Annotated in this window: 56 protein-coding genes and 5 tRNA genes (2 of these 61 only partly in view); 50 read left to right on the top strand and 11 right to left on the bottom strand. The window is 40.2% G+C overall.

From position 1 onward, the window contains the following. The 4 genes from dnaN to ABIB50_RS10450 all read left to right on the top strand — a co-directional run. A protein-coding gene (gene dnaN / locus ABIB50_RS10435) for a DNA polymerase III subunit beta (RefSeq protein ID WP_429379630.1) crosses the window boundary here: on the top strand, positions 1 to 254 show its final stretch. The gene continues 871 nt to the left of window position 1, outside the view; 254 of the gene's 1,125 nt are visible here — the last part of the coding sequence; the start codon falls outside the window, past its left edge; it ends in the stop codon at positions 252 to 254. 115 nt (positions 255 to 369) lie between these two features. Further along, a complete protein-coding gene (locus ABIB50_RS10440) occupies positions 370 to 1,038 on the top strand; it encodes a DUF4397 domain-containing protein (protein WP_429379632.1) in 669 nt (222 codons plus the stop codon). Positions 1,039 to 1,040: 2 nt separating this feature from the next. Further along, a complete protein-coding gene (locus ABIB50_RS10445; protein WP_429379634.1) occupies positions 1,041 to 1,754 on the top strand; it encodes a DUF4397 domain-containing protein in 714 nt (237 codons plus the stop codon). A gap of 43 nt (positions 1,755 to 1,797) precedes the next feature. Next, complete coding sequence (locus ABIB50_RS10450) at positions 1,798 to 2,436, top strand: DedA family protein (RefSeq protein ID WP_429379636.1); 639 nt, start codon at positions 1,798 to 1,800, stop codon at positions 2,434 to 2,436. Between the two features lie 39 nt (positions 2,437 to 2,475). On the opposite strand, the gene ABIB50_RS10455 is transcribed toward ABIB50_RS10450, so the two are convergent. The 4 genes from ABIB50_RS10455 to ABIB50_RS10470 form a co-directional block, all read right to left on the bottom strand. Further along, positions 2,476 to 3,180, bottom strand: a complete 705-nt coding sequence (locus ABIB50_RS10455) for a TMEM175 family protein (RefSeq protein ID WP_429379637.1) — start codon at positions 3,178 to 3,180, stop codon at positions 2,476 to 2,478. Between the two features lie 7 nt (positions 3,181 to 3,187). Continuing rightward, a complete protein-coding gene (locus ABIB50_RS10460; RefSeq protein ID WP_429379638.1) occupies positions 3,188 to 4,147 on the bottom strand; it encodes a zinc dependent phospholipase C family protein in 960 nt (319 codons plus the stop codon). Between the two features lie 64 nt (positions 4,148 to 4,211). Next, on the bottom strand, positions 4,212 to 5,882 hold the full coding sequence (locus ABIB50_RS10465) for a MutS-related protein (RefSeq protein WP_429379639.1): 1,671 nt from the start codon (positions 5,880 to 5,882) through the stop codon (positions 4,212 to 4,214). Between the two features lie 26 nt (positions 5,883 to 5,908). Then, entirely contained in the window at positions 5,909 to 6,229 is a 321-nt protein-coding gene (locus ABIB50_RS10470; protein ID WP_429379641.1) for a phosphoribosylpyrophosphate synthetase, read from the bottom strand. A 206-nt stretch (positions 6,230 to 6,435) separates the two neighbouring features. Between ABIB50_RS10470 and rpsT the strand changes: the two genes are divergently transcribed. The 11 genes from rpsT (at position 6,436) to ABIB50_RS10525 (ending at position 15,507) form a co-directional block, all read left to right on the top strand. Next, positions 6,436 to 6,690 carry a 30S ribosomal protein S20 gene (gene rpsT / locus ABIB50_RS10475; RefSeq protein ID WP_429379642.1) on the top strand — a complete coding sequence of 85 codons (255 nt, stop codon included), beginning with the start codon at positions 6,436 to 6,438 and terminating at the stop codon, positions 6,688 to 6,690. Between the two features lie 382 nt (positions 6,691 to 7,072). Further along, positions 7,073 to 7,771 (top strand): RadC family protein, encoded by a 699-nt coding sequence (gene radC / locus ABIB50_RS10480; protein ID WP_429379644.1) that lies wholly within the window; start codon positions 7,073 to 7,075, stop codon positions 7,769 to 7,771. Between the two features lie 49 nt (positions 7,772 to 7,820). Next, complete coding sequence (locus ABIB50_RS10485) at positions 7,821 to 8,105, top strand: ArsR/SmtB family transcription factor (protein ID WP_429379646.1); 285 nt, start codon at positions 7,821 to 7,823, stop codon at positions 8,103 to 8,105. Between the two features lie 123 nt (positions 8,106 to 8,228). Next, positions 8,229 to 8,978, top strand: a complete 750-nt coding sequence (locus ABIB50_RS10490) for an SDR family oxidoreductase (RefSeq protein ID WP_429379648.1) — start codon at positions 8,229 to 8,231, stop codon at positions 8,976 to 8,978. A 210-nt stretch (positions 8,979 to 9,188) separates the two neighbouring features. Continuing rightward, a complete protein-coding gene (locus tag ABIB50_RS10495) occupies positions 9,189 to 9,413 on the top strand; it encodes a hypothetical protein (RefSeq protein ID WP_429379650.1) in 225 nt (74 codons plus the stop codon). A gap of 139 nt (positions 9,414 to 9,552) precedes the next feature. Beyond that, a complete protein-coding gene (pheT, locus tag ABIB50_RS10500) occupies positions 9,553 to 11,952 on the top strand; it encodes a phenylalanine--tRNA ligase subunit beta (protein WP_429379652.1) in 2,400 nt (799 codons plus the stop codon). A gap of 83 nt (positions 11,953 to 12,035) precedes the next feature. After that, positions 12,036 to 12,326, top strand: a complete 291-nt coding sequence (locus ABIB50_RS10505; protein WP_429379653.1) for a hypothetical protein — start codon at positions 12,036 to 12,038, stop codon at positions 12,324 to 12,326. Positions 12,327 to 12,348: 22 nt separating this feature from the next. Further along, positions 12,349 to 12,642 carry a cell division protein ZapA gene (locus ABIB50_RS10510; protein ID WP_429379654.1) on the top strand — a complete coding sequence of 98 codons (294 nt, stop codon included), beginning with the start codon at positions 12,349 to 12,351 and terminating at the stop codon, positions 12,640 to 12,642. A gap of 243 nt (positions 12,643 to 12,885) precedes the next feature. Further along, entirely contained in the window at positions 12,886 to 14,451 is a 1,566-nt protein-coding gene (rny, locus tag ABIB50_RS10515) for a ribonuclease Y (RefSeq protein ID WP_429379656.1), read from the top strand. Between the two features lie 70 nt (positions 14,452 to 14,521). Next, positions 14,522 to 15,007: a hypothetical protein gene (locus ABIB50_RS10520; protein WP_429379658.1), complete on the top strand. Its 486-nt coding sequence runs from the start codon at positions 14,522 to 14,524 to the stop codon at positions 15,005 to 15,007. Beyond that, the gene (locus ABIB50_RS10525) at positions 15,004 to 15,507 is read left to right on the top strand and encodes a DUF962 domain-containing protein (RefSeq protein ID WP_429379660.1); all 504 of its coding nucleotides are present in this window, start codon (positions 15,004 to 15,006) and stop codon (positions 15,505 to 15,507) included. The genes ABIB50_RS10520 and ABIB50_RS10525 overlap by 4 nt, the downstream gene beginning before the upstream one ends. 107 nt (positions 15,508 to 15,614) lie before the next feature. Here the strand turns inward: ABIB50_RS10525 and ABIB50_RS10530 are convergent, their stop codons facing one another. Further along, complete coding sequence (locus ABIB50_RS10530) at positions 15,615 to 17,369, bottom strand: lysophospholipid acyltransferase family protein (protein WP_429379662.1); 1,755 nt, start codon at positions 17,367 to 17,369, stop codon at positions 15,615 to 15,617. A gap of 71 nt (positions 17,370 to 17,440) precedes the next feature. Here ABIB50_RS10530 and ABIB50_RS10535 point away from each other — a divergent pair, with 71 nt between their 5' ends. From ABIB50_RS10535 to ABIB50_RS10545, 3 genes are all read left to right on the top strand, one after another. Further along, positions 17,441 to 18,316, top strand: a complete 876-nt coding sequence (locus tag ABIB50_RS10535) for a ComEA family DNA-binding protein (RefSeq protein ID WP_429379663.1) — start codon at positions 17,441 to 17,443, stop codon at positions 18,314 to 18,316. Continuing rightward, positions 18,313 to 18,840: an adenine phosphoribosyltransferase gene (locus ABIB50_RS10540; RefSeq protein ID WP_429379665.1), complete on the top strand. Its 528-nt coding sequence runs from the start codon at positions 18,313 to 18,315 to the stop codon at positions 18,838 to 18,840. Before ABIB50_RS10535 ends, ABIB50_RS10540 begins: the two co-directional genes overlap by 4 nt. Before the next feature lie 102 nt (positions 18,841 to 18,942). Next, the gene (locus ABIB50_RS10545; RefSeq protein WP_429379667.1) at positions 18,943 to 20,202 is read left to right on the top strand and encodes a glycoside hydrolase family 71/99-like protein; all 1,260 of its coding nucleotides are present in this window, start codon (positions 18,943 to 18,945) and stop codon (positions 20,200 to 20,202) included. Positions 20,203 to 21,002: 800 nt separating this feature from the next. Here the strand turns inward: ABIB50_RS10545 and ABIB50_RS10550 are convergent. Then, positions 21,003 to 21,200: a hypothetical protein gene (locus ABIB50_RS10550; protein ID WP_429379669.1), complete on the bottom strand. Its 198-nt coding sequence runs from the start codon at positions 21,198 to 21,200 to the stop codon at positions 21,003 to 21,005. A gap of 279 nt (positions 21,201 to 21,479) precedes the next feature. On the opposite strand from ABIB50_RS10550, the gene ABIB50_RS10555 reads away from it, so the two are divergent. Further along, positions 21,480 to 22,652 carry an acyl-CoA dehydrogenase gene (locus ABIB50_RS10555; protein WP_429379671.1) on the top strand — a complete coding sequence of 391 codons (1,173 nt, stop codon included), beginning with the start codon at positions 21,480 to 21,482 and terminating at the stop codon, positions 22,650 to 22,652. Positions 22,653 to 22,788: 136 nt separating this feature from the next. On the opposite strand, the gene ABIB50_RS10560 is transcribed toward ABIB50_RS10555, so the two are convergent. From ABIB50_RS10560 to ABIB50_RS10580, 5 genes are all read right to left on the bottom strand, one after another. Further along, complete coding sequence (locus ABIB50_RS10560) at positions 22,789 to 23,940, bottom strand: hypothetical protein (protein ID WP_429379673.1); 1,152 nt, start codon at positions 23,938 to 23,940, stop codon at positions 22,789 to 22,791. A 158-nt stretch (positions 23,941 to 24,098) separates the two neighbouring features. After that, entirely contained in the window at positions 24,099 to 24,698 is a 600-nt protein-coding gene (locus ABIB50_RS10565) for an alpha-ketoglutarate-dependent dioxygenase AlkB family protein (protein ID WP_429379675.1), read from the bottom strand. Next, positions 24,685 to 24,936: an Ada metal-binding domain-containing protein gene (locus ABIB50_RS10570; protein ID WP_429379677.1), complete on the bottom strand. Its 252-nt coding sequence runs from the start codon at positions 24,934 to 24,936 to the stop codon at positions 24,685 to 24,687. The genes ABIB50_RS10565 and ABIB50_RS10570 overlap by 14 nt, the downstream gene beginning before the upstream one ends. A gap of 224 nt (positions 24,937 to 25,160) precedes the next feature. Further along, on the bottom strand, positions 25,161 to 26,012 hold the full coding sequence (locus tag ABIB50_RS10575; RefSeq protein ID WP_429379679.1) for a methylated-DNA--[protein]-cysteine S-methyltransferase: 852 nt from the start codon (positions 26,010 to 26,012) through the stop codon (positions 25,161 to 25,163). A 69-nt stretch (positions 26,013 to 26,081) separates the two neighbouring features. Continuing rightward, complete coding sequence (locus ABIB50_RS10580; protein WP_429379681.1) at positions 26,082 to 27,665, bottom strand: ATP-binding protein; 1,584 nt, start codon at positions 27,663 to 27,665, stop codon at positions 26,082 to 26,084. Between the two features lie 127 nt (positions 27,666 to 27,792). Here ABIB50_RS10580 and ABIB50_RS10585 point away from each other — a divergent pair, with 127 nt between their 5' ends. The 31 genes from ABIB50_RS10585 to ABIB50_RS10735 all read left to right on the top strand — a co-directional run. After that, a complete protein-coding gene (locus ABIB50_RS10585; protein WP_429379683.1) occupies positions 27,793 to 28,533 on the top strand; it encodes a hypothetical protein in 741 nt (246 codons plus the stop codon). 85 nt (positions 28,534 to 28,618) lie between these two features. Beyond that, complete coding sequence (gene rpsU / locus ABIB50_RS10590) at positions 28,619 to 28,813, top strand: 30S ribosomal protein S21 (RefSeq protein ID WP_144248316.1); 195 nt, start codon at positions 28,619 to 28,621, stop codon at positions 28,811 to 28,813. Between the two features lie 89 nt (positions 28,814 to 28,902). Continuing rightward, positions 28,903 to 29,793 (top strand): tyrosine-type recombinase/integrase, encoded by an 891-nt coding sequence (locus tag ABIB50_RS10595; RefSeq protein ID WP_429379685.1) that lies wholly within the window; start codon positions 28,903 to 28,905, stop codon positions 29,791 to 29,793. A gap of 12 nt (positions 29,794 to 29,805) precedes the next feature. Then, complete coding sequence (gene hpf / locus ABIB50_RS10600) at positions 29,806 to 30,153, top strand: ribosome hibernation-promoting factor, HPF/YfiA family (protein ID WP_429379687.1); 348 nt, start codon at positions 29,806 to 29,808, stop codon at positions 30,151 to 30,153. A gap of 513 nt (positions 30,154 to 30,666) precedes the next feature. Then, a tRNA-Thr gene (locus tag ABIB50_RS10605) sits at positions 30,667 to 30,739 on the top strand. Positions 30,740 to 30,825: 86 nt separating this feature from the next. Then, positions 30,826 to 30,906, top strand: a tRNA-Tyr gene (locus ABIB50_RS10610). A gap of 82 nt (positions 30,907 to 30,988) precedes the next feature. Beyond that, positions 30,989 to 31,061 (top strand) — tRNA-Gly (locus ABIB50_RS10615). A gap of 44 nt (positions 31,062 to 31,105) precedes the next feature. Further along, positions 31,106 to 31,177, top strand: a tRNA-Thr gene (locus tag ABIB50_RS10620). A gap of 61 nt (positions 31,178 to 31,238) precedes the next feature. Further along, a complete protein-coding gene (gene tuf / locus ABIB50_RS10625) occupies positions 31,239 to 32,426 on the top strand; it encodes an elongation factor Tu (RefSeq protein ID WP_214071510.1) in 1,188 nt (395 codons plus the stop codon). A gap of 113 nt (positions 32,427 to 32,539) precedes the next feature. Continuing rightward, positions 32,540 to 32,610: transfer RNA gene (locus ABIB50_RS10630), tRNA-Trp, on the top strand. Between the two features lie 21 nt (positions 32,611 to 32,631). Then, positions 32,632 to 32,823, top strand: coding sequence for a preprotein translocase subunit SecE (gene secE / locus ABIB50_RS10635; RefSeq protein ID WP_429379690.1), 192 nt, complete (start codon positions 32,632 to 32,634; stop codon positions 32,821 to 32,823). Positions 32,824 to 32,837: 14 nt separating this feature from the next. Next, complete coding sequence (nusG, locus tag ABIB50_RS10640) at positions 32,838 to 33,380, top strand: transcription termination/antitermination protein NusG (protein ID WP_214071512.1); 543 nt, start codon at positions 32,838 to 32,840, stop codon at positions 33,378 to 33,380. A 179-nt stretch (positions 33,381 to 33,559) separates the two neighbouring features. Continuing rightward, positions 33,560 to 34,000: a 50S ribosomal protein L11 gene (gene rplK, locus ABIB50_RS10645; RefSeq protein ID WP_429379692.1), complete on the top strand. Its 441-nt coding sequence runs from the start codon at positions 33,560 to 33,562 to the stop codon at positions 33,998 to 34,000. Between the two features lie 28 nt (positions 34,001 to 34,028). Continuing rightward, the gene (gene rplA, locus ABIB50_RS10650; RefSeq protein ID WP_230545081.1) at positions 34,029 to 34,727 is read left to right on the top strand and encodes a 50S ribosomal protein L1; all 699 of its coding nucleotides are present in this window, start codon (positions 34,029 to 34,031) and stop codon (positions 34,725 to 34,727) included. Between the two features lie 2 nt (positions 34,728 to 34,729). Then, positions 34,730 to 35,248, top strand: coding sequence for a 50S ribosomal protein L10 (gene rplJ, locus ABIB50_RS10655; RefSeq protein ID WP_429379695.1), 519 nt, complete (start codon positions 34,730 to 34,732; stop codon positions 35,246 to 35,248). A 60-nt stretch (positions 35,249 to 35,308) separates the two neighbouring features. Continuing rightward, the gene (gene rplL, locus ABIB50_RS10660; protein ID WP_214071516.1) at positions 35,309 to 35,695 is read left to right on the top strand and encodes a 50S ribosomal protein L7/L12; all 387 of its coding nucleotides are present in this window, start codon (positions 35,309 to 35,311) and stop codon (positions 35,693 to 35,695) included. Between the two features lie 223 nt (positions 35,696 to 35,918). Beyond that, on the top strand, positions 35,919 to 39,722 hold the full coding sequence (gene rpoB, locus ABIB50_RS10665) for a DNA-directed RNA polymerase subunit beta (RefSeq protein ID WP_429379697.1): 3,804 nt from the start codon (positions 35,919 to 35,921) through the stop codon (positions 39,720 to 39,722). Between the two features lie 102 nt (positions 39,723 to 39,824). Continuing rightward, positions 39,825 to 44,114, top strand: a complete 4,290-nt coding sequence (gene rpoC, locus ABIB50_RS10670) for a DNA-directed RNA polymerase subunit beta' (protein ID WP_429379698.1) — start codon at positions 39,825 to 39,827, stop codon at positions 44,112 to 44,114. A gap of 68 nt (positions 44,115 to 44,182) precedes the next feature. Next, positions 44,183 to 44,494 carry a DUF3467 domain-containing protein gene (locus tag ABIB50_RS10675; protein WP_429379699.1) on the top strand — a complete coding sequence of 104 codons (312 nt, stop codon included), beginning with the start codon at positions 44,183 to 44,185 and terminating at the stop codon, positions 44,492 to 44,494. Between the two features lie 53 nt (positions 44,495 to 44,547). Next, complete coding sequence (locus ABIB50_RS10680; RefSeq protein WP_429379700.1) at positions 44,548 to 45,507, top strand: bifunctional heptose 7-phosphate kinase/heptose 1-phosphate adenyltransferase; 960 nt, start codon at positions 44,548 to 44,550, stop codon at positions 45,505 to 45,507. Positions 45,508 to 45,521: 14 nt separating this feature from the next. Beyond that, positions 45,522 to 46,919 (top strand): undecaprenyl-phosphate glucose phosphotransferase, encoded by a 1,398-nt coding sequence (locus ABIB50_RS10685; RefSeq protein WP_429379701.1) that lies wholly within the window; start codon positions 45,522 to 45,524, stop codon positions 46,917 to 46,919. A gap of 62 nt (positions 46,920 to 46,981) precedes the next feature. Then, a complete protein-coding gene (locus ABIB50_RS10690) occupies positions 46,982 to 47,914 on the top strand; it encodes a GDP-L-fucose synthase family protein (protein WP_429379702.1) in 933 nt (310 codons plus the stop codon). A 135-nt stretch (positions 47,915 to 48,049) separates the two neighbouring features. Beyond that, on the top strand, positions 48,050 to 50,530 hold the full coding sequence (locus ABIB50_RS10695) for an SLBB domain-containing protein (RefSeq protein ID WP_429379703.1): 2,481 nt from the start codon (positions 48,050 to 48,052) through the stop codon (positions 50,528 to 50,530). A gap of 17 nt (positions 50,531 to 50,547) precedes the next feature. After that, positions 50,548 to 51,630: a lipopolysaccharide biosynthesis protein gene (locus ABIB50_RS10700; RefSeq protein WP_429379704.1), complete on the top strand. Its 1,083-nt coding sequence runs from the start codon at positions 50,548 to 50,550 to the stop codon at positions 51,628 to 51,630. Positions 51,631 to 51,700: 70 nt separating this feature from the next. Next, on the top strand, positions 51,701 to 52,549 hold the full coding sequence (locus tag ABIB50_RS10705; RefSeq protein ID WP_429379705.1) for an ABC transporter permease: 849 nt from the start codon (positions 51,701 to 51,703) through the stop codon (positions 52,547 to 52,549). Further along, complete coding sequence (locus ABIB50_RS10710) at positions 52,549 to 53,820, top strand: polysaccharide ABC transporter ATP-binding protein (RefSeq protein ID WP_429379706.1); 1,272 nt, start codon at positions 52,549 to 52,551, stop codon at positions 53,818 to 53,820. The genes ABIB50_RS10705 and ABIB50_RS10710 overlap by 1 nt, the downstream gene beginning before the upstream one ends. Positions 53,821 to 53,841: 21 nt before the next feature. Beyond that, positions 53,842 to 54,459: an acyltransferase gene (locus ABIB50_RS10715; RefSeq protein WP_429379707.1), complete on the top strand. Its 618-nt coding sequence runs from the start codon at positions 53,842 to 53,844 to the stop codon at positions 54,457 to 54,459. A 20-nt stretch (positions 54,460 to 54,479) separates the two neighbouring features. Then, positions 54,480 to 55,271 carry an FkbM family methyltransferase gene (locus ABIB50_RS10720; RefSeq protein ID WP_429379708.1) on the top strand — a complete coding sequence of 264 codons (792 nt, stop codon included), beginning with the start codon at positions 54,480 to 54,482 and terminating at the stop codon, positions 55,269 to 55,271. A 6-nt stretch (positions 55,272 to 55,277) separates the two neighbouring features. Then, the gene (locus ABIB50_RS10725; protein WP_429379709.1) at positions 55,278 to 56,507 is read left to right on the top strand and encodes a class I SAM-dependent methyltransferase; all 1,230 of its coding nucleotides are present in this window, start codon (positions 55,278 to 55,280) and stop codon (positions 56,505 to 56,507) included. A gap of 86 nt (positions 56,508 to 56,593) precedes the next feature. Next, on the top strand, positions 56,594 to 57,469 hold the full coding sequence (locus ABIB50_RS10730; protein WP_429379710.1) for a GDP-mannose 4,6-dehydratase: 876 nt from the start codon (positions 56,594 to 56,596) through the stop codon (positions 57,467 to 57,469). Continuing rightward, positions 57,466 to 57,671, top strand: partial view of a hypothetical protein gene (locus tag ABIB50_RS10735; protein ID WP_429379711.1) — the start only. 1,081 nt of this gene lie beyond the right edge of the window; 206 of the gene's 1,287 nt are visible here — the first part of the coding sequence; the start codon lies at positions 57,466 to 57,468; its stop codon lies off the right edge, out of view. The genes ABIB50_RS10730 and ABIB50_RS10735 overlap by 4 nt, the downstream gene beginning before the upstream one ends.

The raw sequence follows: 57,671 nt of genomic DNA on the forward strand, positions 1-57,671 counted from the left end.
ATATATCATCAGAAGATATTGACTTTGCAAACGAGGCGCACGAGCGTTTAGGCTGCCAGTATGAAGGTGAAGATATGGAGATAGGCTTTAACGCCCGTTTCCTGATAGAAATGCTTAAAAATTTAAGCGGCGAAGAAGTATCATTAGAAATGTCGACCCCAAACCGTGCGGGCCTGTTGCTGCCACAAGGCGGTGATGAGAACGAAGACGTGCTGATGCTGGTAATGCCGGTAATGCTTAACAGCTACGCATAAGTAAATGTATTTTACACAGATATAAATCATAGTCCGGGCGTAAAAACCGGACTTTTTTGTTAAGCCGGATAACAAAACCTACAATAAGCAGTTATATAGCATCGGCAGTTATTTTATGAAGATCAGCGCAGTACTTTTAGTTTTCGCCTTTGTTGTTATAGGTTTATCGGCCTGTACAAAAGTACCTGATGATACGTTTGTCGGTAACCTATCAACCACATTAACGGTAGTTAATGCAAGTACAGATACGCTTAACTTTTACCAGAACGGTACCCGTTTAAATAATACATCAAACTTATATCCTTTTGGGCAATTAAGTAATTTATCAGTAATTGTTGGCGACCAGAATTTTCAATTTAAAAAAGCAGGCAGCGCTAATACATTGGTCAACGTTCCTTTTACTATAAAAAAAGATACAATCAGGTATACTATGTTTTTTGCCGGCGAATCGCCTGACAAAGTGTTTATGATAACGGATACGATCCGGATAGATGCATTAGCCAGGATACGATTTGTAAATGCGTCGCCGGGTAATGTTAATGTTGATATTGCCATTGGCAGCGGGTTTAACTATAAAAACCGTAGTTTTAAATCGGCAACACCTTTTGTAGCGATGGAAGCCGGAAAAGTTGCGATGTCAATATATCAATCAGGTACAACAACTTTATTAGCTTCGGGCACACTAACGCTTGCCGGTAATAATTTATATACATTGTATCTCAAAGGTGTATCAAATGGAACAGGAAATAATGTATTGGGCGCGCGTATTTTAACATTACAGTAAAAATGGGTAATAAAAATAAGGTTATGGTTTTTCTGTTTTTGTGCTGTGCAGGCATAATGATAGTGCCGTTTATTGCCTCGTGCGGGAAAAGTGGTTCGGTTTCTCCCTCACAATCAAAAATACAAATGCAGGTGGTAAACCTAAGCCCCGACTTGCAGCCTGTAAACTTATTGGTAGGCTACATCAAACAAAATAATACACCATTTTCATACCCTAACCCGTCGGGATATTTTTCATTAAATAACCTGGATACACCAATACAGATCAGGTCGTACTCGCCGTTGATATCGAGCACCAATTTTATATCATTAGATACAGTTTTAAAATCTAATTTTAAGTACACATTGTTTGTTACCGGCTTAAGGTCTGATAGTACAGTAACCTCCATATTTACAATAGATACCTCTGCAACGCCAGCTGCCGGGCGCGGAAGGGTGCGCTTTGTTAACGCTTCGCCACGGTCTGCCGGGTTTGATGTAACTGCCAATGGCACTATCGCCTTTAAGAACTTAGGATATAAAAAGGTATCGCCATTTGTTGAAATGCCGGCTGGTAATTATGATTTTAAAATAATGCCTACTGGTTCAAGCACCGTTATCTCGACCTTGCAAAGTGTTACCATTGTTAACGGAAAAGTGTATACCTTATATTGCAGGGGTATAGCTAATGGTGCCGACTCGGTAGCCTTTGGCGCCGGTATCTTAAACAACAGGTAACCGTTACCAGATATATTTATATTTTTGCCCCAATTTAAATCCATTGGAAATACTAAAAGCGATCCTCGATTTTATCATACATATTGATAAGCACCTGGTACAAATTACCAGCCAATACCAAGGGTGGACCTACCTGATACTATTCGCCATTATTTTTGCTGAAACCGGTTTTGTAGTAACCCCATTCTTACCCGGCGACTCCTTATTGTTTGCGGCAGGTGCGTTAATAGCCGGCGGTGCATCGGGTTTGGATATTTATGTTTTGGCCGCTATACTAATCGTAGCTGCGTTTTTGGGTAATACGGTAAATTATACCTTAGGCAATTATCTTGGCCCCAAAGTATTTAAAGAAAAAAATAAGATACTAAAGCTGGATTATTACCTGCAAACCAAAGCCTTCTTTGATAAGCATGGCGGCAAGGCTGTAATATTTAGCCGGTTTATGCCTATAATACGTACCATTGCCCCCTTTGTGGCCGGGGTAGGGCGGATGCCGTTTTTACGTTATAGTATATACAATATTATAGGTGGTGTTAGCTGGATAGTACTTTTCCTGTTCGCGGGCTATATGCTGGGTAATGTGCCTTTTTTTAAGGAGCATTTTTCGCTGATTGGTATTGCTATTATTATTGTATCGATTATCCCACCGATTATTGCAGCTTTTAGGAGCGGTAAAAAGTAATAATACCGTAGAGCGAAACGCAAAACATTGCGTTTACGATTATTCTTTCGGAAATAATTTCCTTCTTTTCTTACCGCGATATCCAAACCAAGTCGAGTAAGCTATAGGGAAAGTGCAATACACAAAGCCAGACATTCCTGCTTTTCCAGGGACTAATAGCGCCATACTAATAGCTACCAGGCCAATCGCCATGCAAATTACGTTCATGTATTTGTTTGTCCGGGTCTCATAAAGTTCAATCGGTGTAAGCTTCAGATGCTCTGCCCATCTTTCGGCATGGCGATACATCAGGAAAAATAACAAGTAAATAGTTATCAGCCCTGCGCTGTAAATTAACATTAGTGGCTGTATTTGCCCGGGTTCTATCATGGTGGCCTGTTTCGCCGGTAGGGAGGTTATTAATTCAAATAGAAATTTTAAAGGGTAGGTATAAATCAGAACTACAAAAAGTAATACAGCATTTATAGCAATTGTGAAACTGTCTGTAAGTCCATACCTTCTAAAAAACACGTTCTGGCTGTTCCATATATTGAATAATAATGCAAAGCACAGTGCAAAGCTAACTCCACCTTTCATGGTCTCCATTAGTTCATGAAATTTTGTAGGTACTTCAAGCGATACGATAATAAGTGTTATCGCGAACGCGAAGGCGGCATCGCTAAAAGTTTCAATACGCGATGGCTCATGACTGCGCCAGGTAATTGAGTCGGTTTTTTTGGTTGCGCGGGCTATCTTTTCTCTCATAGTTAAGTTAATTAAGGTAGGGTGCTATTTTACCTGCCTTAAAAATAGCTTCTTCTTTTTGAATTTTATGCATCTCAGCCTCACTTAAAGGTTGTTTAATTAATTTATTCAGATCGGGCTGCCCGGCATCAACCCAGGCCGAGTACCAATAACTCCCCACAGCTAACACCGTCGAGCGCATGCGCCGCTGCACCATGCCCCGCATTGCCCGCTGGTAAGCCAGGCTATAAGCAGCCGAATAATCCTTAATGGCTTTTTTACCATGCATTACCATAGCGTACTTTTTGGCAGTAGGATAGGTTTTATTCAAAATTCGCTCTATCCGCAAAACCGAATCAACCTCGTTAAACGATGTTCGGCAAATAATAAAAGCTTCTTTTAACGGATTTTCGATATAGCGTGCTTTGCCGGCATAGCAATTATAATTATTGGCAAAAAGTTCGGGTATGCGGCTTTCCCACAGGGCATGCAGGCCGGTTTGGTTGGTAAGCTGCCCGTTATAGTTTTGGGTGAGGTGCAGCGGCACGTGCGCATCTGCAATGTAATGCCCCAGGTTGGCTGACGCGACCAGGATGCCTGTGGTATCATGCCCTTTAAATGCATTAACTAATTTATAATAATTATACTGGATGGTCCAAGGTACGGTACCGTATTTCTTTAACGTGTCCTCAGAATATTTAACCACCGCGTCATCCCAACGCTCGGGAATTAAGCGAAAAGGGTTCTTGCCAAAATGATCTGCATTTAAAAAGTGATGAGGGGCCTCGGTCGAGTCCACATAGCGCTTCTTATCCGCGCTTATGGCATGTTCGGTAATGAAACCGATATTGGCCTTGTAAAACCCCGACATGGCTTTAGGGAGGATAAAAACAGCCAACCGGTTAACGCGGTAATGCGCAAAGAATCCCCAAGACGAGCAGAGTGTAATTAATAATAGTCCTGTGATGATCCTGGCGGATAGTTTCATTTTCTATGATTCGATTTAAAGTATCAAAATAAGAAGATTAGCGGATAAGTTTAATATCAATTTATCAGGACAGATCATACTTAGCGCGTAATTGAACGCTCAACTTATTGGCCTCATCAATTATACTATCCGGATACCCCAGTCTTTGTAAAACAGCTATCCCGTTCTTGTTTTTAAGCAAGCCCTCTTTAATCTTGTAATCAAATATCAATTGGTCATCGCCCATAATTTCCTCGAACGAAAACACCTTATAATCTTCGCCAAGCAGTTCGGCAAGCTCCAGGTCATGGGTTGATACAAATACAAAGCCTTTGTTTTTAATAAAGTAAGAGAGCACGGCTTTTGCCGCCGCAACCCGCTCGATGGTATTGGTGCCTCTAAAAATCTCATCAATGATAACCAGGCTGTTTATGGGTTGACGCGATTTAATATCGTCAATCATAGTTTTGATGGACAACGCTTCTGCCTGGAAATAACTTTTGCTTTCGCCCAGGTCGTCACTCATGTTGATACTGGTCAATATTTGTAACGGTGGCGAACAATATTCGCGGGCGAAGCTGGTATTAATGGTTTGCGCTACTATTGCGTTTATAGCCGCTGCCCTGATAAATGTTGTCTTGCCGGACATATTTGACCCCGTAATTAAAACGCCTTGCCGGTTATCAATATTTATAGAGTTTGGTACACAGTTATCTATTAGTGGATGGTATAGATCTTTAATCACGATATTATCGCGGGCGTTAGCAAATTGAGGCTTACAATAATATAATGCGCCTTCCCTTATTGATTGGATAGCAATAGCCATATCCACCCTGGCCACAGCCTCATAAAGTGTCTTAATATCCACCAGGTATTTGTTTACCCTGTCTATAGAAGTAACAAACATAAAAGGCTCCAGGAGTAACAGGATCTTAAACCATTCGCTTATTAAAAAAGCAACATCGGTAGGGTCAGCGTCTATTTTGTTTTGAAGATTGATAAACCTTAACGATCGTTTAAGCTTAGCCACATGGGCTAAGCTATTTTTAACGTCGTTAGTATCTTCTAATAATTTCTTTTCGGCCAGCCAGTCGCCCACATTATATAAAATTAAAAGCTGGGGTAATGATGGGGTGTAGCCCAGCGTCTTCATTTTATTCAAAAAATGGATGCCTACATTGGCAATAACCGTTATCAAAAGCAACACAAACGAATATTGGTTTAGCCTTATAGCCAGACTTATAATAAGCCCTACAGTTAAAAACGGGGCTATACTGATATAAGCCTTGAGCACGGGTTTATACAAAGGTTGCTGCAGTTTACTGAACAATCCCGGCAGGTAATAGGCGTTAGAATTGTTGAGGTCTGATAACTTTAATTCGGCAAGTTCCCGCAGTTCTTTATCGCGATTAACATGCGCTATTTGCTTTTCAAGCCTATCAAAATAAGTTTCAGCAACGGTTGATGTATGTAGTTGTTTGTATAAATATTGTTGGCCGGGTTTGGAGTTGGTACGGTCCAGGTAGGTAAACAAATCATCCAGGTCGAGGTCGGCGGCGGTATTATCAGAAATATAGTTGCCGTCGTCGCAATTGTCTAAATAAGCCGAGATCAGGTTAAAGCGGCGATTGGCCACTATAGGCTTGCCCCAGCGCTCGCGTATTTTAGCCAGCTTTTTTTCTGAGCCGTTGTTAGACAGGCTTGATATTAATAGGATTACAACTATTATGATTACAATGAGTAACAATACCGGCATATAAAGGTTAATTACGATATCCGTTGTTACTGCTGATCCTGGTGATATTTATAATGTAAGTGCTTTAAAGTTTCTTCCGACTCTTCATCGGCAGACGGGCCGTAGCCGGTTACCAATATACCCTTAACCCCGGCTTTGTTGGCTAATGCGTAAACTGTGGCTTCGTCTGCCGGGTCTGATGGGCCTTCGTAGCGGTACAGGTCTACAATTTCAAACTCATCGGCGGTATATTCATGCTCGCCAACTTTAAAACGATTTTTATGGAGATTAAAGTCGAGCGTAAAGCCCTGGGCTTTTAGTTGTGTTATAGCTTCGCTGATGGTGGCGTAATGGAATTTTTGTTTCATGGGATGTTGTTGGTTGATAGATGTGAAGTAAATTTAGGAAATAACTTGTCAAAAGAAAATGTAAATCAAAGCATCCTTACAAACATAGGATGACATATTTATATATAAAATGCCATCTGAAAATTATTTTCAAAAAGGCATTTGTTATTTAAAATAAAGACCCTATATTTGCAGTCCTTAAATAAGAACAGAATAACAAGCTAAAAATGGCAAATCATAAATCATCAATAAAAAGGATCAGGTCTAACGCTGCGAAGCGCTTACGTAACCGTTATCAGGCTAAAACTACAAGAAACGCAATCAAGAGATTGAGAACCACTACCAGCAAAGCTGATGCTGCTCCTCTTTTATCAAAAGTGATCTCTATGCTTGACCGTTTAGCTAAGAAAAACGTTATCCACAAAAACAAAGCTTCAAACAATAAATCGAAGCTTACTAAATTTGTAAACGCGTTAAGCTAATAGCTGACTAAAAATATTTTAATCCCGAAAGGCGATGAGTTTAGAGCTCATCGCCTTTTTTTGTTTTGCGATTATTTGGGCGTTACCCTTCGGGTCAGGCTTTCCGCTCATACGCCTTCAGGCCTTAGGCGCAGGCCGGTATCCGCTTCAATCCTTAACGCGGCATTGGCGGTAGGGACGCGCGCCGCTGACTTACCCCGCGGCTCTTCGTGCGCGACCCTCTCTTCCGCAAGCGGGAAAGAGGGTTGTTCTTTTTTATTTTATTCCCCTCTTTCCGCCAAAGGCGAAGAGAGGGTGGTCCAGCGAAGCGTAGACCGGGTGAGTCGACGGCGCGTGTTCACAACTTTTTTTATTTCTCCAAACAAATCCCTACTTTAACCTCGTGGAAAACTACGACAACAAGTTCACTATAAAATCATGGGCCGAAGAGGACCGTCCGCGCGAGAAGCTGAGCGGCCAGGGCCGCCGTGCACTGACGGATGCCGAGCTGATTGCCATACTGATAGGATCGGGCAGCCGCAGCGAGAGCGCGGTCGAGCTGAGCAAACGTATTTTACACCATTACGATAACGACCTTAATAATTTAGGTAAAGCATCCATAGCAGAACTTTCGCGGTTTAAAGGCATCGGCGAAGCCAAAGCAATCTCTATTATTGCCGCGCTTGAAATAGGCCGCCGCCGTAACGAGACGGAGGTAAAGGTATTGGACAGTATTAAAGGCAGTAAAGATGCCTACAATATTTTGCGTAAATTCCTGATGGACCTTAACCACGAGGAATTCTGGATCCTGCTGCTCAACCAGGCCGGGAAGGTTACTGCTAAAGAATTAATAAGCAAAGGCGGCTTAACCGGAACCGTGGCCGACCCAAAGATCATCTTCAACCTTGCCCTGCAGCATAACGCGGTATCAATAGTAATGGCGCATAACCATCCGTCAGGCAATTTAAAGCCGAGCCAGCTGGATATTGACCTTACCAAGAAGATAGCCAACGCCGGCCGGCTGCTTGATATAAAAGTACTGGATCATTTAATTGTGACCAATGAGGGCTTTTATAGCTTTGCGGATGAGGCTATAATTTAAATGACAATAGTTTGAATATTAAATCGAAAACCGTCGATATATTTGCATCATGATTTTAGATCATAAAAAAGTAGAACGTATTTCAAAGGCACTGGGCGATCCATACCGTTTAAAAATAATGGAGATGGCTAAGAGTAGTGATGGCGAGTGGATGCAATGTGCCTGTATTGGAAGCAATATAGAACTGGCGCAGTCTACCATCTCGCACCACATTAGCCAGTTGGTTGATGCCGAGATCTTAATAGCCGAGAAAGATGGCCGTAATGCCAAGTACAAGGTTAATAAAGAAGTGCTTGCTGCTTATGTTGATTTTTTAAATCAATTACAGGGATAAAAAAATTTAACTTATTTATCGATATTCTTAAATAAATCGATAAATAAACACACTGGTAATAAAAAAAGGAAACAGTATAATTAAACATATCGATAAATTTAGATAAATCAATAAATAAAAGCAATGAAAAAGTTAGAAAATAAAGTAGCCGTAGTTACAGGTGGTAACAGCGGAATTGGCCTGGCAGCTGCAAAGTTATATGTGGCACAAGGTGCAAAGGTTGCTATTACCGGTCGTAATAAAACTACCATCGATGCAGTGGTAGACGAAATTGGCGGAGACATTATAGGGATAGTAAGCGATGTGTCTGACCTGGGCAGTATTACAAAATCGTACGAGCAAATAACCGAGACCTTTGGTAAAATTGATGTGTTGGTAGTTAACGCCGGTGTATTTGTAGCCGCCCCGTTGGCAGATTATACCGAAGAAATGTTTGATACTACCAGCGATATCAATTTTAAAGGCGCGTTCTTCTCGGTACAAAAAGCATTGCCATTTTTAAATGATGGCGCATCGGTTATCATTACTTCGTCGGCAGTAAGTAATAAGGCTATGGCTACTGCGTCAGCTTATGCGGCTACCAAGGCTGCGGTAACTTCGTTGGCAAGAGGCTTCTCGGCCGAATTAGCAGACCGTAAGATCCGTGTTAACGTGTTATCTCCCGGCCCTATTGAAACCCCGATTTTTGGGCGTAACGGAATGACTGTGGAACAGGTTGACGGCATGAAAGCTTACATGGCAGGTATTGTACCGGCAAAACGCCTGGGTAATGTTGAAGAAATTGCCGAAGGCTATTTATACCTGGCGTCTGACGATTCGAAATACATGATCGGTGGCGACCTGGTATTGGACGGCGGTTTCAGCAGGTTTTAATTATACAACGTTCCAGCAGCGGTCTCTCGTAGAGGACCCTGCGTGACTGTGCGGCCGACTTGAGCTTTGCTCATACCTCAGGGTCCTCTGTCGAGAGACCCTGAGGGGACATATTTTTGGTTTTGAATGACAAGGTAGCCGGAGAAATTTGGCTACCTTTATTTAAAACAACCGAATGCCTTATGGCGTTCTATAACAAAACAAATTATCATGATAAATCCAGACGACCAAATACCATTAGACGACGCCGAAAACGAAGATGTTGAACAAACCAGCCAGCAGGATATCCACTCGAACGGATTTGACAGCGAAGCTGAATATGAAGCAGGCGAAGAAACGGCCGATATCGACGCGTTAGACCAGGCTTACGAAGCTTCAGAGCCATCGTACACGCTAAATTTAGATGATGACGATCATACCGGCGACGACGAATAGTAGGCTAAAGGCTTAAAGCAGAAAGACCAAAGCGAAGCGAGATTAAAAGCTTTTAGCTTTGGTCTTTCTGCTTTAAGCTTAAATAGGCTTTCGCCTTTCCGCTCCAAATCCTATCTTTGCCGATTATCGTTTCGTTGTAATGAAGATATCCTATAATTGGCTCAAAGAATTTATTAATACTGATAAAACTCCCGAACAAATTTCGACCATATTAACCGGTACCGGTTTAGAGGTTGAAAGCGTGGAGAAAGTACAGGCTGTACCCGGCGGTTTAGAAGGCCTGGTAATTGGTTACGTTAAAGAAACTGCCCAACACCCCAATGCCGACCGCCTGAAAGTTACCAAAGTTGATGTTGGCGGCGCGGAGGACCTGCAAATTGTTTGCGGCGCAGCTAATGTTGCTGCGGGCCAAAAGGTGGTTGTTGCTACTGTTGGCACCACGGTGCATCCGGTTACCGGCGAGCCGTTCCTGATCAAAGAATCAAAGATCCGTGGTGAAGTATCCCTTGGGATGATCTGCGCCGAAGACGAGATAGGCCTGGGTACCGACCATGCCGGTATAATGGTTTTGGCTGATGATGCCGTTGTTGGCAGCCTGGCTAAAAACTATTTTAAGCTGAACGATGATTACATGTACGAGATTGGCTTAACCCCCAACCGTGCAGACGCGGTATCGCATTTAGGTACTGCCCGTGATATTGCTGCTTTCCTGAAGATAGGCATCACCAAACCTGATATTTCTGCTTTTAAAATTGATAATACAGACCGTCCTATCGAAGTTGTGGTGGAGAATGAAGCTGCAAGTCCGCGTTATGCGGGTTTAACTATCTCGGGTATCGGGGTTAAAGAATCGCCGCAATGGTTAAAAGAGCGTTTGGCCATTATCGGCGTAAGGTCGATAAACAACGTGGTTGATGCTACCAATTATGTAATGCATGATCTTGGCCAGCCGTTACATGCCTTTGATGCCGACGCGATAAAAGGCAATAAAGTAATTGTAAAGAACTGCGCTGAAGGCACAATATTTAAAACTTTGGACGGTGTAGAGCGCAAGCTATCTGCCGACGACCTGATGATCTGCAATGCCGAAGCGCCAATGTGTATTGCCGGTGTGTTTGGCGGTGCCGAATCGGGCGTAAAAGAAACCACCACCAGCATATTTTTAGAGAGCGCTTATTTTAACGCGGTATCGGTACGTAAAACAGCTAAAAGGCATGGCTTAAAAACGGATGCCTCGTTCCGCTTTGAGCGTGGTACCGACCCGGATATGGTGATCTTCGCTTTAAAGCGTGCCGCGCTATTAATCAAGGAAATTGCCGGCGGGCAGATCTCATCCAACATCATCGACTTATACCCTAACCCGGTTGCACCATTTGATGTGGACCTGAGCTACAGTAACGTTCATCGCTTGATAGGCCAGGTTATTCCGCACGAAGAGATAGTAGCAATTATTAAAGCACTGGATATCCAAATCGTAAGCGAATCTGCCGAAGGCTTAATTTTAAAAGTGCCGCCTTACCGTGTGGATGTAACCCGCGATGTGGACGTGATAGAAGAGATCCTGCGCATTTACGGTTACAATAATATCTATATACCAACGCAGGTTCGTGCGTCGCTTAGCGCATCGCCTAAGCCCGAAAAGGATACGGTACAGAACCTGCTGAGTGACTTGTTAACTGCCAATGGGTTTAACGAGATCATGTCTAACTCTTTAACTAAGTCAGCTTACTCAAGCGACCTGGAATCCGCAGTAAAAATATTGAACCCGTTAAGCTCTGACCTGGACGTGATGCGCCAAACCATGCTGTTCTCCGGCCTGGAAGCAATCGCCTATAACCAAAACCGCCAGAATGCTGATATCAAGTTCTATGAGTTCGGTAAAGTTTACAGCACTAAAGACGATAAGTATAACGAGAGCCAGCGCTTCGCTATTTTCATGAGCGGCGCAACAGCATCGGCACAATGGAACCAAAAAGCGACAGCAGTTACGTTTTATAATTTAAAGGCGATAGTAGATGGCATCCTGCAAAAACTTAACATTACGGATGTAACCATCGAGGATTGCACCTGCAAAAAAATGGCTTACGGACTTAACTATATTAAGAACGGAAAGACACTGGTAAAATTCGGCTCGGTTGCTAAAGACGCTTTGAAAAAAGCCGACGTGGACAAAGAAGTTTTTTATGCTGATTTTAGTTTCGACCAGATCATGCAGCTTGTTAAGAAAAACAAAATTGTTTACCAGGACATTTCGAAGTTCCCGGCGGTAAAACGTGATCTGTCGATGCTGATAGATAAATCGGTTTCGTTTGGCCAGTTGAAACAAATAGCCCAGCGTACCGAGCGCAAGCTGTTAAAAGACATTAACGTATTTGATGTTTACGAGGGGGACAAGCTACCTGCCGGTAAAAAATCATACGCGCTAAGTTTCATCATCCAGGATGCCGAGAAAACTTTAACCGATAAAGCGATTGATGCCATCATGCAAAAATTAATTTATAACTTAGAGAAGGAAGCGGGAGCGGAGATTAGGAAGTAATTAATGAATGAGTGAATTATTGAATTACTGATTAAAAGGGAATTCAATAATTCAGTAATCCAATAAATCGATAATTAAAATACATGTCATCAACAGCTGCGCAGTTAAGTAACGTCATTGAGAAAACCGAAAGACTCATAGAACTTTGTGCTGCTTTGCAGGAGGAAAACGACTTGTTAAAGTTGGAAAATGACACACTAACATCTGCTTTAAATGCCAGCAAAAACAAGACAAAAGAGCTGGACGAAAAGATGCGCGCGGTGAAGCTTGCAAAATCTTTTTCAGAAACAAATGAAAAAAGTGTTGACATTAAACAAAAAATTAACGAATTTGTGCAGGAAATAGATAAGTGCATTGTATTGCTGAAAAAGTAGTACATAAAGTGAACAAGCTCAAATGGGAGAAATCTCAATAAAAATAAATATTGCTGACAGAGTTTACCCTTTAAAGGTAAACATGGAAGAGGAAGAAATAATACGTAGGGCAGCTAAGTTAATAAACGACCGTATAAAAGAATACCAGGAAAATTACGCGGTTAGGGATAAACAGGATCTGTTGGCAATGAGTGTGTTGCATTACGCAACGTCATCATTAAAAGCAGAGAAAAAAGTTACTGTCGAGGACTCGGAAGTAGCCGATAAAGTTTATCAGTTAGATAATTTACTGACCGAATTTTTTTCAAAGTCGTAATAAACGTTCTTTACATAATAACAGAGCCAATTAAGATTTAACCGCGGTTGAATTTTATGTTTCACTATTAAAAACTTAACACTTCAATATCTACGGATCAGGAAGGCGTGCGTTACTCATTACAGTTTAACGGTAACCCATGATTCTAAAATATCTGTAACGAAGTTTTTAAAATACATGACACGTAAAGTTTAGTCGCGGTTTTTTTATTATATACCATACCAAACAATAACCTAATATAAAATGAATGCATTCTTATACATTATAATCGGGCTGCTTGCGGGCATCCCCACCGGCATTGTCGTAGGGCGTTTCCTGCTGCGCAAGCTATTTAAAGACCAGGAAGCCCATGCGCAGAATAAGGTAAAAAAGATCCTTAAAGATGCAGAGAACGATGCGGAAATCTTGAGAAAAAACAAATTGCTGGAAGCGAAAGAGCGCTTTTTGCAAATGAAAGCCGAGCACGAGCAGGAGGTAAATGCCAAGAATAATGACATTAATCAGCGTGTAAATGAAGTTAAGCAGAAAGAGCAATCGTACAATTCTAAATTAGAGAATCTGAATCGTAAAGAGGGCGAAATAGATAAAGCCAAGCAAAACCTGGAGCGCCAGTCAGACATCCTGGTTAAAAAACAAGAAGAAGTTGACGTGTTGAAAAACCAGCATGTTGAACAACTGGAAAGCATTGCAGGCCTTTCAGCCGAGGATGCGAAGAACCAATTAATTGATAACCTGCGTGAAGATGCCCGTTCAAAAGCAATGGCGCAGATCAAAGATATTGTTGACGAAGCGAAATTAACGGCTACTAAAGAAGCTAAAAAGATCGTTATCCAAACCATCCAGCGTACCGCTACTGAGGCCGCTATTGAAAACACCGTATCTATTTTTAACATTGAGAACGACGAGATCAAGGGCCGTATCATTGGCCGCGAAGGTCGTAATATCCGCGCGCTGGAAGCAGCCACCGGTATTGAGATAATTGTTGATGACACGCCGGAAGCTATCATCCTTTCGGGCTTTGACCCGGTACGCCGCGAGATAGCCCGTTTGGCAATGCACCGCTTGGTAACTGATGGCCGTATCCACCCGGCACGGATCGAGGAGATCGTTGCTAAAACCAAAAAACAAATAGAAGAAGAGATAGTAGAGATTGGCGAGCGTACCGTGATCGACTTGGGTATCACGGGTCTGCACCCTGAGCTGATCCGTATGGTTGGCCGGATGCGCTACCGTTCGTCCTACGGACAAAACCTGCTGCAGCACTCGCGCGAGGTGGCTAACTTCTGCGCCACCATGGCTGCCGAATTAGGCCTTAACGTTAAGCTGGCTAAACGTGCCGGTTTACTGCATGATATTGGTAAAGTACCTGATGACAACCCCGAACTGCCACACGCTATTTTGGGTATGCAATTAGCCGAGAAATATAAAGAGCACCCTGAAGTGTGTAACGCCATTGGCGCTCACCACGACGAGATAGAAATGACTTCAATGTTGTCGCCAATAATACAGGTTTGTGATGCCATATCGGGCGCGCGACCAGGTGCACGCCGCGAGGTGGTTGAAGGTTATATCAAACGTTTAAAAGAGCTGGAAGAGCTGGCTATGTCATACCCTGGCGTTGAAAAAACATTCGCTATACAAGCCGGCCGCGAGCTGCGTGTTGTGGTTGAAAGCGAAAAGATAAGCGATGCAGAATCAGAAGTATTGGCTGCCGACATATCAAATCGGATACAAACAGAGATGACCTACCCGGGCCAGATCAAAGTTACCGTTATCAGGGAAACCCGCGCGGTAGCGTTTGCTAAGTAATAGTATAGTAACTAAAAAAACAAAAGCGATGGGCAACCGTCGCTTTTTTAGTAAATAAGCGACAGACATTATGGATACTTCGATAGCCCAATTGTATGCTAACATTATTCCACCAAGCGACTACAGCCACAGGAATGGTTTTAGCAACCAAATGATAATTGATAAATTAGATGTTGACTCAAAAAAGATAATAGAAAATTTATTGATAGACGAACTTGCGAATGGAAGCAATGATGCTTTAATAATTGAGACGTTATCGTATTTAAAATCAGAGAAGTCATTGCCATTACTATATGATTTATTGGAGACACGGCCTTATCCAATATATCGATTAGTAGTAGCGTCATTTATATATGAGATCAAGAAAGAAGATAGTTTAATAGATATAGCTATTGCTGAATGTGAGAGAATTACAAATAAGTGGGACTTGATAAACGTGTTTTATTACCTGTCGAAATTTAACAATGTGAAAACCAATGAAGTTATTGGGAGGTATATCAACGATAAAGACTTTCTTATTTCTTATAATGCGAAAAGATTTTGGATTAAACCATGAAAAATCAAACAGTCCCTCAACGCCCAATTGATCTAATAATTGATCAATACGACAGCTTTCACCAAAAGCCGGCTAACCGTATTATCAATTATATCTGTGTGCCGGTAATTGTATTTAGCGTGGTGGGGTTTGTATGGTCGTTGCCTTTCCCGCAGTTAAAATTCCTGGGGGTATATAACAGTTATCTAAACTGGGCATCGTTTTTAATTGCTTTCATTATTTATTACTACCAACGCCTATCGCCATTGTTGTCATACATCATGTTATTGTTGCTGTTTGTGCTCATATTTGGTATAGTACAATTACAGGCGTTTGACGGTAAAGGCTACCTGTTGCCACAAGTATGCATATTTCTATTTATTGTAGCCAATATATTCCAGTTTATAGGCTACCGCATAGAGGGCCGCAAACCAACCTTCGCCGATGAGTTTAAGTTTATGCTGACCGCCCCTGTGTGGTTGTTAAGTTTGGTGTTGAAGAAGTTTAAAATCAAATATTAAAAAACACGTTGTCATTCTGAGCATAGCGAAGAATCTTATAAACCATACCTGATAACGCGATAAGATACTTTGCTTTCGCTCAGGATGACAAAAAGAGGATGGGTTGATTACATATTCTTTCCCAACATATCCAGCGTATCCTGCGGGATATTCTCCAGGTCCAAAATCAGGAAACCATCCAGCGAATCTGAAAACTTAGGATCAATATTAAAGCCGATGATTTTGGCGTTAAGCGCGATATACTGGCGAAGCAGTACCGGTACTTTGATATGCTGCGTTTCTACCTGTGATATTAAATGGTCCAGGCCTTTAAAGGTATCCGCGCCCTCCATCAATACATCGGCATCAATACTCGAAAAATCAACCTTGAATTTTTTACGCGGCTTAACAAATTGCGCCAGTTCATGGTCAAAATGGTTCCTGTTAATGTAATCTACTATCAGCGATTTTGAAAATGTAGAAAACGAATTACTGATGCTAACCGGCCCTATCAAATATTGGTATCGCGGGTTATCCATTAAATACTTTAGTATCCCCTTCCAAAGTAAAAACAACGGGAGGGCCTTTAGCTGGTACTCCTTACGAATCCATGAGCGGCCAAGCTCCAGGCTTTTGCGTAGTATTGGGGTTAGCTGTTCTTTGATCTTAAACAGCTCGGCAATATAAAAACCATCCTTACCCAGGCTGTAAAATATCTCGTCGCCCAAACCAATGCGGTATGCGCCTACAATCATTTTAGCTTCGGTATCCCAAATAAAAAGGTGGTGATAGTAAATGTCATACTCATCAAGGTCGGTCGACTTATTTGTACCCTCGCCAATTTCACGGAAGGTAACCTCGCGTAACCTGCCTATCTCGCGGATAATGCAGGGTATGGCAGCTGTAGGTACAATAAATACCTCGTAGTTTTTCTCGGTCCAAACGGTATAGTTCTCGCGCAGCCCGTCAACTTCTTTTTCTAAAACTTCGGGGGTTATAGCTTTAACTATGTCCTGTTGTTTTTTTTTTATTTTGAAAAGATTACGCGGATTAAAGAGTTTTTTCTCTTCCTCTAATCCCGAGCCTAAAGCATACGTACGGGCCCTTAAATAATTAAGCAGCCTGACACTGTTATTATTGTTAAGGATATCGCCAACCTTAATGGGTTTACCTATGCGCAGCTTTATGGTCTGTCCCTGTTTGTTAAATAACTCAGATGGTAGTTTGGCTGTGCGCAGGGTGGGGTGTATCAGGCTCAGCAAGTTAAATAACAACCCATTATTGCCATGGAAGTATATAGGCACCACCGGCACTTTAGCTTTGGCAATGATCTTACCCACTACCGGGTGCCATAACCTGTCGGTAACCTCCTGTTTATCCAGTTTAAAAGTCGATACCTCGCCGGCCGGGAAGATGCCTATCGGTGTGCCATCGGCCAATAACTGTAAGGTGCTTTTTAAGCCGCTTATGCTTGATGAATGTTCAATATTCTCGAACGGGTTTACGGCTATAAAATAATTGCTAAGGTTAGGGATCTTTTTCAGGATAAAGTTAGCCATCAGCTTTGCATCGGGGCGGGCCATTAGCAGCATTTTTAAAAATACCAGTCCTTCAATACCGCCATAAGGATGGTTTGCTATCGCGACAAAACTACCGGTTGCTGGTATATTCTTTAACTCCTTTTCGTCAAACTCAACCTCAACGCCGCAGCCTTTTAGTATAGCGTCGATAAACTCAATGCCTTGTTTATGTTCTGCCTGCTCAAAAAGCTCGTTCACCTGGTTTATTTTCATTAGCTCCATCAGGAACGAAGCCAGTCCCGGTAATTTTAGTCTGTCCAGCCTGGTAGCTTTGGCAAATTCTTCGGTAGTTATGATTTTCATTGAGCAAGTAAAGGTATGGCGATAAATATGTTCTAAATTTATTACTTTAATGGCGTATTTTAACCGGACAAATGATATCGCGAATAAAAAATTACCTTTCCATCACTAAAAAAGAGTGGAACGGAATGGTGATACTCATCATCGTTATCGCGCTAATATTGGCTGCACCGTATATATATGAACATTTTCACCAGGATAAGGTTATCGATTTTAAAGGTTTCGGTAAAGATACAACCCTGTTGAAGCAGGCAAAAGGCGGCGACGCTACAGGTTACGATAGCAGCGAACCTTTATCCGACGATAAAATAGCCAAACCAATACTCTTTGTTTTTAATCCCAACAACCTGCCCGCCGAACAATGGAAACAACTGGGCCTGAGCGAACGGCAGATAGCCACCATCAAACATTTTGAAAGTAAAGGCGGCCATTTTAACCGCAAAGAAGATGTGCAGAAAATGTACAGCATAACTGCCGATGATTATAAGCGCATAGCACCTTATATTAATATCCCCGACGAAGGTTACACATCCAACAAACTTGCTGCCGGTGAAACCATTGAGCTAAATACCGCCGACTCGGCCATGCTAACCCGGATCCATGGTATCGGCCCGGCTTTCGCCGCGCGGATAGTGGAGTATCGCCAGCGGTTGGGCGGGTTTTTAAATAAAGATCAGCTTAAAGAAGTTTACGGTATAGATACCGCCAAGTTTGCCGGGATAAAGAACCAGGTGACCATTAACACGACATATATCACCAAAATTAAGATCAACGAGGTTGATTTTGAGGGCTTGCGCAAGTTCCCATACCTCACCAATAAACAAACCAATGCCATTATCCAGTACCGTACACAGCACGGTAGTTATACAGGTATTGCCGATATGAAAAATATTGCCATCCTTGATGACATAATTTTGCGTAAAATTGAACCATATATAGTTTTTAAATGATAGAACAGCAAATCAAATCAGCCGTACGTGATGTGCCCGATTTTCCTAAGCCGGGTATTGTGTTTAAAGATATTACCACCATACTAAAGGACCCAATTTTATGTGAGGGCATTGTTGATGCTTTTGTGGCCAAACTGCAGGGCCATCGCATCGACGCGATAGCTGGGGTAGAGAGCCGCGGGTTTTTATTTGGATTGACATTAGCCACCAAATTAGGAGTGCCTTTTATACCCGTGCGTAAGGCCGGTAAGCTGCCCTATACCATCCGCCAGAAAAAATACGACCTGGAATATGGTACCGCCACTATTGAAATGCATACCGATGCCTTTGAGCCCGGCGCGCATATTTTACTGCATGACGACCTGTTGGCAACCGGCGGCACCGTTACCGCGGCCAGCGACCTGATACACGAAATGGGTGGCGTTGTATGTGGTTTCTCGTTTGTGGTAGGACTTGGGTTTTTAAACGGGAAAGAACGGATAGCGCCAATAAGTGATAAAATAATTGTGCTGGCAGAGTATTAACTAAGTGTGTCAGCTGTATCAGGTACAGGTGTAACACCTGGCACACCTGATACAGCTGACACACCTGACACAGCATAGGATATTCAACATTACCGTATAATCATGAGGTCGATAACCATTATTCAATTATTTATCCTGGCGACGTTGCAATGCGCAGCCCAAAAGTATGTACCCAGCACTACTACCCTTAACAAAAAGGTAATGTTTGGCTACCAGGGCTGGCACGCTACGCCGAATGATGGATCGAACAATAACGTTTGGCGGCATTGGTTTGGCGGCCGTGTGCCCGAAGCTAAAAACGCCAACTTTGATGTATGGCCCGATATGCGCGAATACCCGGCCGATGTAACCGAAGCCACCAACATGACCTACCCTGATGGTTCGCCGGCTAAACTGTACTCGGCTTACAAGTATGGCGCGGTTGATTTGCATTTTAAATGGATGATGGAGCATGACCTGGACGGCGTTTTCGAGCAGCGTTTTGTTACCGATATTAAAGGACGCGGTGGTGCCCGTCATTTTAACCAGGTGGTGCGCAATGTTAAACAAGCCAGCGAAAAATATAAACGTGTATACTGTATCATGTATGATATATCAGGCGCGGGGCCAAACTGGAAAAAGGACCTGATGGCCGACTGGATGTACCTCGTCGACTCGCTAAAAGTAACCACCGGTAAATCATACCTGCACCATAATGGTAAGCCGCTGCTATCTATCTGGGGGTTGGGGTTTGACCATACCCAATTTGCTACCGTTGCACAGTCGGATTCATTGCTGGACTGGTTCCATAAAAACGCGCCTAAAAAATACCAGGCTACCATAATGGGTGGCATCAATGATACCTGGCTTACCCATACCGACGAGTGGAAAGCCGTTTATAATAAAATGGATATTATCAGCCCATGGGCCGTTGGCCGTTTTGGTGATGACCGGGGCGCTGATAAATTCCGCGACCGTACTGTGATCCCCGACAAAGCTTATTGCGATGCGCATAAAATTGATTACCTGCCGGTGATCTTCCCGGGTTTTTCATGGTATAATTTAAGGCGGGGCAAGAGCCTGTTTAACCAGATCCCGCGTCGTGGCGGTGAGTTTTACTGGCATCAATCCTACAATGTTATCAATGCTGGGGTAAACATGGTTTACATTGCCATGTATGATGAGGTTGACGAAGGTACCGCCATGTACAAAGCCGCCCCAACTGCTGCCGAACGCCCGGTTAATGAGAAGTTTTTGTCGTTAGATCAGGACGGGTTGTCGCTGCCGTCAGATTGGTATCTGCAGTTGGCGCAGGCAACCAGTAATGTGTTGAGGGGTAAGGCTAAGAATGAGGCGACGCTGCCGGTGGGGTTGAAGAAATAAAAATTCAATAGGGTTTATATGAATAAAACTCGGATGGTAAGGTTATTTGTACGAATCATAGAGCCATCGGCTCGACACATTTTGTAACAACGGGTTTCAACCCGTTGACAGCACCAACCCCAAATATCAAAGTGCCGTAGGCACGATCCATATTATATGCGCCGTGCCTACGGCACTCGTTTATATCCTTTTTTGATTTCACCGGGTTGAAACCCGGCGCTACAATATTGGCCGAGGCTACGCCTCTGGTTAGGTAGGTCTGTTTGTTTAATCCTGCCAAAACATTAATTCAATATTATGCTTAAACGCTTAACCAGCTATAGAATAAAAGAGCCATCGGCTCGACACATTTTGTAACAACGGGTTTCAACCGTTGACAGCACCAAACTCACATACCGAGTGCCGTAGGCACGATCCATATTATATGCGCCGTGCCTACGGCACTCGTTTTTCACCTTTACATTTTCACCGGGTTGAAACCCGGCGCTACAATATTGGTCGAGGCTACGCCTCTGATTAGGTAGGTCTGTTTGTTTAATCCTGCCAAAACATTATTCAATATTATGCTTAAACGCTTAACCAGCTGTAGAATAAAAGAGCCATCGGCTCGGTCCATTTTGTAACAACGGGTTTCAACCCGTTGACAGCACTAACCCAACATACCGAGTGCCGTAGGTACGACCCATATTATATGCGCCGTACCTACGGCACTCATTTTCTTCTGTTTTTAATTTCCCCCGGGTTGAAACCCGGGGCTACAAGATTGGCCGTGGCTACGCCACTATTGGGTATATCTTGCATCAATCCTGCCAATACATCAATTCGATATCATGCTGGATCTCAAAAGGCAGATCATCTTTAATAACATGCACGGTGATTTTTTTCTCCCCCTTTATCCGTACGCACTTCATGATGCTTACTTTGGCTCGTTCAAAATAGTCCTTGTGTTTTTTTTGCACCGCGCTTAAATACGATACCGCAAATTCAATCTGTGTCATAACAAATCAGTTAATCAGTTATTGATCTTACATGGAAAAGCGAATATGGCTTACTACAGCCATTACAAGGGGGGATACATTGCAAATACAATGCAAGTTATTTTTAATTATTGTTTAATGCAAATTATTTTCATCATATTCTGTTCCCCAATAAACACCTTTAAACCAGCTAAACCTATTATCTATACCATATACCAAAACAGTCCCTTTTTACGGCGGGCAAACATGAAACTAATGCCCCGTTTTAACCGTTACTTTGCTGTAAACCAATTATAAAATATGGACGCTTTGTTAACCGATGTATCTGCCGGATACAGTTTTTCTTCTAATGATAACCAGGTAATGGTTGGCCAGATGGCTAAAGATTTTGCCGAAAAAAATATACGTCCCTATGTAATGGAATGGGACGAAGCACAAACCTTCCCGGTTGAACTATTTAAAAAATTAGGCGAATTGGGTATGATGGGCGTTTTGGTGCCCGAAGAATATGGCGGCTCGGGCTTCGGCTATTTCGAGTACGTTACGGTTATAGTTGAGATTGCTAAAGTATGCGGTTCTATAGGTTTGTCAGTAGCCGCGCATAACTCGCTTTGTACCGGCCATATCCTGGCATTTGGTACCGAAGAGCAAAAACATAAATGGCTGCCCAAACTGGCATCAGCCGAATGGATAGGTGCCTGGGGATTAACCGAAGCCAATACCGGGTCGGACGCGTTGGGTATGACCACAACCGCTGTGTTGGATGGCGATCATTATATCGTTAACGGATCAAAAAACTGGATCACTCACGGTAAAAGTGGCGATGTTGCGGTAGTGATGGTGCGTACCGGCGATAAAGGCGATTCGAACGGCATATCAGCCTTAGTAATTGAAAAAGGAACGCCGGGCTTTACCCATGGCAAAAAAGAAAATAAACTGGGCATGCGCGCGAGCGAAACTACCGAGCTGGTATTTGATAACTGCCGCGTACCAAAAGAAAACTTATTGGGCGCAGAAGGCGAGGGCTTTAAGCAGGCTATGAAAGTGTTGGATGGTGGCCGGATCTCTATCGCGGCGCTATCATTAGGGATTGCCAAAGGCGCTTTCCAGGCCGCAGTTGGTTATGCTAAAGAGCGCAGGCAATTTGGGCAACCGATAGCTAATTTTCAGGGGATCTCATTTAAGCTGGCCGATATGGCGACCGAAATAGAAGCAGCCGAGCTGTTAATTATGCAAGCCGCCGACTTTAAGAACCGCCACAAGCCCGTAACCAAACAATCGGCCATGGCAAAGTACTTCGCATCCGAAGTGGCAGTAAGATGCGCTACCGAAGCCGTACAGATCTTTGGCGGTTATGGTTACACCAAGGACTTCCCGGTTGAGAAATATTATCGTGATGCCAAGCTTTGTACTATTGGTGAGGGTACTTCAGAGATCCAGAAAATAGTTATCGGCAGGGAAATATTGAGATAAACACCACAAATACCAGTTGTCATCCTGAACGAAGTGAAGGATCTTGTTAAATTGACAGGTAGCCAGGCTATCTATCGCGTTTAGAAGATCCTTCACTTCGTTCAGGATGACAAACCTATTTATATACGATAAATAACTACGGCTCTACAACCGTATTGTTAACAAATACACCTTCGGCTTTGCCGGTATCAGCATTGGTAACTTTGCCTTCTAAAATGCTTTGGCCGGTTATTGCAGGATTATTACCGTGACCCAGCGGCCATTTTCCCGTAGTATCATTTACATCTATGCCGGCCAGCTGCGCGGCTTTAAGGCCAAAATCGGTACAATTATTATTACTTAAATGATATTCCAGGTGGTCATACTGTTTAGTAAGCAGCAAGATCTTTTCAAAGCGTTTTTTAGATATAAACTTGCCCAGTACTTCATCCCATTGGTGATCGGTATCGTCTTTAAAAACTGACGATGCTGTGGGTACCAGTGGCGTAGCCGATAATGGATTACGCTTTTTGGGATAGAAGCCAAAGGAGAAAGAGCTATAGGTAGAATCGGCATTATACTTTATCAGTGTTATAAAGGTATGGCCCGTATTCCCCCCAACAAATATTTTGCGCTTACCTGGCACGGGTTGTTTAACATGGAACAGCATGGCATAGGCCACAGCTTTTTTACCATCATCAAGCGCGCTGGTTATATACTTGTAACTGGTTACCGGGCTTTTTTTACTATCGAATCCCGGCGCGGAAGCCAATAAAGCCTGCCTGCTCAGTAACGAATCGTCAGTGCTGTTAATGGCCAGGTACTTGCTATTAGGTTGTTGTAAAGTGTCAGTAGCATCGCCCGGTTTTATCTTGGTTGTTTTTAAATAGCATTTCATAGCCAGCGGATACAACCGCAGTTTTGTAAAAACATTGCCTAATCTATACAAAAACTTAGTACGCGATTGGTTATAAACCACTTCATCATCACTGGTAATATTTTTTAAATAACCCATCAATTGCTTGCGTTCCTGGGGTTTACTGATGCTTACTTCTGCATTTATTAATGGCAGGGCCTCATCACTAAAAATATTTTTAGCGCGGCTAACAGGCGATGACAGTAGGGGAGCATAGGCAATATTATTTTTAACAGTACCTGTATCAGCTTTGCCGGGTTTTAGCGTGTTGGCAACGGCCAGGAAATTTAACTGGTGATTTTTGGTATACTGGGCCTTAACAGGCGAGGCATATTGCAGGATAGCGGCAAATAAAAATATTTTAAGAAGCAGCGGTTTGTAATAGTTAGCCATAAGCCCAAGATAAGGATAGCGAATGAAATTTTAATGAAGTAATAAACTATTTACGCAACAAAATAATATCCGCTGTAGCGCAGCGTCTTCATCGAAACAAATATAGCAGATTTTACTTAGTCTACATTTTTGATAGACTTTTTTTACCGTGCGGCAGTTTACACCATCGTCCTGAAAGTTAAATTAACCCTGGGCGCAGCTATCTTTTTTGATTTTGGCAGGCTGTGCAGCCAGTTACTTTGTGTTGCGCCTTTCATTACCAATAAGCTGCCATTCTCTAATATCAGCGCTACCGGGTGTTTGCTAACGCGATGTTTGAGCGCGAATTTGCGTTCGGCGCCAAAGCTTAGGGATGCTATCGACGTATCTTTCCCTAACGATTTTTCGTCGTCGCTGTGCCAGGCCATACCCTCGTTGCCGTCATGGTATAAATTAAGGAGGCATGAGTTATATTTCTCGCCGGTTAGGTGTTCAACCAGGGCTTTAAGCTCCAGTAAATCTTTGGTCCAGCCAAGCGCCTGCTTGGTAGTGTTTGAGTAGGTATAGCTATACCCGTCATCGCCATACCAGGCTACTTTGCGTTTAGTGATAATGTGCCGGCCAAATATTACCGCTTCGTCGTTTTTCCATTGGATAGTGTTAAGTAAAATATCCAGGTAATTATTGGCTTTTGCAGTACCCAGCACTTTGCCGTAGTAATTAACTATGCCATCATAAGGCAATAGGTTAGTGGTATTATCTGTATTAAATAGTTCCATTAGTTTGTTTCCATTGTTTGTATTGCTCAGGCATACAATTGCCGCAAGGCCGGTAGCCCGCGGCAATAGCTTCCTGCTGGTTTGTAAAAAACACCCTGTTCTCTGTTTTCATCCGCTTGCCCGAACCACAGTTAAGCAGGCCGTAGATCTTATTTTTACGGTAGCCGCCTAAAGTTATTTTACCGTTGGCAATAAGTGTCTGTAAAACACGGAAACGGGTGAAGGGTTTATTACCCATATCGGTATGGTTAATCATATAAATATTGTTTCACCCTCTACTAAAATATTCCTTATATAATTAATTGAAAATAAGATATTTACCTGTATTTTACTCATAAAATTACTGACGCAAAAGTTGTTTCATTTTGTTTCACCGCTTTTTTGCAAATGAATTATTATCAGGCAGTTAAGTCGGAATGGTGTTTCATTTGTTTCACATTCTCGTGAAACAAAACAAGTCGATTATACGGCTGCAAATGCCTTCGACGCTTCCCAGCCTATCATGGCGTTTTTACGCTGGCTACCCCAGTGGTATTGTCCCGTTTCGCCGGTTGATTTGATCACCCTGTGGCAGGGGATCAAAAATGCAACCGGGTTATCACCCACCGCCGAACCAACTGCGCGGCTTGCGTTAGGGTTTTGCAGGCTGCCCGCCAAACTGCCATAAGTAACCAGGCCGCCCATTGGCACTTTTAAAAGCGTTTCCCAAACTTTGAGCTGGAAGGGTGTACCTTTAAGGTGAAGCTTAATATCGCTTAGCTTGCTCCAGTCCTGCGTGAAGATGAACATAGCATTCTGCTGTATGGTATCTAAAAACTGGTGGTAGGTAGCGTTAGGGAAATGCTTTTGCAGCTCGGCAAAGGCGGTGTCGTTATCGGTATCAACAAAAGCCATATAACAAATGCCCTTGTCGGTTGATGCTACTAACAGCGTACCAAACGGGCTTTCGGCAAAGCTGTAGTTAATGGTTAGCTGTTCGCCGCCATTCTTGTATTCGCCGGGTGTCATGCCTTCTATTTTTATAAAAAGGTCGTGCAGGCGGCCGGTGCCCGACAGGCCTGTCTCAAAAGCGGTGTCAAACAACGATGCCTGTTTATCTTTTAAAATAGATTTGGCGTGCTCAATGCTCAGATACTGTAAAAATTGCTTGGGTGTTACGCCCGCCCAATCCTTAAACATACGTTGAAAGTGGAATGGGCTTAGATGTACGTGCGCTGCGGCTTCATCTAAAGTAGGCTGGCGCTTGTGGTTAAGCCTTAAAAATTCAATAGCTTCAGCTATCCGGTTGTAATCAATTTCGTTCTGCGTTTCCATGATGTTTATCATTTATTGATACAAATGTACCGGCTTGCAGAACGGCGTGAAACCCGTTTCTTGCGGAGTTTACAAAGCTAACGTATCATCCATAGGTATGCTGAACCAAAAGTTACTGCCACCGCCAACTTCGCTATCCACACCAATCTTTCCGTTGTGGCGGGTAATGATCTCTGAGCTTATATACAATCCTAAACCCAGGCCGGAGAACTGGTGGCCAAATGAATCGACTCTATAATAACGATCGAACAAATGCGGCAGCTTTTGCGGGTTGATGCCAATGCCAAAATCGCGTACACAAACGGTGGCGCGCTCATCGTCATGCATAACCGTTATCTCTATCCGTTTTGAGGACGGCGAGTATTTAATGGCATTGCCTATAAGGTTGATCATCACCTGGTCGATCCGGCGGTAATCAGCATAGATCATCAGCTCCTCGTCGCCCATAAAAACAAACTCATAGTCGTTGGTAGGGTTAATGTGTTCGGTACAATCGCGTATCAGTTCAACTATGTCAAACCGGTTTATGTTTAGCGCCAGCTGGCCCTGTTGGATCTTGGTAACGTTAAGCAAATCGTCTAACAGGTGTACCAGCTTACTTAAGTTGTTGCTTGCCTTGTTAACAAACATGGGCACCTTGTCAGATGCAGGGTCTGTTTTAACCAGCTTCTGCAGGATCTGCATCGAGGCGCTAAGCGATGTAATAGGTGTCTTTAACTCATGGCTTGCCACGCTGATAAATTCATCCTTGCGCACCTGCAGTTGGAACGCTTCGGTAACATCCTGTAGTATACCACTAAACTGGTATACGTTCCCTTCGCTATCAAACAACGCTCTGCCTTTAGCTTCAACAATACGCCGGGCGCCATCCTTTAGATTTTGAATAGTATAAATAACATTATAACTGCCATCCGACCCTTTAGCCATGGCTTTTGCGATAGTCTCGTTTACACGTTCGCGGTCTTCCTCAACCATCGCAGCAACAGCGCTTTCTAATGCAATTTCTGTATCATAAGGTAAACCAAACCAATCTTTTAAACGATCATTACCTATAAACTTTAAGGTCTTCGGGTTAAGGTCCCAGGTACCCAGATCAGCGGCTTCGATGGCAAACTCAAGTTCGTTTTTAGCGCTTTCAAGGTTATTGAATGATTGTACCTGTTGGGTAGTTTCGTTACAGATCACCAGTACGCCCCCGGGATTACCGGTTTCATCCAATACTTTACTATAGCTAAATGTCCAGTAAACGTCCTCCAGCTTATTGTTGCGGTAGATAGGTATGAGCTGGTTTTCGCTCCAGGTTGATTCGCCCCCGCTCATTACCTGGTCTATCAATGGTTTAATAACCGGCCATATTTCGGGCCAGCAATCTGCACCGCGTTGGCCCAGCGCTTTGGGATGCTTGCCGTTTTGGCCCATACTGGGGCGATAGGCATCATTATAAAATTGTATTAACTCCGGTCCCCACCATAAAAACATAGGGAAGCGCGAGTTTAATATAATGCTGATTGTAGTTAATAAGCTTTGCGACCAGTTATTTGGGCTGCCCAAAACGGTTTTGCTCCAATCAAACTCGCGGGTAAGTTGCCCCATTTCGCCGCCACCTTGTAAGTAATTATTGTGCGATGTTTGGGTACCGGTAGCTGTATTCATTTAATTAATTAGATAGACTGGATTTTACGAAGTTAAATATAGGTAGTTTAAACATAACTGGGATGAAAAAGTTTGGGTGCGGGGACATTGGAATTAATTGTAATTTAGGGTTGCCTAATCCCATAATATGAAATATTTAATTGCTATTGTTTTTGTTTGTCTTTCAGCCAAGCTTGCTAGTGCTCAAAATAGTAAAAAAGTTCCTTCCTTTATTAATGAAGTATTAAAGGCAAAAAGTTCTGCTGATAGTATTGAAATGGAAGCCTTTTTGACTTCGAGAGGTATGAATTATCGGCATGCACTACCGACACCTAAGTTTGCTTATGAAGACAGTGTTAGCAAAGGAGCTATAAATTTAATGCGCGAGGCGATGAAGGTTTATAAAGCGGGAGTGTTTTATGGGATGAGTCAAAATGCTCTTAATGATGATAACAAAAAAATTTTAATACCTATGCCGCAACCAAAGTACAGGGGCAACCAAAAGGCTGTCTCCGAAAAAGGAAAACCTATGATAGACACATTAATTCTCTCACAAAATGAAATGCTGTTTATTCAAAATGAATTGAAAAAGATGGCAGTTTATAAATGGCCCGAACATATAATTAACGGCGCTGAGTTAATTCCAACTGATAAAGTAAATAAGATTTTTGCCGATAATATATTTAAGGGATGGGCTTATTTAAAAGCTAGGCATATAGACAGGCTTTACAGTTTTGCACCACCAATTTTTTTACGCAACGATACTTATTGCTTGTTTTACTACGGGTACGGTTGTGGGGATCTTTGCGGAGAAGGAGAATTTGCCCTTTACAAAAAGGAACAAGGCAAGTGGGTGAAAATTATGTCGCTAAGATCATGGTTAAGTTAATGCTAATAATTATCAAAAAAACCTGTTTGTAAATCAAAACATTATCCCTACATTTGCCGTCCCTGAAAGGAGGTATTTTGGAATTATGATCATAATCAACGTTAAAGAAGGCGAATCATTAGACAAAGCGTTAAAACGCTTTAAGAAGAAATTTGAAAAAACTGGTGTTTTACGCGAACTGCGCAGTCGTCAGGCATTCGAAAAGAAATCTGTATCTCGTCGTCACGAGATCAAACATGCCATCTACAAGCAAAACATGAACCTTGAAACAACTGTTTAATTCTTTGTAAAAAGAATTTTAAGTTTTTCTTGTAAACATATATAAAACTATTTGTACATTCATTCTATCCGGATGTGCAAGTAGTTTTTATGTTTTTAGCCCGATTCATTCAATATATTAAATTCGAAAAACGGTACTCTCCGCATACTGTATCTGCTTACCAGTCAGACCTTGATCAGTTTATTAGTTTCCTTAACCACCCTGATCAAACAATAACACATCCACAGGAAATTTCGCACTATCTTATCCGTAACTGGATGGTTGAGCTCATGAACCAGGGGTTATCCGCGCGTTCCATAAACCGTAAAATTGCCACGCTGCGCAAATACTTTAAGTTTTTAGTGCAGGAGGGGGTATTGACCATTAACCCGGCATCAAAAATAAACACACCTAAAATACCCAAAAACCTGCCTGTTGTTGTTGAAGACGCGCGCCTTACCCAGATGCTGGATAACGGCGAGGTGTTTACCGACGACTTTAAAGGCACCCGCGATAAACTGATCATTGAGATGTTGTTTGGCACCGGCATGCGCCTGTCCGAATTATTAGGTATTAAAGATACCGATATTAACGCTTATGAGGGTACAGTAAAGGTTTTGGGCAAGCGCAATAAGGAGCGGATAATACCGCTAAACCAGGAACTGCGTTTGTTGCTACTGAAATACAACGAGTTAAAGAAAAGTGAAAATTTTGGTAACAATTCATTAACATTGATCGTTACTGATAAAGGGGCTAATGCATATCCGAAGCTTATATATTTAACTGTGCACAAATATTTATCTAACATATCAACCCAAAATAAAAGAAGTCCCCACGTGTTGAGGCACACCTTTGCAACCAGCCTGCTAAATGCAGGTGCCGATTTAAATGCGATAAAAGAATTACTGGGCCATGCCAACTTAAGCGCTACCCAAATTTATACGCATAACTCTGTCGAAAGATTAAAATCAATTTACAAACTCGCCCATCCAAAGGCATAAAAAGGAGGAACCATGAAAATTACAGTGCAATCAATTCATTTTACTGCAGACAAAGGATTATTAGAATTTATACAGAAGAAAGCAGATAAGCTGGAAACCTTTTATGATAACATTATAAACGGCGAAGTTTATTTAAAGCTTGAAAACGTAGAAAACGAGGCAAATAAAATAGCCGAAATTAAACTGCAGTTACCGGGCAACCAAATTTTTGCGAAGGAGCAATGTAAAACTTTCGAAGAAGCCACCGATTTGGCTATCGAGAGCCTGCGCAAACAAATTGCGAAGCATAAAAAACGGAAAGAGATTGCGGCTCAAGAGGTTAAAAAGGCTGTGTTGGCCTCGACCGAAGAGGAATTTTAATATTTAAAACCCATTATATTTTTTAAGATCGACGGCTAAAATGGTCGTCGATTTTTTTGTGCGTTTATTTCCTCGGTTTGGGACATATGAAAGTAAAGCGTTTGGACCGGTCGTGGCAAGTGCTTTATAAACGCTTTAAGAAGACTGTAAAGGAATTAAAACTATTTTAAGCAAGCAAAATCAAGCGCTACTGGGCCAATGAGTTCTTAAAATAACTTTAATTTTTTGTTAATTTTCTAATTGTTTACCACCTTTCTCGCTGTAAATCAGCCATAAAAAATCCATAAAATTTGCCCTGAAAAAGTCATTAAGTTTTTTTTGATAAAAAATTTTGTACAGCGTTATTTATTTGTAAATTTGCAATCCCTTTCGGAGAGGTGTGTAACGCACTTCTTCAACAAAAGGGAATGGTTCTTTAAAATAAAAAATAATATAACCTTGTAAATAGCCGCAGCATTTTTGCGGCTAGGTCTTGAACGATCTGTTTGATCAGCAGTACTATCAGGTATATAAGCCTCCTTAGCTCAGCTGGTAGAGCGACTGACTTGTAATCAGTAGGTCATTGGTTCGATCCCGATAGGAGGCTCTGTTAAATTAATGATTTAACGAATTATTGAATTATTGATTTAATTCAGCAATTCAATAATTAAGAAACTCAATAATTAAACAAATGGGGGGATACCAGAGCGGTCAAATGGGACGGACTGTAAATCCGTTGCTTCGGCTACGAAGGTTCGAATCCTTCTCCCCCCACAGGGAATGATTGATTGAATTAATGAATTATTGAAATTTAAAACTTCAGTAAGTCAATAATTCAGTCATTCATTAATTTTAAGCGGAAGTAGCTCAGTTGGTAGAGCGATAGCCTTCCAAGCTATAGGTCGAGAGTTCGAACCTCTTCTTCCGCTCTTGGAGGCTCATTAGTTGATACAGCAAATGAGCTAACAAATTAGCCGACGTAGCTCAGGGGTAGAGCACTTCCTTGGTAAGGAAGAGGTCATGGGTTCAAATCCCATTGTTGGCTCAACGTAGTAACGAATACATTAAATAAGAATATAAATTAACCTACAAATAATAAATAAATCATGGCAAAAGAAAAGTTTGACCGCAGTAAACCGCACTTAAACATCGGTACAATCGGTCACGTTGACCACGGCAAAACAACCCTTACCGCAGCTATCACGAAAGTGTTATCTGATGCAGGTTTATCAGAAGCCCGTTCATTTGAATCAATTGACTCAGCTCCTGAAGAAAAAGAACGTGGTATTACAATTAACACAGCGCACGTTGAGTATTCAACTGCTAACCGTCACTATGCTCACGTTGACTGTCCAGGTCACGCGGATTATGTGAAAAACATGGTTACAGGTGCTGCTCAAATGGACGGTGCAATAATCGTTGTTGCTGCAACTGACGGCCCAATGCCTCAGACCCGCGAGCACATCCTGTTAGCACGTCAGGTAGGTGTACCTTCATTGGTTGTGTTTATGAACAAAGTTGACATGGTTGACGATCCGGAATTGTTAGAATTAGTAGAGATGGAAATCCGTGAGTTACTTTCATTCTATGATTTCCCTGGTGATGATATCCCTGTTATCCAAGGTTCTGCTTTGGGTGGCTTAAATGCTGATCCGAAATGGGTTGGAAAAATTATGGAATTGATGGACGCTGTTGACAGCTATATCCCAATTCCTCCGCGTTTAACTGAGCTTCCTTTCTTGATGCCTGTTGAGGACGTATTTTCGATCACTGGTCGTGGTACTGTTGCAACCGGTCGTATTGAGCGTGGTGTAATCAACTCAGGTGAGCAAGTAGATATATTAGGTATGGGTGCTGAGAACTTAAAATCAACCGTAACAGGTGTTGAGATGTTCCGCAAGATCCTTGACCGTGGCGAAGCTGGTGACAACGTAGGTTTATTATTACGTGGTATTGAAAAAACTGATATCCGTCGTGGTATGGTTATTTGCAAACCAGGTTCAGTAAACCCACACACTGATTTCAAAGCAGAAGTTTACGTATTATCAAAAGCAGAAGGTGGACGTCACACTCCATTCTTTAACAAATACCGTCCGCAATTCTATTTCCGTACAACAGACGTTACAGGTGAAATTACCTTAGCTGAAGGTGTAGAAATGGTTATGCCAGGTGATAACGTTACCATCACTGTTAAGTTGATCAACGCTATCGCAATGGAAAAAGGCTTACGTTTCGCTATCCGTGAAGGTGGCAGAACAGTAGGTGCTGGCCAGGTAACTGAAATTTTAAAATAATTTCAATCGCTTAAAAGCGAAGCATAACGGTTAATTTTTATGTAAAGTACCAGGACATTTTGTCTTGGTACTTTATCAATATTATAAAGTTCCTTCGGGGATTAAGGGTTTACACGGGAATAGTTCAACGGTAGAATAGAGGTCTCCAAAACCTTTGATCAGGGTTCGAATCCTTGTTCCCGTGCATAATAGCAAATAACTAAGAATGGCTAACGTATCTGAATATATTAAAGAGTCTTATATCGAGTTGACCCAGAAAGTAACCTGGCCAACCTGGCGCGAATTACAAAGCAGCGCGGTTTTGGTACTGATAGCGGCAATTATTATAGCCATGCTGATATTTGGTATGGATCAGGTAATAGGCCTTCTGCTTAATAAATTTTATAGTTCACTTTAATATATACAAATAAAATGAGTGATCAGTTAAAATGGTACGTTGTACGTGCAATAAGCGGTAAAGAGAAAAAAGTTAAGCAATACGTTGATGCTGAGATTGCCCGCTTAGGTATTACCCATTTGGTACCACAGGTATTAATACCTACCGAGAAATATTACCAGATGCGCGACGGGAAGAAGATAGCTAAAGAGCGTAACTACTTTCCGGGCTACGTGTTAATGGAAGCTGTTTTAGATGGCGAGTTGGAACACATTATAAAAAATGTCAACAGCGTTATCGGTTTCCTGGGCGATAAACAAGGTAATGCAATCCCTTTGCGCCAGGCGGAAGTTAACCGTATTTTAGGTAAGGTTGATGAGATGAGCGCGCAAGGCGAAACCATGAATGTTCCATATTACGTTGGCGAAAACGTTAAAGTAATGGACGGGCCGTTCAACGGATTTAGCGGGGTGATTGAAGAGGTTAACGAAGAGAAAAAGAAATTGAAAGTAATGGTAAAGATATTCGGCCGCCGTACGCCGCTTGAATTGAATTACATGCAAGTAGAGAAAGAATAATAGTATCAAGTATTTAGTAGCAAGTATCAAGGAAGAATATTTGTTGCAATTTGATATTGAAGATAATGGTACTATAGAAAGTAAGAGTCTAGATACTTGATACTGACTACTAAATACCAGACTAACAAATGTTACATAGCTTCCACTTTATAACATTGAATAATTAAATAAAAAAGCAAATGGCAAAAGAAGTCGGTGCAATGGTTAAGCTGCAAGTAAAGGGCGGCGCTGCAAACCCATCACCTCCGATTGGACCTGCATTAGGTGCAAAAGGTGTGAACATTATGGAGTTTTGCAAGCAGTTCAATGCACGTACCCAGGACAAACCTGGTAAAGTGCTACCTGTGCTTATCACTGTGTACGTAGACAAATCTTTCGATTTTATCATTAAAACTCCTCCTGTAGCTATCCAATTATTGGAAGTATCAGGTTTAAAAGGTGGTTCGGCCGAGCCTAACCGTAAAAAAGTTGCCAGTGTAAACTGGGAGCAGGTTGAGACTATAGCTAAAGATAAAATGGTTGATTTAAATGCGTTTACAGTAGAATCAGCCATGAAAATGGTAGCAGGTACTGCCCGCAGTATGGGGATAACCGTATCAGGTACGGCACCCTGGAATTAATTAAATTTATACAAATCAGTTTAAGACAGTGGCTAGATTAACAAAAAATCAAAAAGTGGCGCTCTCCAAAATTGAGGCTAATAAATCGTATACATTACAAGATGCATCATCGTTGGTTAAGGAATTAACTAACACTAAGTTTGATTCATCAGTTGATATAGATGTGCGTTTAGGTGTTGACCCCCGTAAAGCCAATCAAATGGTACGCGGTATTGCAACATTGCCTCATGGAACCGGTAAAACTGTACGTGTATTAGTTCTTTGTACTCCCGATAAGGAGCAAGAAGCTAAAGATGCAGGTGCAGATTTTGTAGGTTTGGATGATTATATCGCCAAGATTGAAGGTGGATGGACTGACGTAGATATTATCATTACCATGCCAAGTGTTATGGCTAAAGTAGGTAGATTAGGCCGTGTGCTTGGTCCGCGTAACTTAATGCCTAACCCTAAATCAGGTACAGTAACTCCAGACGTTGGAAAAGCTGTAACTGAGGTAAAAGGTGGTAAGATCGACTTCAAGGTTGATAAAACCGGTATTATCCATACCTCAATAGGTAAAGCATCTTTCCCTGCTGACAAAATTTATGAGAATGCATTAGAAGTATTGCAAACCATCTCTAAATTGAAACCATCATCAGCTAAAGGAACATATTTTAAGAGTATTCATATCTCTTCTACTATGTCTCCGGGAATAACAGTAGAAACAAAATCAGTAGCGGGAATTTAATCATGAATAAAGAAGAAAAACACGACCTTGTTCTTGCCCTCTCTGAACAAATGAAGGAATACGGTAATTTTTATATCACCGATACTTCAGATTTAACGGTTGCAAAAATTAATGACATCCGTCGTAAATGTTTCGACAGTGATATCAAAATGCAGGTTGCAAAAAATAGCTTGATCAAAAAAGCTATGGAAGCAGCAGGTGGCGATTACACTGAAATATATAATGTATTAAAAGGTTCATCATCAATACTTTTCTCAAAATCAGCAACTGCCCCGGCAAAGTTGATTAAACAATTAAGAAAAGGTGGTGATAAACCAATTTTAAAAGCAGCTTATATTGATTCGGCAATATTTATCGGCGACAACCAGATCGATGCACTTACGAAATTAAAATCGAAAGAGCAATTGATTGGCGAGATCATCGGCTTATTGCAATCACCAGCGAAAAATGTTGTATCTGCACTGCAATCAGGCAAAAACACATTGGCAGGATTAGTAAAAACATTACAAGAAAGAGGTTAATTCAAACACCTTAAAGTTTGATTATTAAAAACAAAGCATTAAAGTAAAAAACATAATATAATGGCGGATTTAAAAGCATTTGCTGAACAGTTGGTAAACTTGACAGTAAAAGAAGTAAACGAATTAGCTCAGATCTTAAAAGACGAGTACGGTATTGAGCCGGCTGCTGCAGCTGTTGCTGTTGCAGGTCCTGCTGCTGGTGGTGGCGATGACGCTCCTGCAGCTGCAGCTGAGCAAACAGCATTTGACGTTATCCTGAAAGAAGCAGGTGGCTCAAAATTAGCTGTTGTTAAATTAGTAAAAGACTTAACCGGTTTAGGTTTGAAAGAAGCAAAAGATCTTGTTGACGGTGCACCTAAAGAAGTAAAAACAGGCGTAACTAAAGAAGAAGCTCAATCTTTGAAATCTCAATTAGAAGAAGCCGGAGCAGTAGTTGAGGTTAAATAAGTTTAACCACAATATTTAAAGCATCAGACTCCGACCATTTTTGGTCGGGGTCTATTGCTGTTTATAAAGGTTTGATAATAGATTTGGGACAGTGGATTTGAGAAACGAGATCTTCAGCTGTTTGCAAATTGGCGAATATCAGGCATTAGATGTTAAAAATTTATCTCGTATCTCACATCTGATAACTCACGTCCAACAGTTAATAAACTAAAATTAAAACACCTTGGCAAACAAAAAAGCACAAAGAGTAAACTTTGCAACCAGCAGAAAGGTACTTGACTACCCCGATTTTCTGGATGTGCAGTTGCAATCTTTCCAGGAATTTTTTCAATTAGAAACAACTTCAGACAACCGTCACAAAGAAGGTTTGTTTAAAGTGTTTGCAGAGAACTTTCCTATTTCAGATTCAAGAAACATCTTCGTCCTGGAGTTTCTTGATTATTTTATTGATCCGCCACGTTACGATATACGCGAGTGTATTGAGCGCGGATTAACTTACAGCGTACCACTTAAAGCAAAACTTCGCTTATCATGTAATGATGCCGAGCACGAAGATTTTGAAACAATTGTACAAGACGTTTATTTGGGTACCATCCCTTATATGACGCCTAAAGGTACTTTTGTTATTAATGGTGCAGAACGTGTAATTGTATCACAGCTACACCGTTCACCAGGCGTGTTCTTCGGCCAAAGCCGTCACACTAACGGTACAAAATTGTACTCGGCCCGTGTTATACCTTTCAAGGGTTCATGGATTGAGTTTGCTACAGACGTTAACAACGTGATGTATGCTTACATTGACCGTAAAAAGAAATTCCCGGTAACTACCTTGCTTCGTGCTATTGGTTATGACTCTGATAAAGACATCTTAGAGTTATTTGAATTAGCTGACGAAGTAAAAGTTAGCAAGTCAGGTCTTAAGAAGTTCATTGGCCGTAAACTGGCTGCAAGGGTTTTAAAGAAATGGGTTGAAGACTTTGTGGATGAAGATACCGGTGAAGTAGTTTCTATCGACCGTAACGAAATTATCCTGGAACGCGAAACCGTGCTGGAAGATGACCATATTGATATGATCATTGACGCCGGTGTTAAAACCATCATCTTAAACAAAGAAGATGCCGCTACCAGTGGTGATTACACTATTATATATAATACCTTACAAAAGGATACTTCAAACTCTGAGAAAGAAGCGGTTGAGCATATCTACCGTCAATTACGTAACGCCGAACCACCTGATGAGGAAACTGCTCGTGGTATCATCGATCGTTTGTTCTTCTCTGATAAACGTTATGACCTTGGTGATGTGGGCAGGTACCGCATCAACCGTAAGTTGAAACTGAGCACATCAGAAGAAACTAAGGTATTAACAAAACAAGATATCATCGCGATAGTAAAATATCTGATCAAATTAATCAACTCAAAAGCCGAGGTGGATGATATTGATCACTTGTCAAACCGTCGTGTGCGTACAGTGGGCGAGCAGTTATATGCTCAATTTGGTGTTGGTTTAGCACGTATGGCCCGTACCATCCGTGAGCGTATGAATATCCGTGACAACGAGGTATTTACACCTACCGACCTGATTAACGCACGTACATTATCATCTGTGATCAACTCGTTCTTCGGAACAAATCAGTTGTCACAATTTATGGATCAAACCAACCCACTGGCAGAAATTACGCACAAGCGTCGTCTGTCAGCCTTAGGCCCCGGTGGTCTGTCGCGTGAGCGTGCAGGTTTCGAGGTTCGTGACGTTCACTACACCCACTACGGTAGGTTGTGTACCATCGAAACTCCGGAAGGACCTAACATTGGTTTGATATCATCACTTTGCGTACACGCTAAGATCAATAACTTAGGCTTTATAGAAACCCCGTACAAACGTGTGGTTGAAGGTAAAGTACAGGTGCAGGAAGATGTTATTTATTTATCTGCTGAGGATGAAGACGGTAAAACAATAGGCCAGGCAAATGCCCATTATGATGATAAGGGTGTATTTGCATTACCTAAAGTAAAAGCCCGTTTTGAAGGTGACTTCCCGATCATTGATCCGGAAAAACTGGATCTGATGGACATTGCTCCAAACCAAATCACATCTATCGCGGCTTCATTAATTCCGTTCCTTGAGCATGATGATGCTAACCGTGCCCTGATGGGATCAAACATGCAGCGCCAGGCAGTGCCTTTATTGCGCCCTGAAGCACCAATTGTTGGAACCGGATTAGAAGGCCGTGTGGCAAAAGATTCACGTACCCTTATCAACGCCGAAGGCGATGGTATTGTTGAGTATGTTGATGCAAACCAGATCGTAATTAAATATGATCGTAACGAACTGGACCGTTTGGTTTCTTTCGAAGGCGATTCAAGAAGCTATATCTTAACTAAGTTTAAGAAAACCAACCAAAGCACTACTATCAACTTAAAACCGATTGTTAAAAAAGGAGAAAGAGTTGAAAAAGGACAAGTGCTTTGCGAAGGTTATGCAACACAAGATGGCGAGTTAGCCTTAGGCCGTAACCTTAAAGTGGCATTCATGCCTTGGCAAGGTTATAACTTTGAGGATGCGATCGTTATCTCTGAGCGTGTAGTATCACAGGATATCTTTACTTCTCTTCACGTTGAAGAGTTTGAGTTAGAAGTACGTGATACCAAACGTGGCGAAGAAGAATTGACACCGGATATCCCTAACGTATCAGAAGAAGCTACTAAAGACCTTGACGAAGACGGTATCATCCGTGTTGGTGCCGAGGTTAAAGAAGGCGATATCCTGATAGGTAAAATCACTCCAAAAGGTGAGTCAGATCCTTCACCGGAAGAAAAATTATTACGTGCCATATTTGGTGATAAAGCAGGTGATGTTAAAGATGCATCATTAAAAACTCCGCCGTCTATCGCGGGTGTTGTAATTGATACCAAATTATTTAGCCGTGCTAAAAAAACTACTAAGGCAGAAGAAAAAGCACAGATAGAGAAGCTTGATGCTAAACATGACAAAGCTGTAAAAGATCTTAAAAACACTTTAATTGAGAAGTTATTTGAGATAGTTAACGGTAAAACATCACAAGGTGTTAGCAATGTTTACAAAGAGCTATTGGTACCTAAAGGCGTTAAATTCACCCAAAAGATTTTAACTGAGTTACCTTTTGAAAACATCAACCCAACAAAATGGACAACTGATGATGACAAAAACGACCAGATAAAATTATTGCTTCATAACTACAACATTAAAGTTAATGAGGAACTGGGTGCTTACCGTCGCGATAAATTCGCTATCAGTGTAGGTGATGAGCTTCCATCTGGTATCGTACAAATGGCTAAAGTTTACATCGCTAAAAAGCGCAAGCTTAAAGTGGGTGATAAAATGGCGGGCCGTCACGGTAACAAAGGTATCGTAGCACGTATTGTACGTGACGAGGATATGCCTTTCTTAGAAGATGGAACACCGGTTGATATTGTGTTGAACCCACTGGGTGTACCTTCACGTATGAACTTAGGCCAGATCTACGAAACTGTATTAGGTTGGGCTGGTAAAGAGCTGGGCATTAAATTCGCTACTCCAATTTTTGATGGTGCAAGCCATGAAGAGGTTGAAGAGTGGGTTAAAAAAGCCGGTATCCCTGAATCAGGCCGTACCTACTTATACAATGGTTTAACAGGCGACCGGTTTGATCAGCAAACTACGGTAGGTATTATCTACATGCTGAAACTGGGCCACATGGTTGACGATAAGATGCACGCGCGTTCTATCGGTCCATACTCATTAATTACACAACAGCCATTGGGTGGTAAAGCCCAGTTTGGTGGTCAGCGTTTTGGTGAGATGGAGGTTTGGGCACTGGAAGCATTTGGTGCATCAAACATCCTGCAGGAAATATTAACCGTTAAATCGGATGATGTTGTTGGCCGTGCCAAAACTTACGAGGCTATTGTTAAAGGTGAGAACTTGCCAACACCTTCTGTTCCAGAATCATTTAACGTATTGGTTCATGAATTAAGAGGTTTAGGTTTAGATATCACTTTAGAGTAATTATTGAATTATTGAGTGAATGAATTATTGATTAGTTCATTCACTCATTTAAAATCAATAATTCAATAATTTATTCCTTCAATAATTAAAAAAAAGGAGACTATGTCTTACAAAAAGGATAATAAAATCAAAAGTAATTTTACTACTATCACCATCAGCTTAGCTTCGCCTGAGGCGATTTTGGAGCGCTCAAGTGGTGAAGTTTTAAAACCCGAAACCATTAACTACAGGACTTATAAGCCTGAGCGCGATGGTTTATTTTGCGAGCGTATTTTTGGTCCGGTTAAAGATTACGAGTGCCATTGCGGTAAATACAAACGTATCCGTTACAAGGGTATAGTGTGCGACCGTTGCGGCGTTGAAGTAACCGAAAAGAAAGTACGTCGTGAGCGTATGGGGCACATCAACTTGGTGGTTCCGGTTGCTCACATCTGGTATTTCCGTTCGTTGCCAAACAAAATTGGTTACTTATTGGGTCTGCCAACAAAAAGACTTGATCTGATCATATATTATGAAAGATATGTAGTTATCCAGGCTGGTATTAAAGAAAGCGACGGAATCAACAAAATGGATTTCCTGACTGAAGAAGAATACCTGGATATATTAGATACTCTTCCGAAAGAGAACCAATACCTTGACGATAAGGATCCACAGAAATTTGTAGCCAAAATGGGTGCAGAAGCTTTGGAAGAATTATTAAAACGTATTGATCTTGATGAATTGTCATTTAGCTTACGCCACCAGGCAGCTACCGAAACTTCACAACAACGTAAAAACGAAGCTTTAAAACGTTTACAGGTTGTTGAGGCTTTCCGTGGTGCAAAAACACGTATCGAGAATAACCCTGAGTGGATGATCGTTAAGATCGTTCCGGTTATCCCGCCAGAGTTGCGCCCATTGGTACCACTTGAAGGTGGCCGTTTCGCTACATCAGATTTAAATGACCTTTACCGTCGTGTAATTATCCGTAACAACCGTTTAAAACGTTTGATCGAGATCAAAGCACCAGAGGTAATTTTACGCAACGAAAAACGTATGTTACAGGAAGCTGTAGATTCGTTATTTGATAACTCACGTAAAGTTAACGCGGTAAAAACTGAAGGTAACCGTGCATTGAAATCACTTTCAGATATCCTGAAAGGCAAGCAAGGCCGTTTCCGTCAAAACTTATTAGGTAAACGTGTGGATTACTCTGCCCGTTCTGTAATTGTTGTAGGCCCGAACCTTAAATTACATGAGTGCGGTTTACCTAAAGATATGGCTGCCGAATTGTTTAAACCATTTATCATTCGCAAGATGATTGAGCGTGGTGTGGTTAAAACAGTAAAATCTGCTAAAAAGATCGTTGACCGTAAAGACCCATTAGTTTGGGATATTTTAGAAAACGTATTAAAAGGACACCCGGTATTATTAAATCGTGCACCTACGCTACACAGGTTAGGTATACAATCATTCCAGCCAAAACTGGTTGAAGGTAAAGCTATCCAACTGCACCCGTTAACTTGTACCGCCTTTAACGCGGATTTTGACGGTGACCAGATGGCTGTGCACGTACCACTGGGTAACGCTGCAATATTAGAAGCTCAGGTATTAATGCTTGCTTCGCACAATATATTAAACCCTGCTAACGGTACGCCTATCACTGTACCATCACAAGACATGGTGCTTGGTTTGTACTACATAACAAAAGGCCGTAAAACTGATGAAACACGTGTTGTACAGGGTAGCGGTTTAACTTTCTACAGTGCCGAAGAAGTTATTATTGCTTACAACGAGCGCAAATTAGATCTTCACGCTTTCATTAAAGTTAAAACTAACGTTAAAGAGCGCGACGGACAAATTGTAAATAAAATTATTGATACTACAGTAGGCCGGGTGTTGTTTAACCAACACGTACCTGCCGAAGTAGGTTATATAAATGAACTGTTAACCAAAAAGTCATTACGTGATATTATTGGTGAAGTAGTAAAAATTACCGGTATGGCTCGCGCTGCCGCGTTCCTTGATGATATTAAGGAATTAGGATTTAAAATGGCGTTTCAGGGTGGTTTATCATTTAACCTGAAGGATATCAATATCCCTGCTGAAAAAGTTACTTTAATTGCTCAAGCTTCTAAACAAGTAGAAGAAGTAATGGGTAACTACAACATGGGCTTTATTACCAACAACGAGCGTTATAACCAAATTATCGATATCTGGACCCGTATTAACAACCGCTTAACCGCGAATGTGATGGACATCCTAAGTAACGATAACCAGGGCTTTAACTCGGTTTATATGATGTTGGATTCTGGGGCGCGTGGTTCAAAAGAACAGATCCGTCAGCTTGCAGGTATGCGTGGTTTGATGGCTAAGCCTCAGAAATCAGGTTCAGGTGGTGAGATTATCGAGAATCCTATTCTTTCAAACTTTAAAGAAGGTTTGTCGGTATTAGAGTACTTTATATCAACTCACGGTGCACGTAAAGGTTTGGCGGATACTGCGTTAAAAACAGCTGATGCTGGTTACTTAACTCGTCGTTTACATGACGTTGCACAGGATATGATTGTTGGTATGGTTGATTGCGGTACTTTAAGAGGTATCTATACAACTGCACTAAAAGACAACGAGGATATTGTTGAGCCATTATACGATCGTATTTTAGGCCGTACATCTTTACATGACGTGTTTGACCCTATTACTAACGAGCTGTTAGTATCTGCCGGTCATGATATTACTGAAGAGATTGGTAAAACAATTGAAAACTCACCTTTAGAAGGAATAGAAATACGTTCGGTATTAACTTGCGAAAGCAAACGTGGTGTTTGTGCACTATGCTATGGCCGTAACCTGGCAAGCGGTAAACGCGTGCAAAAAGGCGAGGCTGTTGGTGTAATTGCAGCACAGTCAATTGGTGAGCCGGGTACACAGTTAACATTACGTACATTCCACGTGGGTGGTACCGCGTCAAACATTGCGGCCGAGTCACAGATCAACGCTAAATTTGATGGTATCATCGAGTTTGAAAACGTTCGTACTGTAACTTACCAAACTGCCGAAGAAGGTGCTGTTGACGTTGTATTAGGCCGTTCTGGCGAGTTCCGTATAGTTGAAGAAGGAAGCAATAAAGTTATTGTAACCAACAACATCCCTTACGGTTCATATTTATACATTAAAGATAACAGCAAGATCAAAAAAGGCGACCGTATTTGTTCATGGGATCCATACAATGCTGTAATCATATCAGAGTTTGCCGGTGTTACACAGTTTGAAGCTGTATTAGAGGGTATCACTTTCCGTGAAGAATCTGACGAGCAAACCGGTCACCGCGAAAAGGTAATTATTGATACCAGGGATAAAACTAAAAACCCGGTTATACAAGTTGCTGATACTAAAGGAAACATAATTAAAGGATATAACATCCCGGTAGGAGCCCACATCGCAGTTGATGAAGGCGAGAAACTACAAACAGGACAGATCATCGCTAAAATACCTCGTTCAACAGGTAAAACCAGGGATATCACCGGTGGTTTACCACGTGTAACAGAGTTATTTGAAGCACGTAATCCATCAAACCCTGCAGTAGTAACCGAGATTGACGGCGTTGTAACTTTAGGTGGTGTTAAACGTGGTAATCGTGAGATCACTATCGAATCAAAAGACGGACAAGTTAAAAAATACCTGGTGCCATTGTCTAAACACATCCTGGTACAGGATAATGACTTTGTGAAGGCCGGTATGCCATTGTCCGATGGTTCAATATCACCTGCTGATATCCTGGCTATTAAAGGCCCGGCTGCAGTACAGGAGTACTTGGTAAATGGTATCCAAGAAGTTTACCGTTTACAAGGTGTGAAGATCAATGACAAACACTTTGAAGTTATTGTTCACCAAATGATGCAGAAAGTAGCTATCGAAGATGCGGGCGATACCCGTTTCTTAGAGAAAGAGGCTGTTGACAGTTGGGATTTCATGCTGGAAAATGATGATATCTTTGACAAAAAGGTTGTTGTTGAGCCAGGTGATTCAACCAGCTTAAAAGCTGGCCAGATACTATCTGTACGCAGGTTACGCGACGAAAACTCAATTTTAAAACGTAAAGATTTGAAATTGGTTGAAGTGCGTGATGCTATAGCAGCTACATCAAGCCCAATGTTGCAAGGTATTACCCGTGCATCATTAGGTACAAAATCATTCATATCAGCAGCATCGTTCCAGGAAACTACCAAGGTTCTTAACGAAGCAGCAATTGCAGGTAAGAAAGATAACATGTTAGGCTTGAAAGAAAACGTTATTGTTGGTCACTTAATTCCATCCGGAACAGGTTTACGCGAGTACGAAAATATCCGCGTTGGTTCACAGGAAGAATTTGATCGCCTGATGGCTTCAAAAGCTGAAGAAGTAGAAGCTTAATATTTAATAAGCAAATAATAATTAGCAAGCCTTCCGTGAAAACGGAAGGCTTTTGCTATTTTAGCGCTATGGAAGAACAAAACGAAAATCAGTTAAATATTGAGCTTTCTGAAGAAATTGCGGAAGGTACTTACTCAAATCTTGCAATTATTACCCATTCAAACCAGGAGTTTGTACTTGATTTTATTCGTGTAATGCCGGGAACGCCAAAGGCAAAAGTAAAATCGCGTATAATCATCACTCCTGAACATGCCAAAAGGCTGTTAACGGCACTTGAAGATAATATAGAAAAATATGAAGCGGCAAATGGCCGTATTAAAGTACAACAAGAGCCATCGGCCTTCCCGATGAATTTTGGTGGAACAATGGGGCAGGCTTAATAAGGGTTTTCATCCCTATTTAACGATATTTGTATTTAATCTATCTATAACCAATGTCTTTCTTCAATTTTCAAACGGACAAAAAAGTAAAAATTTGTGTTATAGGCGATATGATGCTGGATCATTACATTAATGGTTCATGTGATCGTATTTCGCCTGAAGCGCCGGTACAGATTGTTGATGTATCTGGTGAAACCTATAGCTTAGGCGGGGCGGGTAATGTGCTTAAGAACTTACAGGCTTTTGGTTGCGACGGTTCGATAATTAGCATAAGTGGTAATGACGATACCAGCCAGATAGTAACAGATGAGCTTGAAAAGATCAAGCCCCACTTTTATTGCCAGGTAAAAGATAGAGAGCGACGCACCACTATTAAAACCAGGATAGTTGTAAACAGGCACCAACTGATACGGTTGGATAAAGAGGACAAAGTTTATTGCAATGATATTATTGCTGATGAAATATTTAATTTTTTAAAAACCAAGGTAACCGAGCTTGATGTTGTAATACTGTCTGATTATTGCAAAGGGGTATTAAGTACTCATTTAGTAAAAAATGTAATTGAGCTCTGTAACACAAATAATATTATAACTATAGTAGACTCTAAAGATAAGGATCTGTCAAAATATTACGGAGTTACTTTGGTTAAGCCAAACAGAAAAGAAGCTTCGCTGGCATCAGGCATAAATATTACAGACGATATTAGTTTAGAGGCCGCCTGCAAAAAAATTGCAGATACAACGGCTTGCAAAACAGTAGTTGTTACGTTATCAGAAGACGGTATAGGTATCTATAATGATAATAAGTTAACAAAAAAGCCAACTAAAGCACTTGATGTTTTTGATGTTACCGGTGCCGGGGATACAGTGATTGCTTCTTTAAGCTTTGCATTAGCTAACGGCTTATCAATATCTGAAGCTTGTGACTTTGCAAATAGTGCAGCTGCAGTTGTGGTGGCAAAATTTGGTAGCGCAGTAGCAACATTAGATGAAATTAATAAACTAAACAGGTAGTAATTAATAGAGATATGGTTTACAGATACTCTGCATTTATAAAAATACTCAATCTGTTTATCGATTATTTGTTGTTAAATGTAAGCATGCTTATAGCCTATTTAATAGTTGATGGGCCTGGATTACAAATAGCAACCAGTAAATATTTGCCTATAATAATGATGTTTAACCTTATCTGGGTACTATCAACAAATATTACGGGTTTATATGAGCGGGTATTAAACAAAGATTCTATACGTACCTATCAGGGTTTTTTTAAAACATACCTGCTATTTGTATCCTTAATATCTTTCATCATAATTATAATAGGAGCCAGGTTCTATTTAATCACAAGAGAATATTTACTTTATTCGGTTATACTATTTGGTTTTTTGGTTGGCTCTTGGAAGTTTATATTCCTGCTTATCAGAAAGAGTAAAAGAAACCTATTGATGGACTCCAGGAATATAATTATTGTTGGATCCGGGCCAATAGGCATGAATATTTTTGAATATTTTGAACATAATAAACATAGTGGATACAAAGTGTTAGGTTTTTTTGATGATAAAGCATCGCGCATACCGGCTATAGGTTTATACTTAGGTAGTATTGATGATTGCATTGAATATGTACTTGAAAATGGCGTAGATGAAATATTTTGCGCATTGCCAATCTCTCAAACTAACCGCATAGAGCAGTTAATGACAGAAGCAGACAAACATTTAATACGGTTCAAAATAATTCCTGAATATTATATTAATCCTAAAAGGTCAATGTTTGTGCAAAATTTCGATCACATCCCCATTATCTCAGTCAGGCAAGAACCTTTGGAGAGTATGGCTAACAGGTTAATTAAACGGGTATTTGATATTGTATTTTCATTGTTTGTTATAATATTTATATTTAGCTGGGTCTTCCCAATATTAGCTATTATAATAAAATTACAATCGCGCGGGCCTGTATTCTTTGTGCAAACACGATCCGGCAAAGACAATAAACCGTTTAAATGTTATAAGTTTAGAAGCATGCGTGTTAACAATGATTCTGATAAGGAACAGGCGAAACGCGGAGACTCACGCATTACACCTATTGGAGCATTTATCCGTAAAACAAGTTTAGATGAATTTCCACAATTTTTTAATACGCTGATAGGTAATATGTCGGTTGTTGGGCCGAGGCCACATATGATAAGCCATACTGAGCAATATTCACAACTGGTTGATAAATTTATGGTACGCCATTTTTTAAAGCCCGGCATAACCGGTTGGGCGCAAATTAGTGGCTTTAGAGGTGAAACTAAAACTACCGAGGACATGCTTCAACGGGTAGAAGCTGATGTATGGTATCTCGAAAACTGGTCGTTTTTACTTGACCTTAAAATTATATTTCTTACTTTTTGGAATGTGATAAGGGGTGATGAAAAAGCGTTCTAAGATATATCAGAATGAACTTTTTATTGGAGGAAACTTTAAAATTCAAAAATATATAATCAATAATGGAAAAACACTCCAAAATATATATTGCAGGTCATAGGGGTATGGTTGGTTCGGCCATTTATCGTAAACTGGAAAAAGAGGGGTTTACAAATATAATTACCCGGGTATCGGCAGAACTGGATTTGCGGAATCAACAGCAGGTTGGCGATTTTTTTGCAAACGAAAAACCCAACTATGTATTTTTAGCAGCTGCAAAGGTTGGAGGAATTATAGCTAACAACACTTACAGAGCAGAGTTTTTATATGATAATTTACAAATCCAAAATAATGTTATTCATTCATCGTATGTAACCGGGGTTAAGAAATTAATGTTTTTGGGCTCAAGTTGCATTTATCCAAAAATGGCATCCCAACCGCTTAAAGAGGAGTATTTATTAACGGGCTTACTTGAAGAAACCAATGAGCCTTATGCAATTGCCAAAATTGCCGGGATAAAAATGTGTGATGCTTATAGAGCGCAATATGGTTGTAATTATATCTCTGTAATGCCCACTAATTTGTATGGATATAATGATAATTATCACCCGCAAAACTCCCACGTGTTACCTGCTTTGATTCGCAGGTTTCACGAAGCAAAGGAACAAAATATTGCAGCAGTTACTATTTGGGGCACAGGTACAGCCAAACGCGAATTTTTGTTTGCTGATGATCTGGCAGGAGCCTGTTACTACCTCATGCAGAATTATGATGAAGAAGGGCTTGTAAACGTTGGCACCGGGGACGATTTATCAATTAAAGATTTGGCATTGTTGATAAAGAATATCATCGGTTATACCGGCGAAATAAATTTCGATATAAGTAAACCTGATGGTACACCTCGTAAATTAATGGATGTAAGTAAACTGCACAGTAAAGGATGGAAGCACACTATTAACTTACAAGATGGCATTAAATTAGCTTATGACGATTTTCTGGAAAAACACATAGGATAATTGCAAGGGAAATCATTACAGCGGCAGTTGCATAGCCGCTAAATAATTAAATTTGCTTATTATTGCAGTAAATTTATTAATAATCAAATTGCAGTTTTTTGGTTTTTTGAAAACTACTGCGATTATCATAATATAATGAATAAATTAAAAATCTACTTATCTATACTGGTTGTTATTTTCAGCCTTGTAGCATTTTCATCAGCCTTTGCCCAGTCACTCCCACAAAATTTGTCAACTTTTAATGTTGATGATTATTCCGACGCACAGCTAAAAGCAGTACTGCAAAATGCGCAATCGCAAGGCCTAAACGATGGACAATTATTGCAAATGGCGCAAACTAGAGGATTGTCTGCCGCCCAAGCACAACGTTTACAAACAAGAATAGCCGAAATACGGAAAAAAGATGGCAGTAACACAGGCATCGATACTTCTGGTAATCAATCATCGCGTAAAGTAAACGCATTAAAAGATAATGATGAGCAGGATAGTAAAGCGCCATTGTTTGTCAATCAATCTAAAATATTTGGAGCCAGTCTTTTTAGAAATAGTAAAGCAAATACTTTTCAACCTAATTTAAAATTAGCAACGCCGTTAAACTATATTGTTGGCCCTGATGATAAGCTTCGTGTAAGTGTTTATGGCAATTCCATAGCTAACTGGGAGCTTACTGTATCGCCCGAAGGAAATATTAACATACCCGGGGTTGGTGTATTAAACGTTGCCGGAAAAACTATTGAGCAAGCTACTTTAGCTATAAAAAGTCGCTTGGCAGCAAATAATTACGCTATTGACAGAGGAACATCAGTACACGTTACATTGGGCGATATCAGAACTATTAATGTTATTTTACAGGGCGAATTGATTAAACCGGGTACCTACTCGTTATCATCATTATCAACAGCATTTGATGCTTTGTTTTCGGCGGGAGGACCTAGTGATATAGGCTCATTTAGAAAAATAGAAATTATAAGAAATAACAAAGTTGTCAGCAAGCTTGATCTGTATGATTTTATTGTAAACGGAAGCAGGAAAAGTAATATAGTTTTGCGTGATCAGGATATTATACACGTGCCCCCTTACGGAATACATGTTGAGTTAAAGGGAGAAGTGAAGGTACCGGCAGTATTTGAAACTATACCTGGAGAAAAATTACAGGATATTATAAGCTATAGTGGCGGCTTTACAGATCAGGCCTACACAGCTCGTATTAAAGTAGATCAGGTTAGCGACAGACAACATAGATTTAAAGATATAATTGAAGCAGATTATAACAAATATATACCACTACGTGGCGACAAATACACTGTTTCAAGAATATTAGATAGATATGAAAACAGAGTTGTAATTAGTGGTGCAGTTTTCAGGCCTGGAGAATTTGAATTACAGGACGGTCTTACCGTATCAAAACTTATTAGAAACGCGGGTGGTTTAAGAGAAGATGCTTTTACAGGTCGTGGAAGTATCATCAGGTTAAATGCCGACAATTCTACGCAGCAACTATCTTTTAACGTTCAGGATATATTAGCAAACCCCTCTGCTGATATTGTATTACAAAGAGAAGATAACGTTTCAATTACTTCGGTATTTGAACTACATGATAAATACACAGTAACCATAAAAGGACAGGTAAGAAATGCTGGCGATTTTGCCTATGCAGACAGTATGAAAGTAGCTGATCTGATTATTAAAGCCGGAGGGTTTGGAGAAGGTGCAAGCGCTAAACGGATTGAAGTATCGCGACGTGTTTTTGATAGCGACCCTGGCCAAAAAAATAGCCGGGTGGCACAAGTATTTAGTGTGAATGTTGATGCTAATTTGAAATTTGAAGATGTTAATTTTTCTCTTAAACCATTTGATATCGTATCGGTGTACAGTTTACCAGGTTATGAAACTCAAAAGATAATTAAAGTTGAGGGCGAAGTAATATTCCCGGGCTATTATACGATACAAAAGAAAAATGAGAAAATTTCTGACCTTGTGGCCCGTGCAGGTGGACTGACACAATCAGCCGACGTTGATGGTAGTAGTTTGAAACGTGAAAATGCAGCAGTATTGGGTATTGATAAAACCAAAAGCTATAGTGACACGACTGTTCTCAAACAAGAGCGCACTAACCGGTTAAGACGATTAAAACAAACGTATAAAGATTCTACCAATGTAGATGAAGACCAGTTAAGAAATAATTTTGTAGGTATTAATTTAAAAAAGATATTGCAAAATCCAGGTACGGGTGAGGATCTTATATTAGAAAATGGCGATGTTTTGAGGATAACCAAACAACAACAAACTGTTAGGGTAAATGGCGAAGTCCTTTTTCCAAGTGTTGTAGTTTATAATAATAATAAAAATTTTAAGGGGTATGTTTTAAATGCAGGCGGCTTTTCGCCAAGTGCCTTAAAAAGGGGGGCTTATGTTATGTATCCAAACGGGACTGTCAAAGGAACAAGTAAATTTCTGTTTTTTAATATTCATCCTAGGGTTAGACCAGGAAGTGAAATATATGTGCCTAAAAAACCAGATCCAAAAGGGAATACAGCGCAAGAAATATTAGGTTACACTACCGGATTGGCATCATTAGGCGCTATAATTTTAGGAATATTAAGCTTAAATAAATAAATTTAATAAACGATCTAATGGTTCAGCATAATATTGAACAGGTTAATAATGACCCTGATAAAGCATCGTTGAAAGATCTGATCCTGAAGTTAAAGGAGTGGTGGCTTTACCTTTTATCAAAATGGGTTATTATTTTAATTGTAGGGCTTTTGGGCGGTGCTATTGGAGTAGGATATGCTTATTCAAAAAAGCCTGTTTATGAAGCAGCACTAAGTTTTGCACTTGAGGATGATAAATCTGGAGGCGTAGGCCCAGCAGCAGGTTTAGCAAGCCAGTTTGGGATTGACTTGGGAGGTAGTGGTGGTGGGGCTTTTGCTGGCGATAATTTGCTAGGGTTAATGAAGTCGCGATCTATTGTAGAGAAAACGTTATTGACACCAATTATTATATATAACAAGAAACAAACATTAGCGCAATATTATATAGCATTTAATAAATACCGTAAATCATGGGACGACAAACCTAAATTAAAAGGAATTGATTTTCAGCCTGGCGCAGATCGCACTAAATTTAACTTACAACAGGATAGTATTCTCGGAACTTTTTATAACGATATAGTTAAAAGTAGTTTGTCAGTTGATAAAGTTGATAAAAAGTTAAGTATAATAACAATAAAAGTACACTCACCTAATGAATTATTTGCCAAGTACTTTGCAGAAGTTTTAGCAAAAACAGTGTCTGATTTTTATGTAGATACTAAAACTCGTAAATCTGTACAAAACGTGCAAATTTTGCAAAAACAGGTGGATTCAATTAGACGCGAACTTAATTCGGCCATAACAGGGGCGGCTTCATCTGCCGATTTTAACCCAAATCCAAATCCATCATTACAAGTACTTAGGGCACCAACTGATCGTCGCAAAGTAGATGTACAAGCTAATACCGCAATTTTGACAGAATTAGTTAAGAACTTGGAAATATCTAAAATTTCATTAAGGAAAGAGACCCCGTTAATACAAGTCATTGACTCGCCCATTTTACCCCTTGATAAAACTCAATTGAGTAAACGCAACAGTTTAATGGTTGGAGGCATATTAGCGGGTATGCTAATATGCGTTTTTTTGATTCTTAAAAAAATATTGACTGATATTTTACGATAAGCCCCGTTTAAAATACAATAAAACATAATACCAATTGGTTTTTAATATAATAATATAATAGCATAACAAGGTGGATAATAGAAATTGGGATAAAGTAATCGGATCAGATACAAAAAAGTTTGACCTTAAACTAAGAGATGTTTGGAACTACCGTGATCTGTTATTTTTATTAGTTAAGCGAGATTTTGTTGCTTTTTATAAACAAACTATTTTAGGTCCTGTTTGGTTTTTACTACAACCAATATTTACAATGGCAGTTTACCTTTTTGTATTTGGCAATTTAGCAGGCATACCAAGTGATGGCATACCAAGACCGTTATTTTACCTGGCAGGCATATCTGCCTGGACGTATTTTTCAGAGTGCCTATTAAAAACTTCCACAGTATTTAAAGATAACGCCGATATCTTCGGAAAAGTTTATTTTCCACGATTAATAATGCCTTTAAGTATCGTTATGTCAAACCTGGTAAGGTTTGGGGTTACATTTTTTTTAGTGGTTTTGTTAATGGCTTACTACCTTGTGTTTACTGATATAACTTTCCATTTTAACTGGTATATACTGGCATTTCCATGGCTGATTGTTTTAATGGCCTCGCAAGGGTTAGGATTAGGGATGATCATATCCGCGTTAACCACTAAATACCGTGACTTATCATTGTTGGTAACTTTTGGCGTACAGTTGTTAATGTATGCAACAACCATTGTATATCCATTATCAAGCCTTAAGGGTACTATGCGCACCATTATATCGCTAAACCCCATGACATATGTTATTGAAGGTATTAGAAAGGGTCTATTAGGATCAGGTACATTTGATGTACAAGGATTATTATATTCTACTATAATTTCGTTCGTATTAGTGCTATTAGGGATTAATATTTTTAATAGGGTGGAAAAGAATTTTATTGATACTATATAATGAGTAACCTGGCAATAGAAGTCGAAAATTTATCAAAGGCGTACCAGTTAGGCCAGTTTAATACAGGTGCATTGGCGTATGATTTAAAGCGCTGGTGGGCCTTAAAAAGGGGCAAAGAAGACCCGTTTCTAAAAATTGGCGAAACTAATGATCGTACATCTCAGGGTGAATCAAACGTGGTTTGGAGTTTAAAAGATATTAACTTTCAAATTGAACAAGGTAGTGCGGTTGGAATAATAGGGCGAAACGGTGCAGGTAAAAGTACCTTACTTAAAGTTTTAAGCAGTATTACATCACCTACCAGCGGCCAAATAAAAATAAACGGGCGTATTGCCAGTTTGCTTGAGGTTGGCACGGGTTTTCATCCGGAACTCACTGGTCGCGAAAATATTTATTTAAACGGTGCCATATTAGGCATGCGTAAACATGAAATAAAGCGCAAATTTGATGAAATAGTAGAATTTTCGGGAGTAGCGAGGTACATTGATACCCCCGTAAAACGTTACTCATCTGGCATGTATGTACGTTTGGCATTTGCTGTTGCGGCGCATTTGGAATCAGAAATTTTAATAGTTGATGAAGTATTAGCCGTTGGTGATGCAGAATTTCAAACCAAGTGCCTTGGCAAAATGAGTGATATTAGCCATGGAGATGGCAGGACAATTTTATTTGTAAGCCATAATTTGTCGGCAATAAAGCAACTTTGCAATAAAGGGATTTTGCTACAAAATGGGTCAATTAAAATGGATGGTGATATTAACACCGTTATAGAAAACTATGCTTACACACTTGAGACTGAGAAAACTTTTTCACCTATAAAGGTAAGAGAGATTGGCGTAACCATATCAAAAATCTCACTAAATAGTGACGAAAAAGGAGTCGTTTTACCTTATAAACCTTTAGTGGTAGATATTGAATTGGATGGTGAACTTGATGAAAATATTAAAGTTGGTATAGAAATAATGATATCACATGAAGACACTAGTGGATTTGTATTTGCATCTAATTCAAAAACCAAAAAAAATATTGAGTTCGAAATAAAGAAAGGAAAAAACGTGATAAGTTGTTTAATCCATAACTTTAATTTATGCTCAGGTAAATACAGGCTTGGTTTTGGAATTAGTTTACAGCTAATTAAATATTATTATTACAATACAGATTTGTTAAGCTTTGATGTGCCTGAAACAATTGAGTCTCCTAGTTTACTACCAACGTTACCCATATATGGGCATGTTTATTTAGAACATGAATGGACTGCAAAAAATATATAATATATACAAAGAATAACTTTGGTGACTATTAAAGATACATTAAGGAAAAGAAAAACAACCATCCCAGTAAAATATCTGCTTAGGGTTTATATTTTTTTGCTTAAGTTTTATAATGGCACCATTCATTTCTTTAAGGCTTTTAAAAATTATTTATATAATGATTGGTTAACAAATTTTCCAAGTAATACTATTCGAATTCTGTATTTAAAAAAAATAATGCGAGTTAAAGTTGGAGAGTCCACGTTTATTCATATGGGATGCAGGTTTGAAGGCAATATTGATATTGGCAACAATACAGTTTTGGGTAGAAATTGCATTTTTAAAGGAGAAATAATTATAAAAAACAATGTTTCTATAACAGCTGAAACCTATATCTTTACCTCTTCACATATAGTAAATGACCCTGATTTTAATTGTTTTTATAAAGCTGTAGTTATTGAAGATTATGCTTGGATTGGTGCGAGAGCAATGATTATGCCTGGTGTAACAATCGGAAAAGGAGCTGTATTAGCGGCGTTATCGGTAGCAACAAAGGATATACCGGATTTTAATATTTTTGCAGGTACACCAGCTAAAAGTATTGGCCTTCGTAATTCAGAAATTAAATATAAATTAAATTATTTCCCGTTTTTTCAATAGATTAAACTTTCAAAATTAAAATGAAAAAAATTATTCAAAATGCATTTAATAAGGTTGGCTTAAATATAACCCGCCATGTCGCCGATATTAATCAAAAAAAATCTGTCAAAACCGATAGGTTGTCTTACTACGAAACAAGTACCGGCAACTATTATTTACCTACTGACGCGGTTAATGATGAAATTGCGTTAGCAATAAAAGGTAATACTGTTTTTGATGAAAATGTTGTAAACCTAGCTTCGAAATTTATAAAAGCAGGGTCAACAGTGCTTGACGTTGGTTGCAACTTTGGACAAATGAGTATTCTTTATGCTACCATGGTTGGGGAGAATGGACATGTTCATTCATTTGACGCTGATGATTTTGTTTACTCTGTTGCTGTTAAGAATTTTAAAGCTAACAATAAAGACGGGGTTATAGTTCCGCATTTTGGCGCAGTACATGATGTAGATGGCGAGGTTTTATTTTTCCCTGTTCAAGATTTTGAAAAATATCAAACCTATGGTTCGCATGGTGTTGATTACACAGCAAAAAATGGTCGTGAGGTTAAGTCAATAACTATTGATAGCCTAAATATACAAGACCCTATTAGTTTCATGAAAATTGATATTGAAGGTGGAGATCTTAAAGCATTAAAAGGTGCAATAAATACTATAAACAGAAATAGAATGCCAATTTTGTTTGAATATCAATATGTATTTGAAGAGAAATACAATTTATGTTTTCAAGATTACGTAGACTTTGTTAATAGCATTGATTATAAGTTCTCAAAAGTGGTTGATGCCTGCAACTTCTTAATTTTACCCAAATAATTTATTATGTATAAAGAAATTTCTAAATGCCGTATTAGTGGAAGCGAAAACCTGGTTACCGTTCTTTCTTTGGGCGAACAATATTTAACGGGTGTTTTTCCTAAAAGCACAGACGAAGAAGTAAGTAAAGGTCCGTTAGACCTGGTATGGTGCCCAGATAGTGGCCTTCTTCAAATGAAACAATCTTATGATTCAAATGAAATGTATGGCGATAATTATGGCTACCGGTCCGGCCTCAATAATTCGATGGTTAAGCATTTGCAGAATAAAATTAGTTTTCTTGAAAAACTGGTTAAACCTACGGATAGCGATCTGGTTATTGACATTGGAAGTAATGACGCAACATCATTAAAAGCCTATAAATCAAAATGCCGGAAAGTAGGTATTGATCCAACCGGCAGCAAGTTCAAAGAATTTTATACAGACGAAATTACATTACTACCCGATTTTTTTTCGGCTGATGTTTTTAATTCTGTATTTGCAGGTTCAAAAGCAACAATAATTACCTCAATAGCCATGTTTTATGACCTTGAGGACCCCAATCACTTTGTACGGGATATTGAATCGGTATTAGCAGATGATGGTGTATGGCATTTTGAACAAAGCTATATGCCGAGCATGTTACGTACTAACTCATACGATACAATTTGCCACGAGCATTTGGAGTTTTACTCGTTTAGGGTGGTGAAAAATATATTAGAAAACGCAGGTCTACGTGTTATTGATGTGCAGATGAACGCAATTAACGGTGGTAGTTTTGCTGTAACTGCTTGCAAAAGCAATGCTAAATATAAATCAAATGCTCCTATTATTAGTTGGATGCTAAAACAGGAAGACGAAATGGGCTTGGATACCCCAAAGCCATATCGCGATTTTGAGGAGCGTGTTTTTAGGCACAGAAAAAACCTTACTGAATTAATATTAGCCTTGGTTGAGGATGGTAAAACAGTTTTTGGTTATGGCGCCAGTACAAAAGGCAACGTGCTTTTGCAGTTTTGCGGCCTTACCAATAAGCACATACCGTATATAGCTGAAGTTAATGAAGAGAAATTTGGTTGTTTTACACCTGGTACCAATATTCCAATCATTTCAGAAAAAGAAGCCAGGGAAATGAACCCCGATTATTTCTTGGTTTTACCATGGCATTTTAAGAACAGCATATTGGAGCGTGAACAAAAATTTTTAGAAAACGGCGGTAAATTTATTTTCCCACTGCCCGAAATCGAAATTGTGTAACCAATAAATAGTATTAAATGCAGCGTATTGTTTAAGACTAACGCTGTATTTTTATTTAAATGGTACAAACTGAAAAGATAATAGTAATGAAAGCACTCATTTTCGGTAGTAATGGACAGGACGGAAAATTTCTTTCGAATTTGTTGCAAAAACAAAAAATAGAAGTAATAGGGGTATCACGATCAAACGCTACAGTAATTGGAAATGTGGCAGATAATGAATTTGTTAGTTCAATTGTAAAGCTGCATAAACCTGAATATATTTTCCATTTTGCTGCTAACTCTACTACCCGTCACGCAGCTTTATTTGAAAATCACGAAGCAATCAGTACAGGCACAATTAATGTACTTGAAGCGGCAAAATTATATTCGCCACAAAGTAAAATATTTTTATCGGGCAGCGCTATGCAGTTTGAAAATAAGAGCCTGCCTATTGATGAAAAAACACCTTTTGAAGCCAGTAGCGCTTATTCTGTATCGCGTATACACTCGGTATATGCTGGCAGGTATTATAGATCTACTTTCGGCTTACCTGTATATGTAGGCTACTTTTTTAACCATGATAGTCAATTACGATCTGTAGCGCATGTAAATCAAAAAATTGCACATGCGGTTAATCAAGTAGCTTTAGGAAAATCTGAAAAGCTGGAACTGGGGAACATTGATGTGAAAAAAGAATTTAATTACGCGGGCGATGTGGTTGATGCAGTTTGGAAGTTGGTAAATCAAAACGATATTTTTGAGGCAGTAATAGGTAGTGGCGAAGCGTTTAGTATTAAGCAATGGGCCAAGTACTGCTTTGAAAAAATAAATAAAGATTACCAGAAATATGTAACTATATCCGCAAATTTTACTCCCGAATATAGCACGTTGGTAAGCAATCCGGCATTAATAAAAAGTATAGGTTGGGAGCCTAAGGTTAATTTTTATCAATTGGCGGATATAATGATGGAAAATTTATGATAGTTATTTGTGAACTAATATGTAAGGAATTTAGCCACGAAAAAGTAAATAGCGGGTTTATTTATGCATTGAGGTTAGCCTATCCCGATGAACCATTGAGATTTTATGCCGATAGTTCGCACATTAGCGCTATTAAAGCAATATTGGCGCATGATGAAATAATTATTGAAAATATTGAATACATACCTATTAAGTTTAAAGA

The organism is Mucilaginibacter sp. UYCu711, from assembly GCF_050433825.1.
GTDB lineage: Bacteria > Bacteroidota > Bacteroidia > Sphingobacteriales > Sphingobacteriaceae > Mucilaginibacter.

What these genes read in the sequence shown, in the direction of transcription:
- ABIB50_RS10440 (WP_429379632.1), top strand. Translation starts at nt 370, where the DNA reads ATGAAGATCAGCGCAGTACTTTTAGTTTTCGCCTTTGTTGTTATAGGT.
- ABIB50_RS10690 (WP_429379702.1), top strand. Translation starts at nt 46,982, where the DNA reads ATGGAAAAACACTCCAAAATATATATTGCAGGTCATAGGGGTATGGTT.
- nusG (WP_214071512.1), top strand. Translation starts at nt 32,838, where the DNA reads ATGAGTGATCAGTTAAAATGGTACGTTGTACGTGCAATAAGCGGTAAA.
- ABIB50_RS10490 (WP_429379648.1), top strand. Translation starts at nt 8,229, where the DNA reads ATGAAAAAGTTAGAAAATAAAGTAGCCGTAGTTACAGGTGGTAACAGC.
- ABIB50_RS10675 (WP_429379699.1), top strand. Translation starts at nt 44,183, where the DNA reads ATGGAAGAACAAAACGAAAATCAGTTAAATATTGAGCTTTCTGAAGAA.
- ABIB50_RS10530 (WP_429379662.1), bottom strand. Translation starts at nt 17,369, where the DNA reads ATGAAAATCATAACTACCGAAGAATTTGCCAAAGCTACCAGGCTGGAC.
- ABIB50_RS10550 (WP_429379669.1), bottom strand. Translation starts at nt 21,200, where the DNA reads ATGACACAGATTGAATTTGCGGTATCGTATTTAAGCGCGGTGCAAAAA.
- ABIB50_RS10465 (WP_429379639.1), bottom strand. Translation starts at nt 5,882, where the DNA reads ATGCCGGTATTGTTACTCATTGTAATCATAATAGTTGTAATCCTATTA.
- ABIB50_RS10445 (WP_429379634.1), top strand. Translation starts at nt 1,041, where the DNA reads ATGGGTAATAAAAATAAGGTTATGGTTTTTCTGTTTTTGTGCTGTGCA.
- ABIB50_RS10535 (WP_429379663.1), top strand. Translation starts at nt 17,441, where the DNA reads ATGATATCGCGAATAAAAAATTACCTTTCCATCACTAAAAAAGAGTGG.
- rpsU (WP_144248316.1), top strand. Translation starts at nt 28,619, where the DNA reads ATGATCATAATCAACGTTAAAGAAGGCGAATCATTAGACAAAGCGTTA.
- ABIB50_RS10520 (WP_429379658.1), top strand. Translation starts at nt 14,522, where the DNA reads ATGGATACTTCGATAGCCCAATTGTATGCTAACATTATTCCACCAAGC.
- rplL (WP_214071516.1), top strand. Translation starts at nt 35,309, where the DNA reads ATGGCGGATTTAAAAGCATTTGCTGAACAGTTGGTAAACTTGACAGTA.
- ABIB50_RS10495 (WP_429379650.1), top strand. Translation starts at nt 9,189, where the DNA reads ATGATAAATCCAGACGACCAAATACCATTAGACGACGCCGAAAACGAA.
- ABIB50_RS10455 (WP_429379637.1), bottom strand. Translation starts at nt 3,180, where the DNA reads ATGAGAGAAAAGATAGCCCGCGCAACCAAAAAAACCGACTCAATTACC.
- ABIB50_RS10570 (WP_429379677.1), bottom strand. Translation starts at nt 24,936, where the DNA reads ATGGGTAATAAACCCTTCACCCGTTTCCGTGTTTTACAGACACTTATT.
- rplK (WP_429379692.1), top strand. Translation starts at nt 33,560, where the DNA reads ATGGCAAAAGAAGTCGGTGCAATGGTTAAGCTGCAAGTAAAGGGCGGC.
- tuf (WP_214071510.1), top strand. Translation starts at nt 31,239, where the DNA reads ATGGCAAAAGAAAAGTTTGACCGCAGTAAACCGCACTTAAACATCGGT.
- ABIB50_RS10525 (WP_429379660.1), top strand. Translation starts at nt 15,004, where the DNA reads ATGAAAAATCAAACAGTCCCTCAACGCCCAATTGATCTAATAATTGAT.
- rpoC (WP_429379698.1), top strand. Translation starts at nt 39,825, where the DNA reads ATGTCTTACAAAAAGGATAATAAAATCAAAAGTAATTTTACTACTATC.
- ABIB50_RS10555 (WP_429379671.1), top strand. Translation starts at nt 21,480, where the DNA reads ATGGACGCTTTGTTAACCGATGTATCTGCCGGATACAGTTTTTCTTCT.
- ABIB50_RS10595 (WP_429379685.1), top strand. Translation starts at nt 28,903, where the DNA reads ATGTTTTTAGCCCGATTCATTCAATATATTAAATTCGAAAAACGGTAC.
- ABIB50_RS10725 (WP_429379709.1), top strand. Translation starts at nt 55,278, where the DNA reads ATGTATAAAGAAATTTCTAAATGCCGTATTAGTGGAAGCGAAAACCTG.
- ABIB50_RS10575 (WP_429379679.1), bottom strand. Translation starts at nt 26,012, where the DNA reads ATGGAAACGCAGAACGAAATTGATTACAACCGGATAGCTGAAGCTATT.
- ABIB50_RS10545 (WP_429379667.1), top strand. Translation starts at nt 18,943, where the DNA reads ATGAGGTCGATAACCATTATTCAATTATTTATCCTGGCGACGTTGCAA.
- ABIB50_RS10505 (WP_429379653.1), top strand. Translation starts at nt 12,036, where the DNA reads ATGTCATCAACAGCTGCGCAGTTAAGTAACGTCATTGAGAAAACCGAA.
- ABIB50_RS10565 (WP_429379675.1), bottom strand. Translation starts at nt 24,698, where the DNA reads ATGGAACTATTTAATACAGATAATACCACTAACCTATTGCCTTATGAT.
- hpf (WP_429379687.1), top strand. Translation starts at nt 29,806, where the DNA reads ATGAAAATTACAGTGCAATCAATTCATTTTACTGCAGACAAAGGATTA.
- ABIB50_RS10730 (WP_429379710.1), top strand. Translation starts at nt 56,594, where the DNA reads ATGAAAGCACTCATTTTCGGTAGTAATGGACAGGACGGAAAATTTCTT.
- ABIB50_RS10695 (WP_429379703.1), top strand. Translation starts at nt 48,050, where the DNA reads ATGAATAAATTAAAAATCTACTTATCTATACTGGTTGTTATTTTCAGC.
- ABIB50_RS10720 (WP_429379708.1), top strand. Translation starts at nt 54,480, where the DNA reads ATGAAAAAAATTATTCAAAATGCATTTAATAAGGTTGGCTTAAATATA.
- ABIB50_RS10585 (WP_429379683.1), top strand. Translation starts at nt 27,793, where the DNA reads ATGAAATATTTAATTGCTATTGTTTTTGTTTGTCTTTCAGCCAAGCTT.
- secE (WP_429379690.1), top strand. Translation starts at nt 32,632, where the DNA reads ATGGCTAACGTATCTGAATATATTAAAGAGTCTTATATCGAGTTGACC.
- ABIB50_RS10700 (WP_429379704.1), top strand. Translation starts at nt 50,548, where the DNA reads ATGGTTCAGCATAATATTGAACAGGTTAATAATGACCCTGATAAAGCA.
- rpsT (WP_429379642.1), top strand. Translation starts at nt 6,436, where the DNA reads ATGGCAAATCATAAATCATCAATAAAAAGGATCAGGTCTAACGCTGCG.
- ABIB50_RS10460 (WP_429379638.1), bottom strand. Translation starts at nt 4,147, where the DNA reads ATGAAACTATCCGCCAGGATCATCACAGGACTATTATTAATTACACTC.
- ABIB50_RS10485 (WP_429379646.1), top strand. Translation starts at nt 7,821, where the DNA reads ATGATTTTAGATCATAAAAAAGTAGAACGTATTTCAAAGGCACTGGGC.
- ABIB50_RS10710 (WP_429379706.1), top strand. Translation starts at nt 52,549, where the DNA reads ATGAGTAACCTGGCAATAGAAGTCGAAAATTTATCAAAGGCGTACCAG.
- rny (WP_429379656.1), top strand. Translation starts at nt 12,886, where the DNA reads ATGAATGCATTCTTATACATTATAATCGGGCTGCTTGCGGGCATCCCC.
- ABIB50_RS10470 (WP_429379641.1), bottom strand. Translation starts at nt 6,229, where the DNA reads ATGAAACAAAAATTCCATTACGCCACCATCAGCGAAGCTATAACACAA.
- ABIB50_RS10540 (WP_429379665.1), top strand. Translation starts at nt 18,313, where the DNA reads ATGATAGAACAGCAAATCAAATCAGCCGTACGTGATGTGCCCGATTTT.
- ABIB50_RS10580 (WP_429379681.1), bottom strand. Translation starts at nt 27,665, where the DNA reads ATGAATACAGCTACCGGTACCCAAACATCGCACAATAATTACTTACAA.
- ABIB50_RS10685 (WP_429379701.1), top strand. Translation starts at nt 45,522, where the DNA reads ATGGTTTACAGATACTCTGCATTTATAAAAATACTCAATCTGTTTATC.
- pheT (WP_429379652.1), top strand. Translation starts at nt 9,553, where the DNA reads ATGAAGATATCCTATAATTGGCTCAAAGAATTTATTAATACTGATAAA.
- ABIB50_RS10560 (WP_429379673.1), bottom strand. Translation starts at nt 23,940, where the DNA reads ATGGCTAACTATTACAAACCGCTGCTTCTTAAAATATTTTTATTTGCC.
- ABIB50_RS10510 (WP_429379654.1), top strand. Translation starts at nt 12,349, where the DNA reads ATGGGAGAAATCTCAATAAAAATAAATATTGCTGACAGAGTTTACCCT.
- ABIB50_RS10680 (WP_429379700.1), top strand. Translation starts at nt 44,548, where the DNA reads ATGTCTTTCTTCAATTTTCAAACGGACAAAAAAGTAAAAATTTGTGTT.
- rplJ (WP_429379695.1), top strand. Translation starts at nt 34,730, where the DNA reads ATGAATAAAGAAGAAAAACACGACCTTGTTCTTGCCCTCTCTGAACAA.